The organism is Streptomyces sp. NPDC002809 (assembly GCF_040295435.1).
Lineage (GTDB): Bacteria > Actinomycetota > Actinomycetes > Streptomycetales > Streptomycetaceae > Streptomyces.
In genome coordinates, this window is record NZ_JBEOVJ010000037.1 from 1 (window position 1) to 57,671 (window position 57,671).

The following is a 57,671-nucleotide window of genomic DNA, read 5'->3' on the forward strand; positions in this document are numbered from 1 at the left end:
GCCGCCCGGGGGCCGCCCCCCCCCCTCCACACACCGCAACCCCGCGCCCCGGCCCCCCGCGCCGCAACCCCCCCGCCCCCGCCCCGGGCGGGGGGGCCGGCCCCCCCCCGCACCCCGGTGTCTCACCCGTACAGCGCGTCCAGTTGCGGCAGCCGCCGCGCGATCTGCTCCGCGTCGTCGAAGTCGAAGTCCCAATCCGGTTCCAGCGCCGGGTAGTCGATCGTGAACGAGGCCGCGGGCAGCTGCTCGCCCGTCGCCTCCCGGTACGCGTCCCACGCCACCCCGAGCACCCGCTCGCACTCCAGGTCGGCGTCCTCGGCCGCCGCAGCCCGGACCACCGGCAGCGAGGCCAGTGCGTCGGGGTCGGCCACCACCCGCTCGAACACCTCCCGGCCCTGCGCTATCAGCCAGGCCCGGAAGTAGTCGAAGCCGTCGTCCGAGCAGCCGCCGTTGATCGTGCAGGCGGCGGCCCAGAGCGGCGCCCGGTAGGACACCGCCATCAGGTCCCACAGCAGTTGCTGCGCGGCGAGGATGTCGTCGGCCGGCCGCTGGGCGAGCAGCGCCGCCATCCGCCCGGCAACGGCCCGGGCGTCGGCGGGGTCGACGACCAGGGTGCGCGCGTCGTCGATCAGCTTCCAGAAGTCCTTGGTGTCCATGGGCCGAAGCATGCAGCAGGGGTCTGACAACGGGCCCGGCCCGAGCCGCCGTCGGTACAGGCCGAGTTCACACACCTGTCATGCCGGACCCTTGCCGCGGGCTCGAACTCTCGTTCATGATCGGCGGCATGCCAGCCGACGCCCGCATGGCCCCGGAAGCGGAACCGGACACGGCCCCACGCCTGCCCCGCCGGGTCAGGATCGGCTACGGGCTCGGCTCGCTCTGTACGGGCACCTTCGCCACCGTGCCCGGACTGATCCTGCTCTACTACCTCACCGATGTGCTCGCCGTGCCCGCCGCCGTCGCGGGCGCCGCCGTGTTCCTCCCCAAGGCCTGGGACGTCCTGATCAATCCCCTGGTCGGCGCCGTCTCCGACCGCAGCCGGCTGCGCGGCGGTCCGCGCCGGCCCTTCCTGCTGATCGGCGCCTGCACCCTGCCGCCGCTCTTCGCCCTCCTCTTCGCCGCACCGCCGCTGCGCGGCGCGGCCGCCGCCGGCTATGTGGCGGCCCTGTTCCTGCTGGCCGCCACCGCCTACGCCGTCTTCCAGGTGCCGTACGTGACGATGCCCGCCGAGATGACCGAGGACCCGGACGAACGCAGACGGATCCTCGGCTGGCGGGTCACCTTCCTCGGCGTCGCCATCCTGCTCTCCGGGGCGCTCGCCCCCGCCATCGCGCACGCCGACGGGGACACCCCGGCGAGCTACCGGCTGATGGGCCTCGCGGTCGCCGCGCTCCTCGCCGTCGGCATGTTCGGCGCCTGGTTCACCACCCGCCGGGCCCCGGCCGTCGCCCGCAGCGAGGCCGAACCGTCCCTGCGCGCCCAGCTCGCCGCCGCCCGCTCCAGCCGGCCGTTCCGCACCCTTGCCGCCATGTGGACGCTCCAGGCCCTCGCGATCGGCCTGATGCTCGCGGGCGTCCAGTACTTCGCCACGTACACCCTCGGCTCGGCCGGTGCCGTCACCCCGCTCTTCGCCTGCATGATCGGCCCGCTGGTGCTGTTCATGCCGCTGTGGAACCGGCTGGCCCGGCTCCGTTCCACGTCGTACGCCCAGTGGTGCGCCTCGCTGTTCTACCTCGTGGGCGCCGTCGCGCTCGCCTTCACCCGGCAGGCGGGACCGGCCCTCGGCTATGCGGCGGTCGCCGTCATCGGGATCGCGTACGCCGGGCTCCAGCTGCTGCCGCTCACCATGCTGGCCGAGACCCTCGCCGACGACGTGGCCCGGACCGGGAAGCGGCGGGCCGCGACGTTCACCGGGCTGTGGACCGCGGCCGAGACCCTGGCCTTCGCACTGGGCGCGGGAGCGTTCGCCCTGGTGCTGGCGGTGACCGGCTTCCGGTCCTCGGACGCCGCCCACCGGGTGGACCAGCCCGAGGCGGCGCTGACCGGGATCACGCTCGGCATGAGCGTGATCCCCGCCGTCCTGGCCGCGGCGAGCCTGTGGCTGCTGCACCTGTACCGAGCCCCTCTCCAGGAAGAGTCCGCCCATGCCGACTGATCCCGCACCCGCCGTCCCCGCCGCGGACGTCCTCGCCGAACTCGCCGCCCTGCGGGGCGCCGACGCCCCGACCCGGGGCGGCCGGACGTTCGCGTACGTCTACGACGCGGGCCTGGAGGGCCTCGACGAGCTGGCCGCCGCCGCGTACAGCGCGTACGCGACGGTCAACGGCCTGGACCCCACGGTCTTCCCGAGCGTCGCCCGCCTGGAGAACGACGTGGTGGGGGCGGCGGCCGAACTGCTGGGCGTGCCGGGTGCGCAAGGCACGTTCACCAGCGGCGGTACGGAGTCGATCCTGCTCGCGGTGAAGACCGCCCGCGACCACGCCGAGGCCGAACGCGGTGTGACAGAGCCGCAGTTGGTGCTGCCCTCCACCGCCCATGCCGCCTTCCACAAGGCGGCCCACTACCTGGGCCTGGAAGCGGTCGTGGTGCCCGTCGACCGGTCCACGTACCGGGCGGACGCCGCCGCCGTGGCCGCTGCGATCACCTCGCGCACCGCCCTCGTCGTCGCCTCGGCCCCCTCGTACGCGCACGGCGTGATCGATCCCGTGGCCGAGATCGCGGCGGCCGCCGCAGAACGGGGCGTCCTGTGCCATGTGGATGCCTGCATCGGCGGCTGGATCCTGCCCCATCTGCGGCGCGCGGGCCGGGAGATACCGCCGTTCGACCTCTCCGTGCCCGGTGTCACCTCGCTCTCCGTGGACCTGCACAAGTACGGCTACGCCGACAAGGGCGCGTCCGTGGTGCTCTACCGCGACGCGGAACTCCGCCGCCACCAGTACTTCGCCCACGCGGGCTGGCCCGGCTACCCCGTCGTCAACCCGACCGTCCAGGGCACCAAGTCCGCCGGACTGCTGGCCCAGGCGTGGGCGGTGCTGCGGTACGTCGGCGAGGACGGGTACACCGCGCTGGCGGGCCGGGTGGCCGATGCGTCCGACCGGCTGCTCGCCGGGCTGCGCACCATGAGCGGCGTCAGGGTGCTCGGCGACCCCTCGGCCGGGCTCGTCGCCTTCACGCTCGTGGACGGACCGGACGACACCCCGGGCCCGAGCCTGCTGCTCCACCTCGCGGACGAGATGCGGGAGCGCGGCTGGTATCTCCAGCCGCAGCTCTCCTTCGACGGTCTGCCGCCCAACCTCCACCTCACCCTGACCCCGGCCACGGTCGGCCAGGTGGACGCCCTGCTCGCCGATCTCGCGACGGCGCTGCGCGCGGCCCGCGCCCTGCCCCCGGTCACGGTGGATCCCGCCCTCGCCGAACTGGCCGCGGGGCTCGATCCGTCGAAGCTCGGGCCCGACGAGGTCGAGGCGGTCCTGGCCTTCGCGGGGCTCACCGGCGACGGCGGCCTGCCGACGCGGATGGCCCCGGTCCTGATCCTTCTGGACGCGCTCCCCGGACCGCTGAAGGAACGGCTGCTCGCGGAGTTCGTGGGATCGGTCTTCCGGATCTGAGGGCCCGCCCCGGTGCCAGCCGTCGGACTGCCGTCCGCCGCGCGACGCCCGGCGCGTACGCCGCCCGGCCCGGCCGCTGTTGTGACGCCACCGTGACGCGATATGTGATCCGGAGCACAGCCGGGGCGGGCGGCCCCTGATCTTCTGGGCGCATGCGTACCGCCACCCCTCTCGCCCTGTGTGCCGCCCTCGCGAGCACCGCGCTGCTCGCCGGATGCGGGACGGAGCCGGCCGGCGGCCCGGGGTCCCCTGCCGCATCCGCCACGTGCGCCTCCGCCCCGCCCGTCGCCGATCCCTCGGGCCGGACGTGGGACAACGTGACCGTCGTCAACCGGCTCTGCGGCCCCTCCGGGGCTCCGGTCACCGAGTTCGAGGTCACCAACACCGAGAAGGAGGCGCTCACCTTCACCATCACGTTCACCCTGATGAACGAGTCCGGTCAGGCCATGGACAACACCACGCGCACGGTCGAGTCGGTGAAGCCCGGCCAGACCGTGCGGCGCACCCTCGACACGGACGACGAGCCGGTCGTGGCCCGGGGGAGACAGGCCCGGATCATCAAGGTGCGCACCGTCGCGGCGGACGAGGCGTCCTCCGGTTCCGGCACCTGCCCGCCCTCCGGGATCCGCGTCACGGCCGACCGGGGCGACGCCGCCATGGGGCTGCGCGTGGTGGGCCTCCACCTGCTCAACTGCGGCACCGCCGCCTACGAGGTCGAGGGGTATCCCGGACTCCAGCTGCTGGACGAGAGCCGCGAGCCGGTGAGCGGCGTGCGGATTCTCCACGGCACCGACAAGATCTCCACCGGGATCGGCGGCGATGCAGCTCCCCGCCCCGTGACGCTGCGGCCGGGCGAGTCCGCGTACGCCAACCTGGCCTGGCGCAACACCACCGGCGCGGGCGACGCGGTGAACGCCCCGTACGTCAGGGTCACGGCGAAGGCCGGCGCCGCGCCCGTGACGGTGACCCCGGAACTCGACCTCGGGACCACGGGCCGGCTCGGCGTCGGGCCGTGGACGAAGGACGACACGGCGGCCCGGTGAGTGCCCTGCGACGGGCGCCGAGCCGGCGGCCCGGCGCCCGCCCGTGGCTCAGGAGTAGAAGTTGCGCTGCCAGCGGTGCCCGGCCAGCACGGCGAGCTGGTCGGCGGTGAGCGGACGCCCGTCGCTCAGCGCGGTGTTGCGCTCCACATGGCGCACACTGCGCATGCCGGGGATGACGGTGGAGACCGCCGGCGAGCTCAGGACGAAGCGCAGCGCGTGCTCCGCGACCGCGTCCTGCTCGATGCCCAGGTCCGCGACGATCGCCGCCACCCGCCGCTCGACCTGGGCCGGGCGGTCGTCCCGGAAGTAGCGGTTGCGCCAGTCGCCTTCGGGAAACGTCGTGTCCGCGGTGATCCGGCCCGTCAGCCCGCCCTCGTCCAGCGCGACCCGGACGATCACCCCGACGCCGTGCTCCTCGCAGGCGGGAAGCAGTTCGTCGGCCGGTGCCTGGTCGAACACGTTGTAGATGACCTGCACGCTGTCCACCGCGCCGCTGCGCACCAGCGCGAGCGCGCTCTCGGGCCGGTGGTCGTTGACGGAGACGCCGAACAGCCGGATCTTGCCCTCCCGCTTCAGCCCGGCGACCGTCTCCAGCCAGTCCCCGCGCCCCACCCACTCGTCGTTCCAGACGTGGAACTGCAGGACGTCGAAGTGGTCGAGGCCGGACGCCTTCAGGCTCGTCTCCACACTCGTACGGATGTGCTCGCCCGGGAACGCGTCGCCGGGGTCCGTGCCGTCCTGTGCGGGCCACTTCCGGTTCCTCGGCGGCACCTTGGTCGCGACGAGCACCTCGTCGGCGGCCCGTTCGCGCACGACCTGTCCCACGATGCGTTCGCTCTCGCCGTATCCGCGCGCCGTGTCGATGAAGTTCACGCCGAGGTCGACGGCCCGGTGGAGGGCCCGCACGGATTCGTCCTCCGTCGCGCCCACCCAGCTGGACTCGCCGATGCCCCAGGCGCCGTAGCCGATCTCGGACACCGACAGTCCACTGCGTCCCAGGTCGCGGTAGCGCACAGCCATCCCCCATGTGGTGGTTCCGGTACCGGCCGGAGCTGTTTCCCCGGGCCGGAGATCAGGTCGACGATAGGCGAGCCGGGCGGCCGGGGCAGGTGGATTCTTCGCAGGACAAAGGGGTCCCCGCCTGTCATGTCCAGGCGGGGACCCCTCCTTCGTCCGCCCGCCCGGCGAAGGTTGAGAAGACGATCACGAGGCGGGACGTTCTCGGCGCGCCGGGGTCAGGGGGCGAGCAGCAGGACGTCGGCGCGCTCCTTGGCGGCCGCGTACCGCTTCGCCACGTCCTGCCAGTTGACGACGCGCCACATCGCCTCGATGAAGTCGACCTTCTGGTTCTTGTACTGGAGGTAGAAGGCGTGCTCCCAGGCGTCGAAGACCAGGACCGGGACCGAGCCCTGGCCCACGTTGCCCTGGTGGTCGTAGACCTGCTCGACGATCAGTTTGCCGCTGACCGGCTCGTACGCGAGGACGCCCCAGCCGGAGCCCTGGGTGGTGGCCGCGGCCTTCGTCAGCTGGGACTTGAAGCCCGTGAAGGAGCCGAAGGAGTCGGTGATCGCGTCCGCGAGGTCGCCGACACCGTCCGCGGCGAGGGGTTCGCCGCCGCCGTCGCCGGTCATGTTGTGCCAGTAGATCGAGTGCAGGATGTGGCCGGAGAGGTGGAACGCGAGGCTTTTCTGGAGTCCGTTGACCGCTCCCCAGGCCTCCTTGTCCCGTGCCTCCTCCAACTGCTCCAGGGTGTCGTTCGCGCCCTTGACGTACGCGGCGTGGTGCTTGTCGTGGTGGAGCTCGATGATCTGCGGATTGATGACCGGTTCGAGCGCCGCGTAGTCGTACGGGAGTTCCGGAAGCGTGTACGTGGCCATGGTTCGAACCCTCCAGCTGCTGCCCTGTTGTTATTGCAACCTATATGCAAGAGCAGGCTAACAGCAGGAGCGGCTGAGGGTGGATCAGTCCTTCGGCGTAGGACCGCGGTCCCGCACCCGCTCCGGCGCGCGAAAAAGCCGGGCGGGCCGGAGTGATCCGACCCGCCCGGCGCCTTCGTGTGCCGGGATCACTCGTCCGTTGCCGCCGCGGAACGCCGCTGCCTTACGACTCCGACAGCGATCAGGGCCGCCGTCAGTACGCCCGTCGCCACCAGCTGGTCGCGGGTGTCGGGCTGGCGGAGCATCAGGACGAAGATGCCGGCCATCGCGAGGAGCGCCACCACCGTCAGGCCCGGGAAGAGCCACATCCGCACCACCAGCTTCTCCGGCGCCTCGCGCTCCATCCGGGCGCGCAGGATCAGCTGGGAGACCGCGATGAATATCCAGACGACCAGGATCACCGCGCCGATCATGTTGAGCAGCCAGGGGAACACGTCGTCCGGGCGCCAGTAGCTCAGCAGCACGCACAGGAAGCCGAACACCGACGAGACCAGGACGGCCGTGCGCGGCACACCGGAGGTGACCCGGCCGAGCCGCTTCGGGCCCTGGCCGCGGGCGACCAGGGAGCAGGCCATGCGGGAGGCGCCGTAGACGTTGGCGTTCATCGCCGAGAGCAGGGCCACCAGGATGACCACGTTCATGATCTCCGCGGCGCCGTGGATGCCGAGGTGGTCCAGGGCCGCGTAGAACGGACCCACCTCCACCACCTCCGGGTCGTCCCACGGGACCAGCGTGACGATGACCGCCATCGAGCCGACGTAGAACAGCGCGATCCGCCACATGGCCGTCCGCACGGCCTTCGCGACGCCCCGCACCGGGTTCTCGGACTCCGCGGCGGCGATGGTGACGGTCTCCAGACCGCCGTACGCGAAGACGGAGGCGAGCAGCCCGATGACCAGGCCCTCGGGGCCGTTCGGCATGAAGCCGCCCTCACCGCCGAGGTTGGCGGTGCCCGGGGCGTCCGTGCCCGGGAGAACCCCGAGGATCGCCAGCACGCCCAGCACCAGGAACAGCGTGATCGCGGCGACCTTGAGCGCGGCGAACCAGAACTCGAACTCGCCGAACTTCGTCACCGAGGCCAGGTTCGTCCCCAGGAACACCACCATGAACAGCGCCACCCAGGCCCACTCCGGGGTCCCGGGCAGCCAGCCGGTGACGATCTTGGCGGCACCGATGCCCTCCAGGCCCACGGCCACGCAGAGCAGCACCCAGAAGGCCCAGCCCGCCGTGAACCCGGCCCACGGCCCGATGGCCCGCTCGGCGTGGACGGAGAACGAACCCGAGGCGGGATTGGCCGCGGACATCTCGCCGAGCATGCGCATCACGAGCATGACCAGCAGGCCGGAGACCGCGTAGGCGATGACGATCGACGGCCCCGCGGCGGCGATGCCCGCCCCGGAGCCGACGAAGAGTCCGGCGCCGATGACCCCGCCGAGGGCGATCATCGACAGGTGGCGCTGCTTGAGTCCGTGGGTGAGGGCCGAGTCGCCTCCGGTGCCGGAGGCGACAGCCGGAGAGCCTGTGGGGGGAGGCGCGGAGGTCCGAGACATGGACGAGCTCTGTTCGGTCGGTGAGACGGGGGGACGTGTACACAGTCTGAACACGCGTCCCGGTCACGGGGAACCGCCGTCCGCTATACGGGCACCAGGCTCACACACCACGCGCACCCGGCCGCTCGGTACCGGCCGCCGCCACGAACGGTCGTTTTAGAGGGAATTCACAGTCCGGACTCCTCCGGCCCTCCCGGCCGGAGGCGCCACGGTCTGCCATCGCCTCAGTGATGAGCGTCACGCCCCGATGTGATTGTGGGCCGCGCTTTGTGTGAATCCCACCAATCCTCCAACCGCCGCTTTGTCGGCCGCTGATGGTGATCAGGCGATACTCCGTCGGCTAACGTCAGGCTCAGTCTGTCCCCACCTGCCCTCACCCCGCGGAGTCCCGATGAGCACTGCTGCCGCCGCCCCCGTCCGTACCGGAGCGGTCCTCGCCGACCTGCTGCCCGCCGCCCGGCACCGCTACGCCGTGGACACCGCCCTGGTGCTCGGCGGCGCCGCGCTGACCGGCATAGCGGCCCAGATCGCCGTCCCGGTCCCCGGCTCCCCGGTCCCGGTCACCGGCCAGACCTTCGCCGCACTCCTGGTCGGTACCGCGCTCGGCGCCCGCCGCGGCTTCCTGGCCCTCGCCGTGTACGCGCTCGTCGGCATGGCCGGCATGCCGTGGTTCTCCGCCGGCAGCTCCGGCGCGGGCGGTGCCTCCTTCGGCTACGTGCTCGGCATGCTGCTCGCCGCCACCGTCGTCGGCGGCCTCGCCCGCCGCGGCGGCGACCGCTCGGTGCTGCGCACCGCGGGCACGATGGTGCTCGGCTCGGCGATCATCTACGCGGTCGGCGTGCCCTACCTGGCGCTGTCCACCGGCATGTCGGCGAGCGCCGCGATCGCGGCCGGTCTGACGCCGTTCCTGCTCGGCGACGCGCTGAAGGCCGCGCTCGCCATGGGCGCGCTGCCCGCGTCCTGGAAGCTCATCGGCCGTCGCGGCTGACGCCACCGCTTCCGTAAGCGCCTCCGAAGAGGCTCGCCGGGTCGTATCGCGACACCAGACCGGCGAGCCTCTTCCGCGTCTCCGGGCCGTGGAGGCCCTCGGTACGGTCCCCGCCGCCGAAGGAGAAGTTGAGCGAACGGCCGACGACCAGCGGCCCCAGGACCGCGGCCACCCGCTCGTACAGCGCCCGGACCGACGCCACGTCCGTACCGTCGAGCGGCGACAGCAGCCGCAGCAGGAATCCGGCGTCCCGGTACGGCACGGCACTGTCCGGGTCCGGCGCGGCGGCCAGGGCGCCGCCCAGATGGTTGAGCTGCACCACGGTCATCATCGGCGCCTTCCGGCCGGTCAGCTCCAGCACCCGCGCCGCACGGCCGGGATCGATCCCGCTCAGCATCAGCCCGTCCCCGTAGTAGGCGTGCGGGAACGGCGGATCGCTGTGGATGGTGTGGCTTTCGGTGTACGGCATCTCCCGCAGCGAGTCCGCCAGTGCGGGGCCGATCTCCCGCAGCGGTGCGACGAGGCGCTCGCCCGCGGCCGCGGTGCCGGTGTACGCGACCCGCACCGAGATCACGTACCGGCCGCGCAACTCCCGCGGCACCTGGGGGAGGTCCGGGTACACGAGCGCGCCGGCCGAGGAGGTCAGGGCCGTGGGCACGGTCCGGGTCCACTCCAGGTAGCGCCGGAGCACCTCCGTACCGGCCTCCCCGTCCCCGTCGAAGGAGATCGAGCCGCCGTACAGGCGGGCCACCGGGACCAGCCCGGTCTCCATCGCCGTCACCACGCCCAGCCGGTGCCCGCCGCCGCGCAGCCCCCAGAACAGCTCCGGCTCGTCCGCGGCGGTGACATGGCGCAGCACCCCGTCCCCGGTCACCACGTCGAGGGAGCGGACCGAGTCGGCGGCGTAGCCGAACTCCCGGGCCAGCACGCCGAGACCTCCGCCGAGCGTGTACGAGACGGCCCCGACACCGGGGGCGGAGCCGTTCAGCGGGGCGAGCCCGTGCGGAGCGGCGGCCTCGATCACCCGGCCCCAGGTCACGCCCGCAGCGATCCGGGCGGTGCGGCGCACCGGGTCGACCTGCACGGAGTCCATCCGCCGGGTGGCGATCAGGACCCCGCCGTCGACAGCCCCGGCCAGGCCGTGCCCGGTGGCGTGGACGCCGACCCGGTGCCCGTCCCGGGCGGCCCGGGCCACCGCGGTGCGTACGTCCTCGGCGCCGGCGGCCTCGACGACGAGGTCCGGGCGGATCGCGAAACCGGTCTGGTATCCGGTGGGGGCGGCAGTCATGGCGGAGGCTCTCCAGTCGCTCGCTCGATGCGCTTGCGAGGGAGAGCCTCCCCGTCATACCTGACAACGGCCGTCAGGTATGGATGATCAGCTGCCGGCGGACCCGGCCGGAGTGACGCTCCGGCGCCTGCGCGCCTCCCGGACCAGCGAGACGGCCACCACCAGCACCGCGACCAGCAACGAGAGCAGCACCTGCTCGCGACCGGCGTCATCGGTGAGCATGTAGACGAGGACGAACGAGATCATCGCGATGGTCGCCCAGGTCAGATACGGGAAGAGCCACATCCGTACGACGAGCTTCTCCGGGGACTCGCGCAGGATGATCCCGCGCATCCGCAGCTGGGTGAAGCAGATGACCAGCCAGACGAAGAGGGCGACCGCGCCGGAGGAGTTCAGCAGGAACGCGAAGACGGTGTCGGGCCACTGGTAGTTGAAGAAGACCGCGACGAAGCCGAAGACCACGGAGGAGAGGATCGCCGCCTGCGGCACGCCCCGCTTGTTGGTCCGGGCGAACGCCTTGGGGGCGTCGCCGCGGCCGCCGAGCGAGAACGCCATCCGGGAGGCCGTGTAGAGGCCGGAGTTCAGGCAGGACAGCACGGCCGTCAACACGATGACGTCCATCACCTGACCGGCGTGCGGGATGCCGATGACGTCGAGCGCGGCGACGTAGCTGCCCTTTTCGAGGATCGACGGGTCGTTCCACGGCAGCAGCGTCAGTACGACGAAGATCGAGCCCAGGTAGAAGACGGCGATGCGCCAGATGACGCTGTTGGTGGCCTTCTGGACGGCACGCTGCGGATTCTCCGACTCGCCGGCCGCCAGCGTCACGATCTCGCTGCCCATGAAGGAGAAGACGACCATCAGCACCCCGGTGAGGATCGCGCCCGGACCCTCGGGGAAGAAGCCGCCGGTGTCGGTGAGGTGGGCGAGCCCCGATCCGGCGTGGTCCGATCCGGGCAGCACGCCGAAGACGGCGAGCAGGCCGAGGATCACGAACGCGCCGATCGCGACCACCTTGATCCCGGCGAACCAGAACTCGAACTCGCCGTACGAACCGACCGAGACCAGGTTCGTCGCGGTCAGCACCAGCATCACGATCAGGGCCCAGCCCCACTGTGGTACGCCCGGAACCCAGCCCTCCAGGATCTTGGCACCCGCCGTGGCCTCGACGGCGAGCACCACGACCCAGAAGAACCAGTACAGCCAGCCGATCGAGAAACCGGCCCAGCGGCCCAGCGCCTGGTCGGCGTAGGTGGAGAAGGAACCCGACGCGGGGCGGGCTGCCGCCATCTCGCCGAGCATCCGCATCACGAAGACGACCATCAGGCCGACCAGTGCGTACGACAGCAGAATGGCCGGTCCGGCGGCGGCGATGCCGGCGCCGGAGCCCACGAACAGGCCCGCGCCGATCACACCGCCGATCGCGATCATCGAGAGGTGACGGTTCTTGAGACCGGCCTGGAGCCCGCCCTGGGACTCCGTCCGGTCCGAACGGTCCGGCCCGTCGGGCTGGTGGCCCGGCCCTGCCAGAGTCGTCTGCGACGTCATGGATCGAATCCTTACGTTTTCGGATCACTCGGTTGCGTTGCCGGCCGCACCGCGGTGGCGGAGCGGCAAGCGATGCATTGAAGCCCGGTGAACCCCGAAAGCGGAACCCCATCTTCCGGTTCGTTGACCGGATCGTTGCCTCAGTGGCGTTGCGCACACAGGGCCCGCACATCAGGGGCACACCGCACCCCGTCGTCGGTTACCCGGCGTCGCTCGTGCCACACTCCTCCCATGCGCGTGTACCTCGGATCCGACCATGCCGGTTACGAACTCAAGAACCACCTCGTCGAGTGGCTCAATGCACAGGGCCACGAAGTCGTCGACTGCGGTCCCCACATCTATGACGCCCAGGACGACTACCCGCCGTTCTGCCTGCGTGCCGCCGAGAAGACGGCCGCGGACCCGGACAGCCTCGGCATCGTGATCGGCGGTTCGGGCAACGGCGAGCAGATGGCCGCGAACAAGGTCAAGGGCGTCCGCGCCGCACTCGCCTGGAGCGAGCAGACCGCCGCGCTGGGCCGCGAGCACAACAACGCCAACGTGATCTCCATCGGCGGCCGGATGCACACGGCCGAGGAGTCCACCAAGTTCGTCGAGATCTTCCTCTCCACCCCGTACTCGGGCGAGGAGCGGCACACCCGCCGCATCGAAATGCTCACGGCGTACGAGAACACCGGCGAGCTCCCCCCGATCCCGGCCCACCACCCGCAGCAGGGCTGACCACCCCACCCACTCAGTGCCGCCGGCAGCCCCGGCGGCACAGCCATGTCCGCCCAGCCCCGCACCTCACCGAGGAGGACCGCAGCCGTGCCCGAGGGACACACCATCCACCGCCTCGCGGAGGACCACCGGGACCGGTTCGCCGGGCGGCCGGTGCGGGTGAGCAGCCCCCAGGGAAAGTTCTCCGACAGCGCGGCCCTGCTCGACGGCCGGGTCCTGGACGGGGCGGACGCCCACGGCAAGCACCTCTTCCTCGGCTTCCGTGACACCGGCTGGGTCCACATCCACCTCGGCCTGTTCGGCAAGCTCGGATTCGGTACGGTCCCCGCCCCGCCGCCCACCGACACGGTCCGGCTGCGCGTCCTGAACGACGAGCACCACGCGGACCTGCGGGGCCCCACCACCTGCGCCCTGATCACCGACGCGGAGAAGCGCGCGATACACGACCGGCTGGGCCCCGACCCGCTGCGCCCCGGTGACGACGGGGAGCGCGCCTGGCAGCGGATCTCCCGCAGCCGGATCACCGTGGCGGCCCTGCTGATGGACCAGAAGGTCGTCGCGGGCGTGGGCAACGTGTACCGCGCCGAAGTGCTGTTCCGGCACGGCATCGACCCGTACCGGGCCGGCAGGGACCTCACCCGCCGCGAGTGGGACGCGATCTGGGCGGACCTGGGCGCGCTGATGCGCGAGGGCGTGCGGAACAACCGCATCGACACGGTGCGCCCCGAGCACCTGCCCGAGGCGATGGGCCGCCCGCCGCGCGTGGACGACCACGGCGGCGAGGTGTACGTCTACCGGCGCGCCCGCCAGTCCTGCCACATCTGCGGTACGGAGATCCGCACGGCGGATCTGGCAGCCCGGAACCTGTTCTGGTGCCCGGGGTGCCAGTCCGCCTAGCGGTGTCGCCCGCCCTGCGTGCCGCCTCCGGCCGCACCGTTGTCCTCGATCGCCGGACGACAACGCGGCAGACGTGCGTGCCGGGCCCGCGAGCCCGGCATGATCCGAACGAGCGGCCCTAGAACCCCCGCGGCAGCCACGGCGCCACGTCGGACAGGAACGCCGACGACGCCTCCGCCACCGCGCCGGCCCGCAACTCGCGCACCCGTCCGGCCCGGGCCAGCGAGACCAGTGCCTCACCGCCCAGGTACGCGCAGGCCAACTCCCGTACCGACAGCGCCAGATCGGCCGCGTCCGCGGTGCGCTTGCACGACGCACCGCCCTTCGCGTCGACCGTCAGCCGCCAACGACCCTCGTTCCAGGGGCAGAAGGTGTCCTCGACCTCGAACACCACGTCCAGCGGGCCTCGGTAGGCCCGCGCCTCCAGTGCGGCGCCCACGTCCACCAGTCGTACATGGAGCGAGTCCCGCAGCCGGATGTCGCACCGCCGCACGTCCGACACCAGATGCAGCACGGCGTCGTCCGCCGGCCTGTTCCGTGCGTCGATCGTCGACGTCAGGTCGATCCCGAACAGGAACTGCCACAGCGCCGCGTACGCCGCCGGGTCCAGCGCCGCCAGATCGCTCACCACGATGCGCCCCTTGGGGCCCGCGTTCTCCCATTCCGGCTTGATGTGGTAGTTCGTATAGCCGACGAGTTCGCCGTCACGTTCCGCCAGCAGGCACTGCAGAGCAGAGCCGCCCTCGCGTGAACTCGCCGGATCGATCAGCGACTTGCGCTCCCAGCCGGGGCCGTGGACCGGGGTTCCGGGCCGGCCCGGCACCAGCCGCGCGTACACGCTCTCGCACGCCGCGACCGCCTCGTCCTCACGCGCGTACCGCAGCCGGACCTCGTCCGTGCCCTCGGGCAGGCTCAGCCGCACCCGGTCCGTGTCGATCGCCAGCGACATCTGGCGGGTCGCGGCCCCGTACCCGAACCGGCCGTAGATCGCCGGCTCCGAAGCCGTCAGCAGGGCGATCGGCTCACCCAGCGCCCGTACGTCGTCGAGCTGGCGGCGCATCATCGCGGTCAGCAGACCGCGCCTGCGGTGGGTGGAGGCGACGCTCACCATCGTGACCCCGGCCGCCGGCACCAGCGCCCCGCCGGGCACGGCCACCCGGAAGCTGAAAGCCCCCGCCGTCGCGACCACGTCGTCGCCGTCCCAGATGCCGATCGACCGCTCGTACTCGGTCACGGACTCGTACTGCTCCCGCTGCTCGGCGGGCTCCTGGGCTCCTCCGAACGCGAGCTCCAAGGACGAAAACCACTTGTTCCATTCGGACTGCTGCAATACACGGAGCTCTGTAGTCATATGCCATGCCTACCAGGGCTTTCGCGGCCGGGCGAGTCGTTTTCGAACGCATTGTCACAGGGGTCCCCCTGCACCGGAGCCCGCCGGGTGGATAAGGTCCCCGCAATGGCCCGACGCGCAGGAGCAGAGACATACCCGGCCCGATGGCGGAAATCGGTGCACCGGGTACGCACCACGCTGCGCAGGTCCGGGGTCGACTACTTCCGCGGGGACGGATCGGACTGGATCGCCCTGGCCGGGCTGCTGCTGACCATCCCGGCGATCACCTGCGCCACCCTGTGGAACCCGGTGTGGTGCTCGCCCACCGTGCTCGTCCTGCCGATCGTCGCCGGTGGACTGCTGCTGCGGCCCGCCAGCCTGCTCGGCCTGTACGCGACCGCCGCCGCGGCCCTGATCGTGGAGTCCCTCTGGCTCGGTCCGTACGAGAACGGACCGGCCCGGGTCACCCCCGGCACCGTGCTGACGGTCGCCGCCTGCGGATTCCTGGGCCTGATCCTCGCCCAGTTCCGTGCCAGGGTCGGCGTTCCCTGGCGGCGCGGCGGCACCATGCTCTTCGACCTGCGCGAACGCATCCGGGTCCAGAGCGCGCTGCCCCGCCTCCCGCAGGGCTGGCACCGCGAGATGTCGCTGCGCCCGGCGGGCGGCCAGTCCTTCTCCGGGGACTTCGTCGTCGCGGCCCGCACCAACGGCGGCCGCACCCTGGAGGCCGTACTCACCGATGTCTCCGGGAAGGGCATGGACGCGGGCTCCCGGGCACTGCTGCTCTCCGGCGCCTTCGGCGGACTCCTCGGATCGCTGCCGCCGCACGGCTTCCTGCCCGCGGCCAACGGCTATCTGCTGCGCCAGGACTGGGACGAGGGCTTCGCCACGTCGATCCACCTGGTGCTGGACCTGGAGTCCGGTGACTACGAGCTCCTCTCGGCAGGCCATCCGCCCGCCCTCCAGCTCCACGCCGGCAGCGGTCAGTGGGAGGAGATGGCGGCGGAGGGCCCGCTGCTGGGGGTGTACGACGGGGCCGAGTTCGACGCCGTGAAGGGGCACCTGGCCCCCGGTGACGTGCTGATGCTGTTCACCGACGGGCTGGTGGAGGCCTCCGACCGTGACATCGCGGAAGGCATCGACCGGCTGACGGGCGAGGCCGACCGCTATGTCACCACGGGCTTCGAGGGTGCTGCCTGGCACCTCATCGAGGCCTGCGCCAAGGACGTCAACGACGACCGGGCGCTGCTGCTGCTGTCACGCAGATCCTGAACCGTGTACAACCGGCTCGAACCGGACGCACGTCAACGCGGTCGGTTCCACGTCACCGGATCGGGAGCGGAATCGCCTCGCGCCCGCCGGGCAGCAGCCGGGCCAGCCAGTGCGATCGCCCGGCGGCCAGGGGTGCCAGGACCGCGAGGACGAGCACATAGCCCGCGATGAACGGGGAGAGCCGTTCGTCCAGCCCCGCGCCCGCCGCCATCGTGGCGAGGATCAGGGCGAACTCGCCGCGTGCCACCAGAGTCGTGGAGATGTTCGCCGTGGCCTGCGGGCCGAAGGCGTACACCTTGGCGGCGGCGAGCCCGGCCACGACGTTCATGGCGAGGGTCACCGCCACGGCGGCCAGCACCGGCCACAGCACGGTCGGCAGGTCGCCGGGGTTGATGGAGAGGCCGAAGGCGAAGAAGAAGATCGCGCCGAAGGCGTCGCGCAGCGGGTGGACCAGCTTGAGGATGCGGGGCCCCGAGGTCGTGCTGCCGAGCATCAGGCCCACCATGAAGGCGCCTATGGCGTCGGCGACACCGAACCACTCGGAGATGCCGGCCACGAGGACGGCGGCGCCGAGGAAGGAGATGACGAGGAGTTCGTCGTCCCGGGTGTTGATGAGCTTGCCGATGACCTTGGTGCCGAACCGGGCGGCGAGCGCGAGGATCAGCAGGAACCCGAAGGCCTTGCCGCCGTCGACCGCGGCCGACGCGAGGCTGTCGGCGCCCGACAGGATGGGCTGGAGGGCTGCCAGGTACAGGGCGAGGAACACGTCCTCGACGACGATGATGCCGAGGATCGGCTTGGTCTCCGGATTGCCGATGCGGCCGAGGTCGACCAGGACCTTGGTGACGATGGCCGACGACGAGATGCCGAGCACCCCGGCGAGGACCAGCGCCTCCGAGGTGCCCCAGCCGAGCGCGAAGCCGAAGCCGAGCCCGGCGCCGACGTTCAGGGCGAGGTAGGCGCCGCCCGCGACGGCCATCTTGCGGCCGCCCGCTTTGAGGTCGTCGAGGTGGAATTCCAGGCCGAGGTAGAAGAGCAGCAGCACCAGACCGAGTGCGGAGAGCATCTCAAGGTCGTGCGGGTCGGCGACGAGAACGATGCCTGGGGTGTGCGGGCCGAGCAGGATCCCGGCCAGGATGAACAGCGGGATGGTCGGCAGTCCGATACGGCTGCCGACGCGGGCGAGGACGGCGGCGGCGAGGAAGGCGCCGCCCATGGCGATGAGCGTGTCTGCGTGTCCGATGAGCTTGGTCCTTCGTCGGGTCAAGAGAGCGTCAAGAAATCGTCAGTAATTAGTTTACCGAACGATTGACGCTGCAACTATGGCCGCCGGTGGCCGGGCGATGAAGGACGGACGGCGAGGGCGCACCTCGTAGGGTCGGGCCATGACGGCATCACGCGCACAGCTGACCCTGACCGAAGTCGAGGCCATCGCCCGCGAGGCCCACGCCGCGCAGCGGGACAAGGCGGGCAGGCCGTACGGCGAGCACCTCGCGGCCGTCGCCGAGGGGGTGTGGGCCCGGGGCGGCAGCGACGGACAGATCGCCGCGGCCTGGCTGCACGACGCGGTCGAGGACGACGCACTGTCGGCGCGCTGGCTGGCCGGGGCCGCGCTGCCTCAGGAGGTCAAGGACATGGTCCTCGCCGTCACCAAGAGGGACGGTGAGGACCTGCGGGCGTACTCCCGGCGCATCCTGGCCACGCCCGGCGCCCTGCTGATCAAGGAGGCCGACCTCGCGCACAACGCCGACCCGGCCCGCCTCGCGGTGCTGGAGCCGGCGACCCGTACCCGGCTGACCGAAAAGTATGCGCTGGTACGGGAGCTGCTCGGGCTCACCGTCCCGCAACCGACCACCGAACGACGGGATTGAGCCAACACGTCGGAGCCCGGCCCGTGAACGGGCCGGGCTCCGACGTGTCCCGGTGCCTGACGGCTGTGTCCTGCTCCCCGGGGTGTTCCGCTCAGAGCTTCGCGGACTCCCGCCGGAACGCCCAGTTCATGTCCGGCTCGGTGACGCATCGCAGGACGCGCCGTACCGGCGGCGTGCACATCAGGGTCACCCCGGCCGAGGCGACGACGGTGACCAGCACCAGACCGGCCGGCGAGATCAGCCAGTCGTTCCGGTCGATGAGTCCGGAGTACTCGACGCCCTTCACCATGAACCCGTGCAGCAGATAGCCGCAGATCGTGCCGGCGCCGAGCACCGTGAACCACATGTGGCGCCTCGGGACCCATGACAGGAACCCGGCGGTGAGCAGCACCGCGCCACCGAACAGCAAGAGCGTCATGAGCACGCCCGCCCACCAGGGTTCGCCCATGTCCTGGGCGGAGAAGTCACGCAGGAACCAGTCCGTCGTGATCCGCGGCGCCGCCCAGTAGGCAAGGGCCAGCGCCCCGGCGAACAGCGGCAGGGCCAGCAGCCGCACCTCGCGGCGTCGGACCAACTGGAAGTGCTCGGGCTTGAGTTGGAGGCCGAGAACGAAGAACGGCAGGAACTGCAGCACCCGCGGCAGGTCGAGGTGCTCGGTGATGCCGGGGGTGACCGATGCGAGGACGGCGATGACGAGGGAGACCGTCAGCGGGTATCGCATGCTGCGCCACAGCGGAGTGGTGAGCCGCCAGATGAACAGCGCGATCAGGAACCAGGCGAGGTACCACGGGTCGGTCAGGCTGATCGCGGCGTCGGACTCTCCGTTCGCGTACCGCCGGAACAGCGTGTAGGCCGTCTCGAACACCACGTACGGCACGGCGACGCCGGTGATCAGACGCTTCGCCTTGGCCGGGCTCATGTCGAACGAGCGCGAGAAGTAGCCGGAGATGATGATGAAGGCCGGCATGTGGAACGTGTAGGTCACCATGTACAGCGCCCGGGCCGTCCTGCTGCCTTCCATGACCGGCACCCACGAGTGAGCCACCGCGACCAGCACGATGGCCAGGTACTTGGCATTGTCGAAGTAGGCGTCACGCCTCTTCGCGGCAGCGTCCTCCGCGGGCCGGGCCGGGGCCGGTGCGGGGCCGTCGTCCGTGATCACCACCGCTCGGGGTCTGGGCTCCGACTCCCGGGTCGCCGGTGGGAGCGTGGCCCTCTGAAATACGTTCGGAGCTTGGAACATCTCAGGCACCCTAGACGCCTCGATTGCAATTCGTAAAACCACCGTCGGGTATTGCGTGTTCCCGTTCGATTAAAAGTCAAACCATCGAAAACTGTCCGGTATGACCGTGTTAATCCTCCTTAAATGGTGCATATCGGCAGGCAGTTGCTCGTGGTGAATTACGTCTCGCTCAACATAGGAATTGCCTGTGAGTAAACTGTGTGGATACAGAAACGATCACCGTCGCAATTTCCCGGCCGCATAGGGTTTCCGCTGCTGGGCGCGCTGCCGGAGGCCCGGCTGCCGCACGCCCGGTGCCCGGTCCTGCCTCGCCAAGTGACCGGCGCGCGGGGGGCGCAGGGGGCGCAAGATGGCGCGATATCGACAGGTCGATTCCTCACCTGGCAGCGACCACAGGGGAGTTGGTGGCACGATGGACGCCAACGGAGGAGTGCGCGGCCGCACACCTCCGGGCCGGCAAGGCGGACCGACCGAGGGTGTGAGCAGTCGTGGCCATTTCACTGTCCGTGGTGCTTCTTTTGGCGATCATCCTGGTGGTCCTGATCCGAGGTGGCTCCATCAAGGCCGGACCCGCGATCGTCGCGGTGCTCTTCGGCTTCTTCCTGGCATCGACCGGCATGGCGCCGTCGATCCAGAAGTTCATGGACTCGATAGCGCAGAGCATCAACCAGATCAGCTTCTGAACGGACCGGCTTCTGCCGGATCAGCTGCTCCCCGGACCAACAGTCCGCAGGATCGGCTGTCCGCCGCATCAGCCACTGACCGGGGTCGCTCCGTGCGAGGAGCGGCCGGAACCGGCCGGGAACGCAAAGGGCCCGGTCCGGCGGACATCCCCGAGGGGATCCGCCGGGCCGGGCCCGAAGCATGGAGCGGGCGACGGGAATCGAACCCGCGTAGCTAGTTTGGAAGACTAGGGCTCTACCATTGAGCTACGCCCGCATGCAGCGCACCGCAGGTCACGGGGACCGCGGCACGAGAAGCATCGTAGCGGGTCGCGGCCGTTGTCCGCACACCCGATTGCGGCACGCGGCTCCGAGTCCGGTGGCGCCCGCGTAAAAACGTCCGATGCACTGCCCGTCTGCATGTACCCTTCGTGTCGCACCGACGGGGTGTGGCGCAGCTTGGTAGCGCGTCCGCTTTGGGAGCGGAAGGTCGTCGGTTCGAATCCGGCCACCCCGACCACCGGCAAGATCGCATTGTGGGAGTTCTCCCCCTTGCCGTTACTATGCAAAATGCGTGCCCGTGTGTCTGATGTACCGGGCTCGGTCCGCGAAGCCGCCTCCTGTGCGGTGGAGCAGAACCCCAAGAAGTCAGCCACCAAGGAGACCGAACCGTGAAGAGCGCCGTGGAGACCCTGAACCCGACCCGGGTTCGGCTCAGCATTGAGGTGCCCTTCGAGGAGCTCAAGGACAGCCTCGACGCGGCGTACAAGAAGATCAACCAGCAGGTCACGGTGAAGGGGTTCCGCAAGGGCAAGATCCCCAACCGGGTCATCGACCAGCGGTTCGGCCGTGGTGCAGTGCTGGAGGAGGCCGTCAACGACGCGCTCCCGAAGTTCTACACCGAGGCCGTCAACGAGGGCGAGCTCAACGTCCTCGGCCAGCCGGAGGTCGACATCAAGGAGCTGAAGGACGGCGAGCTGCTGTCCTTCACCGCCGAGGTTGACGTACGCCCCGAGATCGAGATCCCGGACTACTCCGGCATCGAGGTCACCGTCGACGCGCTTGAGGTCAGCGACGAGGACGTCGAGAAGGCCGTGGAGCAGCTGCGCGAGCGCTTCGCCTCGACCAACCCGGTCGAGCGCGCCGCCGCCGAAGGCGACGTCGTGACGATCGACCTGCAGGCCAAGGTCGAGGGCGAGGTCCTCGAGGACGGCGTGGCCGAGGGTGTCTCGTACACCATCGGTTCCGGCGAGCTCCTCGAAGGCATCGACGACGCCGTCACCGGCCTGGAGGCGGGTGGCGAGGCCACCTTCAACTCCGCGCTGAAGGGCGGCTCCGCCGAGGGCAAGGACGCGGAGGTCACCGTCAAGGTCACCGCCGTCGCCGCCCGTGAGCTCCCCGAGCTGGACGACGACTTCGCCCAGATGGCCAGCGAGTTCGACACGCTGGAGGAGCTGAAGGCGGACAGCCGCAAGCGCCTGGAGAACACCAAGCAGTACGACCAGGCCACCCAGGCCCAGGAGCGCGTCCTCGAGGAGCTGCTGAAGCTCGCCGAGGTCCCGATCCCGGAGAAGCTGCTCGCGGACGAGGTCCAGACCCGCAAGCACAACCTGGAGCACCACCAGCTCGGCCAGATGGGTCTCGACCTCGAGAAGTACCTGGAGATCCAGGGAAAGACCCTCGAGGAGTTCGAGGCGGAGACGTCCGAGCAGGCCATCAAGGGCATCAAGACCCAGTTCATCCTTGACGAGCTCGTCAACAAGGAGAAGCTGAACGTCAACCAGGAGGAGCTCACCGAGCACCTCATGCGGCGTGCCGCTTCCTCCGGCATGAGCCCGGACCAGTTCGCCCAGGCTGTCGTCGAGGGTGGCCAGGTGCCGATGCTCGTCGGCGAGGTCGCCCGCGGCAAGGCGCTGGCCGTGGTCGTCGAGGCCGCCAAGGTCGTCGACACCAACGGTGAGCTCGTCGAGCTGGAGGACGAGGAAGAGGCGGCGGAGGAGGCCACCGAGGTGGTCGAGGCCGCCGAGGGCACCGCCGACGCCGCCGAGGAGAAGACCGAGGCCTGAGCCTCGCGCTGAACCCCGCACGACGGGCTCCGGACGTAACCGCGTCCGGAGCCCGTCGTCGTATCGGCGGACGTTCCCCACAACCCTTGTGCGGACTGCGGACCTTGCGCTCCCAGCGAACAGTTGCGGAAGCGGGATGGCGTTGTCCCACCTGCGCGTTAGGGTCCATGAAGAGGAAGGGTCGGGGAGTCCCGGCCCACCCGGTACGAAGACGCTGAGACGGCCGGAGCCGTCAGAGACGAGCAGGTGGATACGTGACGAATCTGATGCCCTACGCCGCCGGAGAGCCGTCCCTCGGTGGAGGCCTCGGTGACCAGGTCTACAGCCGACTGCTCGGCGAGCGCATCATCTTCCTCGGTCAGCAGGTCGACGATGACATCGCCAACAAGATCACCGCACAGCTGCTTCTCCTTGCCGCCGAGCCGGACAAGGACATCTACCTCTACATCAACAGCCCCGGCGGTTCGGTGACGGCCGGCATGGCGGTCTACGACACCATGCAGTACATCCCGAACGACGTGGTCACCATCGGTATGGGCATGGCGGCCTCGATGGGCCAGTTCCTGCTCACCGGCGGCGCCGCCGGCAAGCGCTTCGCGCTCCCGAACACCGACATCCTCATGCACCAGGGTTCGGCCGGTATCGGCGGTACGGCGTCGGACATCAAGATCCAGGCCCAGTACCTGCTGCGCACCAAGCAGCGGATGGCGGAGATCACCGCCCGCCACTCCGGCCAGACCGTGGAGACGATCATCCGCGACGGCGACCGCGACCGCTGGTACACCGCGGAAGAGGCCAAGGAGTACGGCCTCATCGACGAGATCATCACGGTCGCATCGGGCGTTCCGGGCGGCGGCGGCACCGGCGCCTGATCCGGCTCCCACCGGACCGCGCCACACCGCACCGCTTTTCTCTCGTACGCCGAGACACCCAGCCACAGAACGCCACCAGGATGGTGAACACCCACATGAACAACTTCCCCGGCGCGTCCGCGAGCGGCCTCTACACCGGCCCGCAGGTGGACAACCGCTACATCGTCCCGCGCTTCGTGGAGCGCACCTCGCAGGGCGTGCGTGAGTACGACCCGTACGCGAAGCTCTTCGAGGAGCGCGTGATCTTCCTCGGTGTGCAGATCGACGACGCGTCCGCCAACGACGTCATGGCGCAGCTGCTGTGCCTGGAGTCGATGGACCCGGACCGGGACATCTCCATCTACATCAACAGCCCCGGCGGCTCGTTCACCGCGCTCACCGCGATCTACGACACGATGCAGTTCGTGAAGCCGGACATCCAGACGGTCTGCATGGGCCAGGCGGCCTCCGCCGCGGCCGTGCTGCTCGCCGCGGGCACGCCGGGCAAGCGCCTGGCGCTGCCGAACGCGCGCGTCCTGATCCACCAGCCGTCCTCGCAGACCGGCCGTGAGCAGCTCTCCGACCTGGAGATCGCGGCCAACGAGATCCTGCGGATGCGTGCTCAGCTGGAGGAGCTGCTGGCCAAGCACTCCACCACGCCGATCGAGAAGATCCGTGACGACATCGAGCGCGACAAGATCCTGACCGCCGATGACGCACTGGCCTACGGTCTGGTCGACCAGATCGTCGCGACCCGTAAGTCCGCGGCCGGAGCGGCCGCCTGACGTCGGCCTTTACCCCTTGGCACGCCAGGTTCATCCGGCCTCTGCCGTGTGAACCGTGCCAAGGGGGGCCCGAACGGGGGGCCAGGCAAGGTACCGTCGGATAGAGGCACAGGAGCCGCTGAACCAGGCGTCTCCCAGGCGAAGGGGAAGCACCTCGTGGCACGCATCGGTGATGGCGGCGACCTGCTCAAGTGCTCGTTCTGCGGAAAGAGCCAGAAGCAGGTGAAGAAGCTCATCGCGGGACCCGGTGTGTACATCTGCGACGAGTGCATCGATCTCTGCAACGAGATCATCGAGGAGGAGCTCGCGGAGACGAGCGAGGTCCGCTGGGAAGAACTTCCCAAGCCTCGCGAGATCTACGAGTTCCTCGAGGGGTATGTCGTCGGGCAGGAGCCCGCGAAGAAGGCCCTCTCGGTCGCTGTGTACAACCACTACAAGCGGGTCCAGGCCGGCGAGAACGGCGGCGGCTCGAACCGTGACGACGCGATCGAACTCGCCAAGTCCAACATCCTGCTGCTGGGCCCCACGGGCTCGGGCAAGACGCTCCTCGCGCAGACACTGGCCCGCATGCTCAACGTCCCGTTCGCCATCGCCGACGCGACGGCGCTGACGGAGGCCGGCTATGTGGGCGAGGACGTCGAGAACATCCTGCTGAAGCTGATCCAGGCCGCGGACTACGACGTCAAGAAGGCCGAGACCGGGATCATCTACATCGACGAGATCGACAAGGTCGCCCGCAAGAGCGAGAACCCGTCGATCACCCGAGATGTCTCAGGCGAGGGTGTCCAGCAGGCGCTGCTGAAGATCCTCGAGGGCACCACCGCCTCCGTACCGCCGCAGGGCGGCCGGAAGCACCCCCACCAGGAGTTCATCCAGATCGACACGACGAACGTGCTGTTCATCGTGGGCGGCGCGTTCTCCGGCCTCGAGAAGATCATCGAGTCCCGGGCCGGCGCCAAGGGCATCGGTTTCGGCGCCACGATCCGCTCCAAGCGGGAGATCCAGGCGAGCGACCAGTTCCAGGAGGTCATGCCGGAGGACCTGGTGAAGTTCGGGATGATCCCCGAGTTCATCGGCCGCCTCCCGGTCCTGACCTCGGTCCACAACCTGGACCGCGAGGCCCTGCTCCAGATCCTCATCGAGCCGCGCAACGCCCTGGTGAAGCAGTACCAGCGGCTGTTCGAACTCGACGGTGTGGAGCTGGACTTCGAGCGCGAGGCGCTGGAGGCCATCGCCGACCAGGCGATCCTGCGCCAGACCGGCGCGCGCGGCCTGCGCGCCATCATGGAGGAGGTCCTCCAATCGGTGATGTACGAGGTGCCGTCCCGTAAGGACGTCGCCCGGGTCGTCATCACGTCGGACGTGGTCCGCAACAACGTCAACCCGACCCTGGTCCCGCGCGAGCCGCGGACGATCGGCAAGGGCGACGACGGGCGGCACGAGAAGTCGGCGTAGCCGCGGTTCCGTATGCAACGCGAAGGGGCGCCCCACCGGTTCAGCCGGTAGGGCGCCCCTTCGCTGTGCGTGGATCAGATCTTGGTGCGGGAGGTGTTGTAGAGCTTGGCTGCGATCGCGGCGACGTCGTCCTGCGACATGGCCTTGTTGGTCATGGCGAGACCCATGTCGATGCCGGTGACGATGCCGACGGTGCTGTAGTCGGCCCAGATGCAGATGGGCATCTCAAGGGACTTGGGTCCCTTGTCGACACTGCCGTCGCCCTCCGGGTTGTCCATCCTCAGGTTCTGGCACCGCATCAGCGCGCCCTTGAAACCGGCCGGGGTGACGTCCTTCGGTGAACCGACCAGCTCGGCCTTGGTCGTGCTGTCCCCCTGGGTCATGTTCGCCTTGGCCTCGTCGAACGAGTGGTTGATCACCGAAGCCGGGTCGCTGACGTCGCCCCAGTAGCCCTGGAAGCTGAGGATCTTCATGCTCAGATCCTTCTCCGAACCGCCCTGGTAGCTCGCGGCGGACTGGCTGGGGTTCTTGACCCCCGAGGTCTCGACCTTGGTCTTCTCGGCCCCGGTCATAGGGCTGACGGTCTTGGCGCCTTCGGTGGACAGCTTGTAGCTGTCCACCGAAGCCGCCGGCGTCAGCTTGTACCCCTTGGTGGAGTCGGCGACATCGCTGTTGCTGGCCCCGCCCGACGTCAGGAAGTACACGCCGCCGCCGATGACCGCCAGGGCCACGATGACGCCGCCGACGATCAGGCCGGTCTTCTTCTTCGGCGGGGCGGCCGGCGGGAAGCCGGGCTGCTGGCCGTATACCGGCTGGCCGCCGTACGGGGGAGTGGGCGGCTGCTGACCGTACGGGCCGGGCTGCTGGGCCTGCGGGTAGCCGTAGCCCGGCTGCGGGGGCTGCTGCTGGGGCGGAACGCCCTGGGGGGCCTGCTGCGGGTAGCCGTAACCGGGCTGGCCCTGCGGCTGGCCCTGCGGCGGCTGACCGCCGTAGGGGCCCGGCTGCTGGCCGTACGGTCCGGGCTGGCCCTGCTGTGGCTGGCCGTCGTACGGGCCCGGCTGGTTGTAGCTCATCTGCGGTTTCCCCTGTTCGTCATGCTCATGCGTTCTTATGCGTTCCGAACATCCTGACGGACGGCCCGCGGCCGTGGGGCACCGGGAGGGAGACCGTTACTGAACAACCGGTTTCAGTGCGCGCTTGTGACGGCCCTAAACTGTGGGGCGTGACCGAGAACGCAGCGCAGCAGCCAGCCAGCACCCCCGAACTGCCGACCCAGTACACGCCGGCCGAGGTAGAGGGGAAGCTGTACGAGCGCTGGGTAGAACGTGGTTACTTCGAGGCGGACGAGAACAGCGACAAGCCGCCGTACTCCATCGTCATCCCGCCGCCCAACGTCACTGGATCCCTGCACCTGGGACACGCTTTCGAGCACACGCTGATCGACGCCCTCGTCCGCCGCAAGCGGATGCAGGGTTTCGAGGCGCTCTACCAGCCGGGCATGGACCACGCCGGCATCGCCACCCAGAACGTCGTCGAGCGCGAGCTCGGCAACGAGGGCAAGTCCCGCCACGACCTGGGCCGCGAGGCCTTCGTCGAGCGCGTCTGGCAGTGGAAGAACCAGTCCGGCGGCCAGATCTCCGGGCAGATGCGCCGCCTCGGCGAGGGCGTCGCCTGGTCCCGTGAGCGCTTCACCATGGACGAGGGCCTGTCCAAGGCCGTCCAGACGGTCTTCAAGCAGATGTACGAGGACGAGCTGATCTACCGCGCCGAGCGCATCATCAACTGGTGCCCGCGCTGTCTCACCGCGATCTCGGACATCGAGGTCGAGTACCAGGAGGACGACGGCGAGCTCGTCTCCATGCAGTACGGCGAGGGCGACGAGACCATCGTCGTCGCCACCACCCGCGCCGAGACGATGCTCGGTGACACCGCCGTCGCCGTCCACCCCGACGACGAGCGCTACAAGCACCTGGTCGGCAAGCAGATCAAGCTGCCGCTGACCGACCGCACGATCCCGGTCGTCGCCGACCACCACGTCGACCCGGAGTTCGGCACCGGCGCCGTCAAGGTGACCCCGGCGCACGACCCGAACGACTTCGAGATCGGCAAGCGCCACGACCTGCCGTTCCTCACGGTCCTCGACGAGCGCGCCGTGATCACGGCTCCCGGCCCCTTCCAGGGCCTGGACCGCCTGGAGGCCCGCTCCGCCATCGTCGCCGCGCTGCGCGCCGAGGGCCGGATCGTCGCCGAGAAGCGGCCGTACGTCCACTCCGTCGGCCACTGCTCGCGCTGCAAGACCACCATCGAGCCGCGCCTCTCCCTCCAGTGGTGGGTCAAGGTCGCCCCGCTCGCCGAGGCGGCCGGCGACGCCGTCCGCGACGGCAAGGTCAAGATCCACCCGCAGGAGATGGAGAAGCGCTACTTCGACTGGGTCGACAACCTCCACGACTGGTGCATCTCGCGCCAGCTCTGGTGGGGCCACCGCATCCCCGTCTGGTACGGCCCGAACGGCGAGGTCGTCTGCGTCGGACCGGACGACGAGGCGCCCACCGGCGAGGGCTGGACCCAGGACAGCGATGTCCTGGACACCTGGTTCTCCTCGGGCCTGTGGCCGTTCTCCACGCTCGGCTGGCCCGAACAGACCGACAGCCTCGCGAAGTTCTACCCGAACTCCGTCCTGGTCACCGGCTACGACATCCTCTTCTTCTGGGTCGCCCGGATGATGATGTTCGGCCTGTACGTCAACGACGGCATCCCGCCGTTCGAGACGATCGTCCTGCACGGCATGGTCCGCGACGAGCACGGCAAGAAGATGTCGAAGTCCTTCGGCAACGTCGTCAACCCGCTGGACTGGATGGACAAGTACGGCTCCGACGCGCTGCGTTTCACGCTGGCGCGCGGTGCCAACCCCGGCGTCGACGTCCCGATCGGCGAGGAGTGGGTCCAGGGTTCCGCCAAGTTCTCCAACAAGATCTGGAACGCCACCCGCTTCGCGCTCATGAACGGCGCGACGATCGAGGGCGAACTGCCGTCCGCCGACGAGATGTCGGTGACCGACCGCTGGATCCTGTCCCGCCTCAACAAGACGGTCGCCGAAGTCGACGCGTACTACGACGACTTCCAGTTCTCCAAGCTCAGCGAGGCGCTCCGGCACTTCGCCTGGGACGAGGTCTTCGACTGGTACGTCGAGCTGTCCAAGACCACGTTCTTCGGCGGCGGCCGCCCGGCCGAGGTCTCGGGCCGCGTCCTGGGCGAGGTCCTCGACGTGATGCTGCGACTGCTGCACCCGGTCGTCCCGTTCGTCACCGAGACCCTCTGGACCGCGCTCACCGGCCGCGAGTCCGTCGTCATCGCCGACTGGCCCAAGGACAGCGGCTTCCGTGACGACGCGGCCGAGAAGGAGATCGAGCTCGTCCAGCAGGTCGTCACCGAGGTCCGCCGCTTCCGCTCCGACCAGGGCCTGCAGCCCGGCCAGAAGGTTCCGGCCGAGCTCACCCTGACCGGAACCGCGCTGGCCGCGCACGAGGCCGCCATCCGCCAGCTGCTGCGCCTGCAGCCGGCCGGGGACGGCTTCCACGCCACCGCGTCGCTGCCGGTCGCGGGGGCCACCGTCGCCCTCGACCTGTCCGGCACGATCGACGTCGAGGCCGAGCGCAAGCGCCTGACGAAGGACCTCGGCGCCGCCGAGAAGGAGAAGGCACAGGCCAACGGCAAGCTGAACAACGAGGCGTTCCTCGGCAAGGCCCCGGACAACGTCGTCGACAAGATCCGCGGCCGGCTCGCCAAGGCCGAGGCCGACATCGAGCGGATCACCAACCAGCTGGCATCCCTGCCGCAGGGCTGAGACCGCTGAAGCCCCCGTATCCCCCGCAGGAGGGGTACGGGGGCTTCCTCCTGCCCACGGTCGCCGGGCGCTGCGCGCGATGTCCGTGCCGATCCGTAGACTGGTTCCGTGAGTGAGCCCCGCCCTTCCGACCGGCACGACGCGTCCGACTCCGACGAGACCTTCGCGGAGATCGTCGACGAAGCGACCCAGCGCGACCCCGACCTGGCGGTGATCGAGGCCGGGAGCCGTACGCTGCGCGCCGCCTCCGGACCGCCCCAGGGCGACGAGGTCCCCGCCCGCCCCGCCGATCCGGAGGTGGACAAGGCGCTGCGCGCGGTGGAGCAGGAGCTCGCCGGGCGCTGGGGCGAGACCAAGCTCGAGCCGTCGGTGGCGCGCATCGCCGCGCTGATGGACGTGCTGGGCGACCCCCAGCGCGCCTACCCCTCCATCCACATCACGGGAACCAACGGCAAGACGAGCACGGCCCGCATGATCGAGGCGCTGCTCGGCGCCTTCGACCTGCGCACCGGCCGCTACACCTCGCCGCACGTCCAGTCGATCACCGAGCGGATCAGCCTGGACGGCTCCCCGATGGACCCCGAGCGGTTCGTCTCCACCTACGAGGACATCAAGCCGTACGTCGAGATGGTCGACGCGCAGCAGCCCTACCGGCTCTCCTTCTTCGAGGTGCTCACCGGCATGGCGTACGCGGCCTTCGCCGACGCGCCGGTCGACGTCGCCGTCGTCGAGGTCGGCATGGGCGGCAGCTGGGACGCGACCAACGTGATCGACTCCACGGTCGCCGTCGTCACCCCCATCTCCCTGGACCACACCGACCGGCTGGGCTCCACGCCCGGCGAGATCGCGGTGGAGAAGTCCGGGATCATCAAGCAGGGCGCGACGGTCATCCTCGCCCAGCAGCCCGTCGACGCCGCCCAGGTGATGCTGAAGAAGGCCGTCGAGGTCGACGCCACCGTGGCCCGCGAGGGCATGGAGTTCGGCGTCGCCTCCCGGGAGATCGCGGTCGGCGGCCAGCTGCTGACGCTGCGCGGCCTCGGCGGCGAGTACGACAACATCTTCCTTCCGCTGTACGGCGCCCACCAGGCGCGCAACGCGGTGGTGGCGCTCTGCGCGGTCGAGGCGTTCTTCGGGATCGGCGCCGAGCAGACCGGATCGCTCGACGCCGACATCATCCGCAAGGCCTTCGCCTCGGTGATCTCGCCGGGCCGCCTCGAAGTGGTCCGCTCCAGCCCGACCGTCGTCCTGGACGCCGCGCACAACCCGGCGGGCGCCCAGGCCACCGCCGAGGGGCTCTCCGAGGCGTTCGGTTTCTCCCGGCTGATCGGTGTGGTCGGTGCCAGCGGCGACAAGGACGTCCGGGGACTCCTGGAAGCCTTCGAGCCGATCTTCGCCGAGGTCGTCGTCACCCAGAACTCCAGCGCACGCGCGATGGACGCGGACGAGCTCGCCGCGGTCGCGGTCGAGGTCTTCGGCAACGACCGGGTCCAGGTCGAACCCCGGCTCGACGACGCGCTGGAGGCGGCGATCACCCTCGCCGAGGAAGAGGACGAATACGCGGGCGCCGGGGTGCTGGTGACCGGATCCGTGATCACGGTCGGCGAGGCCCGGCTGCTTCTGGGAAGGCGCTGACCGAAGTGCGTACGCTCTGTGCATCGACGTTGATCGGTGAGTTCTTCGTGATCGGGTTCGCCGGACTCGTCGCGATGAAGTCCGACGACCTGACGTCCGCCACGGTCTGGACGGTCTGCGGCATCGGCATGCTGCTCTCCGTGCTGCTCTGCGGGATGATCACCCGCCCCGGGGGCATACAGCTCGGCTGGGCGCTCCAGATCGCGCTGCTCGCCAGCGGCTTCGTCGTCCCGATGATGTTCATCCTCGGCCTGGTCTTCGGCGGTCTGTGGTGGGCCTCCGTGCACTACGGCCGCAAGATCGACGAGGTGAAGGCCCGGTGGGCCGCGCAGGAGGCCGCACAGGCGCCTGCAGGTACCTGAGCGAGGCTGCCGGGCGGCCTGCGACCGGGCGGCCAAACCCGGCCGCCGGCCCGTCACCGAACCCCTGTAACCTCGCCTCACCGCACCCGTATGCCTGCAAGGAGCCGCACATGACCCAGCGCACCCTCGTTCTTCTCAAGCCCGACGCCGTCCGTCGCGGTCTGGTCGGCGAAATCGTCGGCCGCATCGAGCGCAAGGCCGGCTGGAAGATCACGGCGCTGGAGCTGCGTACCCTCGACCGCGCCACGCTGGAGCAGCACTACGCCGAGCACGTCGGCCGCCCGTTCTACGAGCCGCTCGTCGAGTTCATGCAGTCGGGCCCGGTCGTCGCGCTGGTCGCCGAGGGGGAGCGGGTCATCGAGGGCGTGCGCGCCCTGGCGGGCCCCACCGACCCGATCGCCGCCGCGCCCGGATCGATCCGCGGCGACTTCGGCACCATCACCCGGGAGAACCTCATCCACGCCTCGGACTCCGAGGAGTCCGCAGAGCGAGAAATGAAGCTGTTCTTTCCGGGACTTTCCTGACTTCGGATCAGCCGAACAGCGCTGATGACCTGGGGCGACCGAAGTAATTCGGTCGCCCTTCGGCATAGGGTTCCGGATCGCGGGAACGCATCACTCCGACGTAACGTCACCATGAGTGGAACGGACACCCGTTCTGCTCAGCATGGCGAAGGACCCTCGCGCTGTGTCGGTGTATCCGGCACTACGATGGAAGCTTCCACGCCCGCAGCGCTCACCTCGCCTACCAAAACAAGCCATCACCGCTTTCGCTTGGGAAGGCCCGACGCATCCTCATGGGGAACAAGGGGAACTCAATGTCGTTCATCGGCCGTGACATGGCTATCGACCTCGGGACTGCCAACACGCTGGTGTACGTCAGGGGGCGCGGCATCGTTCTGAACGAGCCGTCCGTCGTGGCCATCAACACCAACACCGGCGGCATCCTCGCGGTCGGTTCCGAGGCCAAGAAGATGATCGGCCGTACACCGGGCAACATCGTTGCCGTACGGCCACTGAAGGACGGCGTGATCGCCGACTTCGAGATCACGGAGCGGATGCTCCGCTACTTCATCCTGAAGATCCACAAGCGCCGCTACCTGGCCCGCCCGCGGGTCGTCGTCTGCGTGCCCTCCGGTATCACCGGGGTCGAGCGACGCGCCGTCATCGAGGCGTCGACGCAGGCCGGCGCACGCCAGGTGCACATCATCGAGGAGCCCATGGCGGCGGCCATCGGTTCCGGCCTGCCGGTCCACGAGGCCACCGGCAACATGGTCGTCGACATCGGCGGCGGCACCACCGAGGTCGCGGTCATCTCGCTCGGCGGAATCGTCACTGCCCAGTCCATCCGGGTCGCCGGTGACGAGCTGGACAACGCGATCATCCAGCACATCAAGAAGGAGTACTCGCTCCTGCTCGGTGAGCGCACCGCCGAACAGATCAAGATCACCATCGGTTCGGCGTTCGAGCTGGAGAAGGACGAGCACACCGAGATCCGGGGCCGCGACCTCGTCTCGGGGCTGCCCAAGACCGTGGTCATCTCCGCCACCGAGGTCCGCAAGGCGATCGAGGAGCCGGTCAACGCGATCGTCGACGCGGTCAAGACGACGCTGGACAAGTGCCCGCCGGAGCTCTCCGGCGACGTCATGGACCGGGGCATCGTCCTGACCGGCGGCGGCGCGCTGCTGCGCGGCCTCGACGAGCGGCTGCGCCACGAGACGGGCATGCCGATCCACATCGCCGAGGACCCGCTGGACTCGGTCGCGCTCGGATCCGGCAAGTGCGTCGAGGAGTTCGAGGCTCTCCAGCAGGTGCTGGACGCCCAGCCCCGGCGCTAGAAATTCCACGGCCCTCCGCGCGGACGCTGCCGCTCCGCGCGGAGGATCGTTGATATACAGGCACGAACATTCCTACGAGGAAGGCACGGCCGCCGCACGTGAGGGACACACGAGAGAGCCGGCTGCTCCTGGTGCTGCTGATCGCCATCGCATTCGCACTGATCACGGTGGACATCCGCGGCGGCGAGGAGTCACCGGTGGACGGCGCCCGGCAGGCCGCCGCGACCGTCTTCGGACCGGTGGAGAACGGCGTGGCGGCAGCGGTCGACCCGGTGGGCAACGCCATAGGGGCCGTACGCGCCTCCGGCGACCGGCACGACAAGATCGCTGAGCTGGAGAAGCAGAACGCCGCGCTCAAGGCCGAGCTCGGCAGCGACGACCAGAACCGCAGCCGGGTCCGCGAGCTCGACAAGATGCTCAAGAAGTCGGACGCCGGCCAGTACGGCATCAAGGCCGCCGAAGTCATCGCCATAGGGGCGGCCCAGGGCTTCTCCTGGACCGTCACCATCGACGCCGGCTCCAAGGACGGTCTCAAGCGCGACATGACCGTCCTCAACGGCGACGGACTCGTCGGCCGCGTCACCACCGTCGGCCCGGACACCGCCACGGTGCTCCTGGCCAACGACCCCGACTTCACCGTCGGCACCCGAATGGAGTCCACCGACGAACTCGGCTTCGCCACCGGCCAGGGCTCGCGCCCGCTGTCCGTCCAGTTCCTGAACGGCAAGGCCAAGGTCAAGAAGGGCGACCGCCTCGTCACGTTCGGCTCCAGCAAGGACAAGCCCTTCGTGCCCGGCGTCCCGGTCGGTGAGGTCGTCCGCGTCGACCCGTCCGGCGGCGACCTGACCCGTACGGTCTACGTCCGCCCGTACGTCGGCTTCACCAAGCTCGACATCGTCGGCATCGTCGTGCAGGCACCCCGCGAGGACCCCCGGGACGCCGTCCTGCCGAAGAAGCCCGTCAAGCCCGCCAAGCCGAAGCCCACCCCGACCGTCACCGTCACCATCTCGCCCAACGGCGACATCGTCGACACCAACGGCAACGTCGTCGGGAACATCCACCAGAGCGCGAGTCCCAGCGGCAGCCCGGACCCCAACCCCAGCGGGAACGCCACACCGAACGCCGACAACGCGGTAAACGAACAGAGGTAGAGCTGATCCCCATGCGTGTCAACCGGACTCTGCTCTCCATCGTTCTGGTCGTGATCGCCCTCGTCGTCCAGGTGTCCGTACTCTCCCGGCTCCAGCTCCCCGGCGCCGTACCCGACCTGCTGCTCATGGTCGTCCTCGGACTCGCCTTCGTGTACGGGCACGTCAGCGGGGCCCTCATCGGCTTCGGCGCGGGACTCCTCGCCGACCTGGCGCCCCCGGCCGACCACGCCGCCGGGCGGTACGCCCTGGTGCTCTGCGTCATCGGCTACCTCGCCGGACTCGCCAGGCCCGAGAACGGGCAGCTCAAGTCCGCCTTCGTCCCGATGGCTGTGGTCGTCGCGGCGGCGATCGGATCGACGCTGCTCTACGCGGGCGTCGGCGCACTCGTCGGCGACACGGCGGCCCGCCATGTGGGGCTGGGCAGCCTGCTGTTCACCGCGGCCGTCTACGACCTGCTTCTCGCGCCGTTCACCGTTCCGCTGATCATGGCGATCGCCAGACGCACGGTGAACGACCCGCTCACCGAGTCCTCCTCAGGGCGGGGCGACGCCGCAGCCGGCTGGCTCGCCGCGGGCACCGGGCTCCGGATCGGCAGCCAGCGCGGCGGACTGCGCGTCAAGGCCGCCCGCAACCGCGCCGCGCGCGCCGGACGGATCAAGGGAGTCAAGCGACTGTGACACCGCATCACCCGGGGGCGCCGGCCTCGCCCCCCGTAGCCCCGGTTCCTGTCCGGATTTCCCCGCCCGCGCTCCGCGCGGACGACGCGGAACTCCGGACAGGAACCGGCCCGACCACCACCGGGGGCGCCCCGTGACCAACATTCCCGAGACCGGACGGACCCAGCGGGTCCAGATCCGCCTCATCGTCATCCAGGTCCTCGTCTTCTCCCTGCTGCTCACCCTCGGCGGCCGCCTCTGGTACCTCCAGATCCGCAACGGCCAGGAGTACTCCGACGAGGCGAAGAACAACCACGTCCAGCAGGTCGTCCAGCCCGCCGCCCGCGGCTCCATCCTCGACGCCCGCGGCGTGCCCCTCGCCGACAACGAGACCCGCCTCGTCGTCTCCGCCAGCCGAACCGAGCTGCTGAAGATGGACGACGACGGCAAGGGCGTCCTGACCCGGCTCGCCGGCGTCCTCGGCATGAAGCCCAAGGACGTCCTCGACAAGGTCCGGCTCTGCGATTCGAAGACCCCGCAGCCCTGCTGGAACGGCTCGCCCTACCAGCCGATCCCGGTCACCGACGAGGCCACCACCCAGCAGGCCCTCCAGATCCGCGAGCGCGCGGAGGACTTCCCCGGCATCACCGCCGAGCCCACCGCGGTCCGCCGCTACGCCGCCCCCGGCAAGGCCAACACCGCCCAGGTCCTCGGCTATCTCTCACCCGTCACCGACGACGAGATCACCAAGGCCCAGGACAGCGACTCGCCCTACCTCCGCTCCGACCAGGTCGGCCGCTCCGGCCTGGAGCGCACGTACGACAAGGAGCTGCGAGGCAAGGCGGGCGTCACCCGCTACGAGGTCGACAACCTCGGCCGGGTCATCGGCCAGGCCAAGAACGACGAGGCGGAGGCCGGCGCCAGCGTCGTCACCTCCATCGACGCCCGCGTCCAGGCCGTCGCCGAGTACGAGCTCAACCAGGCCATGAAGACGGCCCGTACCGAGTTCGACACCAACACCGGCGAGAACTACAAGGCCGACTCCGGCGCCGTCGTCGTCATGGAGGCCAAGACCGGCCGGGTCGTCTCCATGGCCTCGCTGCCCAGCTACGACCCCAACGCCTGGGTCGGCGGCATCTCCGCCAAGGACTACGCCAAGCTCACCGGAAAGAACTCCAACTTCCCGCTGCTGAACCGGGCCATCCAGGGCCAGGCCGCCCCCGGCTCCATCTTCAAGGTCATCTCCTCCACCGCCGCGGTCAACGCCGGGTACCCCTTCGACGGCAACTACCCGTGCCCCAGCTCGTACTCCATCGGCGGCCAGACCTTCAAGAACTTCGAGTCCCAGGGCTACGGCAGCATCACCATCGGCCGCGCCCTCGAAGTCTCCTGCGACACCGTGTACTACGGCCTCGCGCACAAGGAGTGGCAGAAGGACGGCGGCAACAACCCCAAGAAGAACCCCGACGACTGGTTCTACAAGACCGCCCACCAGTTCGGTCTCGGCAAGGAGACCGGCATCGACCTCCCCAACGAGGTCAGCGGCCGCGTCCCGGACCGCGAGTGGAAGAAGAACTTCGCCGAGGCCAACCACGACGCCTGGTGCAAGCAGGGCAAGAAGGACGGCACGTACGTCGAGAAGATCGCGTACGAGAACTGCCTCGAAGGCGACAAGATGCGCGCCGGTGACTCCGTCAACTACTCGATCGGCCAGGGCGACACCCTCGTCACCCCGATCCAGATGGCGACCATCTACGCGGCCATCTCCAACGGCGGCACCCTCTACGACCCCACCGTCGGCAAGGCGATCGTCAGCGGCGACGGCAAGACCGTCCAGGAGATCGAGCCCACGTCGCACGGCAAGCTCCCCTTCACCCAGAAGACGCGCAACGAAATAGACGAAGCCCTCGCGGGTGTCGCGACCCGCGGCTCCGCCGCCTGGCGATTCGGCGGCTGGCCGCAGGACAAGATCCCGATGCACGCCAAGACGGGTACGGCCGAGGTCTATGGCAAGCAGACGACCTCCTGGTTCGCCACGTACACCAAGGACTACTCGATCGTCATGACGATCTCCCAGGGCGGTACGGGTTCCGGAGCGTCGGGACCCGCCGTCCGCAACATCTACAACGCGCTCTACGGCCTCGACGCCGCGGGCAAGCAGGACCTCAAGAAGGCCCTGCTGCCGACCCCGCAGAAGTCCCTGCCGAAGATCCAGACGGACGGCACCATCGACGCCCCGAAGATCAAGCCCTACGACCCCGAATCGCAGAAGCCGCCGGGCGCCCAGACGCTCGCCGCGGTCCTGGGGAGGCGCGACTGATGGCAGGCTTCTCCGTCCAGCGGTACGCCCCCGAGCGCTCCACCTGGGGCAGGCTCACCGCCCGCGACTCCGTCGTCCGCCGCCTCGACTGGCCGCTGCTCGGCTCGGCGATCGCGCTGTCCTTCATCGGCTCGCTGCTCGTCTACTCGGCGACCCGCGGACGTGACTCGCTCACCCACGGCGACCCGTACTACTTCCTCTTCCGCCACGCCCTCAACACGGGCATCGGCTTCGCCCTGATGGTCGGCACGATCTGGCTCGGCCACCGGACCCTGCGCGGTGCCGTGCCGATCCTTTACGGCGTGTCCGTGATCCTCGTGATGGCGGTCCTCACCCCGCTCGGCACCACCGTCAACGGCGCCCACGCCTGGATCCTCCTCCCCGGCGGCTTCTCCCTCCAGCCCTCCGAGTTCACCAAGATCACCATCATTCTCGGCATGGCGATGCTGCTCGCCACCCGCGTCGACGCGGGCGACCAGCCGTACCCCGACCACCGCACCGTCGCCAAGGCCCTCGGTCTGGCGGCGCTCCCGATGGTGATCGTCATGGGCATGCCCGACCTCGGCTCGGTGATGGTCATGGTCGTCATCGTGCTCGGCGTGCTGCTGGCCTCCGGCGCGTCGAACCGCTGGGTCTTCGGAATCCTCGGCGCGGGCGTCGCCGGAGCCGTCGCCATCTGGCAGCTCGGACTGCTCGACGACTACCAGATCGCCCGGTTCGCCGCCTTCGCCAACCCGGCACTCGACCCGGCCGGCGTCGGCTACAACACCAACCAGGCCCGCATCGCGATCGGCTCCGGCGGCCTCTCCGGCACCGGCCTCTTCCAGGGCACCCAGACCACCGGCCAGTTCGTCCCCGAGCAGCAGACCGACTTCGTCTTCACCGTCGCCGGTGAGGAACTCGGCTTCCTCGGCGCCGGACTGATCCTGGTCCTGCTCGGCGTCGTCCTGTGGCGCGCCTGCCGCATCGCCCGCGAGACCACCGAGCTCTACGGCACGATCGTCGCCGCCGGAATCATCGCCTGGTTCGCCTTCCAGGCCTTCGAGAACATCGGCATGACGCTGGGCATCATGCCGGTCGCCGGACTGCCACTGCCGTTCGTCTCCTACGGAGGCTCCTCGATGTTCGCCGTCTGGGTGGCCATCGGACTGCTCCAGTCGATCCGCGTGCAACGGCCGATAACGGCCTGAGCCGTTGCGGGGCCACTGCCCGAGTACGCATATGACCTCTGGATTTGAAGCATGGCGGACGCGAAGCGCGAGATCGAGCGAAAGTTCGAACCGGCCGGCGGCAGCCGGCTGCCCGACCTGACGCGGGTGGCCGGAGTCGCCGCCGTGGACCACCGGGGCGTCGTGGACCTCGACGCCGTCTACTACGACACCGCGGACCTCCGGCTCGCGGCCGACAGCCTCACCCTGCGCCGTCGCACCGGCGGCGACGACGCAGGCTGGCACCTCAAGTTCCCGGTCGCCTCCGGCATCCGTGACGAGATCCGGGCCCCGCTCTCCGACACCCTGCCGCCCGACCTCGCCGGACTGATCCGCTCCCGGGTCCGCGACACCGCCGTCGTCCCCGTGGTCAGGCTCCGCTCCGCCCGCGACGTCCACCTGCTCAACGGCCCGGACGGCGAACCGCTCGCCGAACTCACCGTCGACGAGGTCCGGGCCGAGCGGCTGGACGGCGGCAGCCGCAGCACCGCCTGGACCGAGATCGAGGTCGAACTCGCCGACGACGGCGACCCCGCCTTCCTCGACGCCGTCGAACGACGGCTGCGCAAGGCCGGGATACAGCCCTCCGCAGCCCCCTCCAAACTGTCCCGCGCCCTGACCGAGACCTCCCCGAAGAAGAAGCGGAAACCACGGCCCACCACGCCGCCGCACACGGCGGGCGACCACGTCCTCGCCTACGTACGCCACCAGATCACCGCGATCGTCGCCCTCGACCCGGCCGTGCGCCGGGGCCTGCCCGACTCCGTGCACCGGATGCGGGTCGCCACCCGCAGGCTCCGCAGCGCGTTCCGCACGTACCGGAAGGTCCTCGACCGGACGGTCACCGACCCCGTCGGCGAGGAGCTGAAGTGGCTCGCGGCGGAACTCGGCGTCGACCGCGACCAGGAGGTCCTCGACGCCCGCCTGCGCACCCGGCTCGACGCCCTGCCCCGCACCCTGGTCCTCGGCCCGGTCCGCGCCCGGCTGCGGATCTGGTCCACGGCACGCCGCAGCGGCTCCCGCCGCCGTACCGTCGCGGTCCTCGACGGCGCCCGCTACCTCGCCCTGCTGCACACCCTGGAAGCGCTCCTCGCCGACCCGCCCCTGCTTCCGGCGGCCGCCGACCCGCCCGGCAAGGCACTCGCCCGCGCCGCGCACAAGGACCAGGAACGCCTCGCCACCCGGATCGCCCACGCCCTGGAACACCCACCCGGCCCCGAACGCGACACCGCCCTGCACAACGCCCGCAAGGCGGCGAAACGCGCACGCTACGCGGCAGAGGCGGCCCGCCCCGCCCTCGGCAAGCCGGCCGGGAAGTCCGTCAAGCGGCTCAAGGCCGTCCAGGGCGTCCTCGGTGACCACCAGGACAGCGTGGTCGCCCGCGACGCCCTGCGCGCCCTCGCCGTCCAGGCCCACGCGGCGGGGGAGTCCTCGTTCACCTGGGGACTGCTGCACGGACAGGAGGAGGCGACGGCCGCGGCACGGGAGCGGGAACTGCCCGGGGTGTGGGCCCGCGCCTCCCGCGCGGAGATCCGGGCGGCATCCGGAGGCTGAGCGGCGCGGTACGCTGGATGGTCACCCCTGCCAGCTCTCGAAAGTTCGCGATGTCTGTCGATTCGGTCTTCCCACAGCTCGAAGCTCTGCTCCCGCATGTGCAGAAGCCCATCCAGTACGTCGGCGGTGAGCTGAACTCCACCGTCAAACCGTGGGACGAATGCGACGTCCGCTGGGCCCTCATGTACCCGGACGCGTACGAGGTCGGACTCCCCAACCAGGGCGTCATGATCCTGTACGAGGTACTCAACGAGCGCCAAGGCGTCCTCGCGGAGCGCACCTACAGCGTCTGGCCGGACCTCGAAGCGCTGATGCGCGAGCACAAGGTGCCGCAGTTCACCGTGGACGGCCACCGCCCGGTCAAGGCGTTCGACGTCTTCGGGCTGAGTTTCTCCACCGAGCTCGGCTACACCAACATGCTCACCGCCCTGGACCTGGCCGGCATCCCGCTGGCCGCCAAGGACCGCGGCCTCGACGACCCGATCGTGCTCGCGGGCGGCCACGCCGCGTTCAACCCCGAGCCGATCGCGGAGTTCATCGACTGCGCGGTCATCGGCGACGGCGAGCAGGCCGTCCTGGAGATCACCGAGATCGTCCGTGCCTGGAAGGCCGAGGGCCGCCCCGGCGGCCGCGAGGAGGTGCTCTTCCGCCTCGCCAGGACCGGTGGCGTCTACGTCCCCGGCTTCTACGACGTCGAGTACCTCCCGGACGGCCGCATCGGCCGCATGGTGCCGAACAAGTCGGGCGTGCCGTGGCGCGTGTCCAAGCACACGGTCATGGACCTCGACGAGTGGCCCTACCCCAAGCAGCCCCTCGTCCCGCTCGCCGAGACCGTCCACGAGCGGATGTCCGTGGAGATCTTCCGCGGCTGCACCCGCGGCTGCCGTTTCTGCCAGGCCGGCATGATCACGCGCCCCGTGCGGGAGCGAAGCATCACCGGCATCGGCGAGATGGTGGAGAAGGGTCTCAAGGCGACGGGCTTCGAGGAAGTGGGCCTGCTCTCCCTCTCCTCCGCGGACCACACCGAGATCGGCGAGATCGCCAAGGGCCTCGCGGACCGCTACACCGACGACAAGATCGGCCTCTCGCTGCCCTCCACCCGCGTCGACGCGTTCAACGTTGACCTGGCCAACGAGCTGACCCGCAACGGCCGCCGCTCCGGTCTCACCTTCGCCCCCGAGGGCGGCTCCGAGCGCATGCGCAAGGTCATCAACAAGATGGTCTCGGAGGAGGACCTGATCCGCACGGTCTCCACCGCGTACGGCAACGGCTGGCGTCAGGTGAAGCTGTACTTCATGTGCGGCCTGCCGACCGAGACCGACGAGGACGTCCTCCAGATCGGCGACATGGCGGTCAAGGTGATCGCCAAGGGCCGCGAGGTCTCCGGGCAGAACGACATCCGCTGCACCGTCTCCATCGGCGGCTTCGTCCCCAAGCCGCACACCCCGTTCCAGTGGGCCCCGCAGCTCAGCGCCGAGGAGACCGACGCGCGGCTGACCAAGCTCCGCGACAAGATCCGCGGCGACAAGAAGTACGGCCGCTCGATCGGTTTCCGCTACCACGACGGCAAGCCCGGCATCGTCGAGGGCCTGCTCTCCCGCGGCGACCGCCGGGTCGGCTCCGTCATCCGCGCGGTCTACGAGGCCGGCGGCCGTTTCGACGGCTGGCGCGAGTACTTCAGCTACGACCTGTGGATGAAGAGCGCCGAGAAGACGCTGCCCGACTTCGGCGTGGACGTCGACTGGTACACGACCCGCGAGCGGACGTACGAGGAGGTCCTGCCCTGGGACCACCTGGACTCCGGTCTCGACAAGGAATGGCTCTGGGAGGACTGGCAGGACTCGCTCGACGAGACCGAGGTCGAGGACTGCCGCTGGACGCCGTGCTTCGACTGCGGGGTTTGTCCTCAGCTCGACCTCGACATCCAGATCGGTCCGACGGGCAAGAAGCTCCTGCCGTTGACGGTCGTGAAGTAGGTCCGCCGCTGACACGGCAGCGCCCGGATTCTGCTGGGTGACATCTTGGTGACGAAGGTCCGGCCGGAGGAAACCCCCGGCCGGACCTTCGCGTCATGAGGTGCATGGAATACGGAAAGCACCAGGCACCCGCGCGGTACGAGGGCGGTGACGGCTGTCTGACCACGCTCGTCAGGATTCCGGTGAGGATCGTCGTCCTCGTCCTCGTCCTGCCGGTGCGGATGGTCTGGGACGCCCTGGTCGCGGGTGCCCGTGCTGCCGACCGGATTCTGCTGCGCCCGCTGGGGCGCGCGCTGGCGTGGCTCTTCGAGGTGCTGGTCGCGATCCCGGCCCGTTGGCTGTACGCGCAGGTGCTGACCCCACTGGGGCACGGGCTGCGGTGGCTGGCCATGGCGGTGTTCGTGTGGCCGTGGGTCGCGCTGTGGCGGTACGTGGTGGTGCCGGGAGTGCGGTACGGGATCGTGGTGCCGCTCGTCCTGCTGTACGAGCAGGTGCTCACTCCGGTCGGGCACGGGTTGCGGTGGGTCTGGCGGGCGCTCGTGCTCCCGGCCGGACGCGGCTTCGCCACAGCGGTGAGGTGGCTGCTCACCGTCGTGTGCGTCATGCCGGTCGTCCTCCTGTGGCGCTACGTCCTGAAGCCGCTGGGGCCGGCCGTCGCCTGGCTGGTGGGGCATCTGATCGTGCTGCCGCTGGTGTGGACCTACCGGGAACTGCTCACTCCACTGGGTCACGGCATCGCCTGGCTGCTCGGTCTGCTGGTCCGCGGCATCGAGGCCGGCTGCCGGGGGCTGTGGGCCGCCGTCCGGTGGCTGGTCACGGTGCTTCTCGTCAGCCCGGTGGTCTGGGTGTACCGGCGGATCCTGACCCCCGTCGGCCGGGAGACCGCCGCCGCGTTCGGCGTTGCCTGGCGGGTCGCCGGATTCATCTCGCGGGCCGTCGGCCGGGCGCTGGCCCGGCTGGCGTGGCGTCTCGTCGGGGCGCCGGTGGCCTGGGCCTATCGCACGGTGTGCACCCCGGTCGGGCATTTCCTGCGCGACGCCGTGTTCGCCCCCGCCGGGCGGGCCGCCCTAGCGGTGGGCCGGACGGCCCGGCAGACGCTGCGCACGGCCCGCGAGACCGTCCGGCAGGCCAGGAGCGACGCATGGCGGGCGCTGGTCGGCGGAGTGCGCGAACGCGAGCCCCGGGAACCGGGAAGCCTGTCTGCGCGTACTCTGGGTGATACGCAACAAGCGACGACTGTGCCCAGCGCGGCGCCCGGACCAGAGATCTCCCTGCGGAAGTGAAATCCGTTCAGCGGGGGTGAGCCGGACCGGACGCCCCGGGGCCACCCGTATTTCGAGGGCGGCGTGCCACCGCGTCCGCTCCGCACCGAGGAGAAGAACCACTGGGCAAGCGACAGCCCGAAGGCCCGCCGCCCGCACCGGCAGTGCAGCGCATCCGACTGCGCTACACCAAGCGCGGCCGCCTCCGGTTCACCAGTCATCGAGACTTCCAGCGTGCCTTCGAGCGGGCGCTGCGCCGCTCCGAGGTGCCCATGGCCTACTCGGCGGGGTTCACCCCGCACCCCAAGGTCTCGTACGCCAACGCCGCACCCACCGGCACGGGCAGCGAGGCCGAGTTCCTGGAGATCGCGCTCACCGAGGCCCGTGATCCGGGCACGCTGCGCGAGCTGCTCAACGACTCGCTGCCGGACGGTCTCGACATCACCGACGCCGTCGAGGCCCGCACTTCGGGTCTCGCCGACCGGCTCACCGCCTCCATCTGGGAGATGCGGCTGAACGGGGTCGCCGTGGAGGACGCCGAGAAGGCCGTAGCCGCGTTCAACGCGGCCGAGACCGTCGAGGTCGAGCGCCGTACGAAGAACGGCATGCGGAGCTTCGACGCCCGCTCCGCGGTGGTCGACCTGCAGGCCCTTGATCATCAGCCTGATAGGCCCGGGGACAAGGCCTGTGCGATACTGCGGCTGGTTGTTCGGCACGTGACACCTGCCGTTCGGCCTGACGACGTCCTGTCCGGTCTCCGCGTTGTGGCCGACCTGGCGCCGCCGGTCCCCGCAGCGGTGACCAGGCTGGCGCAGGGGCTCTTCGACGAGGAGTCCGGCACGGTGACCGACCCGCTCGCGCCTGACCGCGAGGCAGCCCCGGCCGCTCTACCCACGGCCACCGGGACCGCCGTCGCGACGGCGCCGGAGGGTGCAGGTTCCGCGTAAGGCGGTCGTCGTAGCGCAGCCCTCGGACTCGGGAGCCACCTGGGCCGGGCTGTGCGCTGACCCATAAGACTTTCGCCAGGCCGTACGCACAACGCGTACGGAACCGGCGAGCCAGACATTCAGTTCCCGTGCGGCGCCCGCGCCCCGGACGGCGGTACCGCGTACACCATGCGGACCGTGCCGGACCGGAATCAGGCGCGGCGCCCGGGAGCCCGACGGGAGAACCGCCCGCATGCCTCAGTCCACCGAACCCGGCACCACCGGGAACGCAGAAGACAACAACACCCCCGGGGACAAGCTGCCGCCGCGCCGCAGGCGCCGTGCCGCATCCCGCCCGGCGGGCCCGCCGACAGCGGGCGCACAGGCCGGAGCCGAGTCGTCGGCCATACCGGCCGTTGACGCCGGAGTGTCGGAGAGCAGCACCGAGAACACCGCAGAGGCCGAGGCCGCGCCGCCCGTTCGTGCGCGCCGTCGTGCCGTCCGTAAGGCGACCGCCCCGGCAGGTGCGCCGGAGGCCGCCGAGGCGGTCGAGATCGTGGAGCCGGCTGCCGCGGTCGCGGCGCCGGCCGAGGAGGAGACCGTGGAGCCGGTCGAGGCGCCGCGTGCGCGTCGTCGTGCGTCCCGTAAGGCGACCGCCCCGGCGGGTGCGCCGCAGGCCGCCGAGGCCGTCGAGGTCGTGGAACCGGTTGCGGCGCCGGCCGAGGAAGAGGCCGAGGTGCCGGTCGAGGCGCCGCGTGCGCGTCGTCGTGCGTCCCGTAAGGCGACCGCCCCGGCGGGTGCGCCGCAGGCCGCCGAGGTGGCCGAGATCGTCGAGGAGGCCGTCGCGGCCGAGGCCGTCGAGCCCGCTGTGGCCGAGGCGCCGCGTGGCCGTACCCGGCGCAGGGCCTCCGCCCCCGCCGGTGCGCCGCAGGCCGCCCGGACCGAGGCCGCCGCCGAGCCGGCGCAGCCGGCCGAGGTCACCGAGACGGCCGAGCCCGTTGAGTCCGCCGAGCCGGCCGAGCCGGTCGAGGCCCCGCGCGGCCGTCGTCGTGCGTCCCGTAAGGCGACCTCTCCCGCGGGTGCCCCGCAGGTCACGGAGGCCGCCGAGGAGCGCACCGAGGTCCAGACGGGCGAGAGTCTGCCCGAGGAAGCGGTGGAGGAGCTGGCCGCCGAGACCGCCGAGGTCGAGGAGGCCGCCCCGCGCGGCCGTCAGCGTCGCCGGGCCACCGCCGCGGCGGGCCGGCCCGAGTTCACCGGCAAGGTCGAGGAGCCCGTGCGCCGGAGCCGTCGGGCCGAGCGCCCCGCCGTCGCCGTGTTCCAGGCGCCGGTCTTCGCCGAGCCGATGTTCCAGACCCCGGAGACCGCGGCCGCCGCTGCGGCCGCCGCGGGTCCGGTCTCGCACGACGAGGAGCCCGAGGACGAGGTCACGGCGGTGGAGGAGCAGTCCGCCCCCGCCGAGACGGCCGCCCCCGCCGAGGCCGCGCCGCAGAGCGGCTCGCGCCGTCGCCGCCGCCGCCGCGGTGAGGCCGCCGAGGCCGAGCCCGCCGCCGCGCCCGTTCCGGCCGCCGCCCCGGTCCAGGAGCAGGACGAGGACGAGCAGGAGCCTTCGGGCGAGAGCGACGCCGAGCAGGACGGGGAGGAGACCGACGAGTACGGCGACCGCCCGTCGCGCCGTCGTCGTCGCGGTGGCCGCCGCCGCCGCCGTGGTGAGTCCGCCGAGGACGACGCCGCCGAGCAGCACGCGGACGACGCCGCCGAGCAGTCCGAAGACGAGCACGAGCGCGCCCAGGAGTCCGAGGACGAGGGCGACGAGGAGCAGGACGACCACGACTCCGGCGCCTCCGGGTCGAGCAGCAGCCGGCGTCGTCGCCGTCGCCGCCGTCGCAGTGGTGACTCCTCGTCCGACGCCGAGAACGGCACGGACGACCCGGAGCGCACGGTCGTCAAGGTCCGCGAACCCCGTAAGAAGGAAGCCGAGCGCGAGCCCGGCACCGGCTTCGACGAGGTCCAGTCCATCAAGGGCTCGACCCGTATGGAGGCGAAGAAGCAGCGCCGTCGCGAGGGCCGCGAGCAGGGCCGTCGTCGGGTTCCGATCATCACCGAGGCGGAGTTCCTCGCCCGTCGTGAGGCCGTCGAGCGTGTCATGGTCGTCCGCCAGAGCGGCGAGCGCACCCAGATCGGCGTCCTCGAGGACAACGTGCTCGTCGAGCACTACGTCAACAAGGAGCAGGCCACCAGCTACGTCGGCAACGTCTACCTGGGCAAGGTCCAGAACGTCCTGCCGTCCATGGAGGCCGCGTTCGTCGACATCGGCAAGGGCCGCAACGCCGTCCTGTACGCCGGTGAGGTCAACTTCGAGGCGCTCGGAATGGCCCACGGGCCGCGCCGTATCGAGAGCGCGCTCAAGTCCGGCCAGTCCGTCCTCGTCCAGGTGACGAAGGACCCGATCGGCCACAAGGGCGCCCGCCTGACGAGCCAGGTCTCGCTGCCCGGCCGCTACCTGGTCTACGTGCCCGAGGGCTCGATGACCGGGATCAGCCGCAAGCTGCCCGACACCGAGCGCGCCCGGCTGAAGACCATCCTCAAGAAGATCGTCCCCGAGGACGCGGGCGTCATCGTCCGTACCGCGGCTGAGGGCGCGAGCGAGGACGAGCTGCGCCGCGATGTCGAGCGCCTGCAGCAGCAGTGGGAGGACATCCAGAAGAAGTCGAAGAGCAGCGGCAGCTCCAACGCGCCGACGCTGCTCTACGGCGAGCCGGACATGACCGTCCGGGTCGTCCGCGACATCTTCAACGAGGACTTCTCCAAGGTCATCGTCAGCGGTGACGATGCGTGGGAGACCATCTACGGTTACGTCTCGCACGTGGCCCCCGACCTGACGGACCGGCTGTCGCGGTGGACCTCCGAGGTCGACATCTTCGCGACGTACCGGATCGACGAGCAGCTCATGAAGGCGCTGGACCGCAAGGTCTACCTGCCGAGCGGCGGCTCGCTGGTGATCGACAAGACCGAGGCGATGGTCGTCGTCGACGTCAACACCGGCAAGTTCACCGGTCAGGGCGGCAACCTCGAGGAGACCGTCACCAAGAACAACCTGGAGGCGGCCGAGGAGATCGTGCGTCAGCTGCGGCTGCGCGACCTCGGTGGCATCGTCGTCGTCGACTTCATCGACATGGTGCTGGAGTCCAACCGGGACCTGGTGCTGCGGCGTCTGCTGGAGTGCCTGGGTCGCGACCGTACGAAGCACCAGGTCGCCGAGGTCACCTCGCTGGGCCTGGTCCAGATGACCCGCAAGCGGGTCGGCCAGGGTCTGCTGGAGTCCTTCTCCGAGACCTGTGTCCACTGCAACGGGCGCGGCGTGATCGTGCACATGGAGCAGCCCACCTCGGTGGGCGGCGGCGGCAACGGGAAGCGTTCCAAGAAGCGCCGCGGTGGTTCGGGCCAGGAGCACGACCACGACCACGAGCACGTCTCCGAGACGGACACCGACGTCGAGACCGAGGCGGAGGTGGCTGCGGAGGTGGCCGCTCCGCTGGCGCTTCCCGAGCCGGAGTTCGTCCCGGACGAGGAGCTGTACAGCAGCCCGGCCGAGGCCGAGGCGGCAGCAGGGCGCGGCCGTGGCCGTCGCCGGGCGACCCGTAAGGCGACGGCCCCGGCCGGCGCCCCGCGGTCCGCGTCCGCCCCGGCCCCGGTGGCCGAGCCGGTCGTGGAGCCGGAGCCCGTGGTGGAGCCGGAGCCGGTTGCCGAGACCCAGGTCGCCGAGGTCCCGGCCGAGGCGCCGCAGGGCCGTACGCGCCGTCGGGCAACCCGTAAGGCGACCGCCCCGGCGGGTTCGCCCGCCCCGGCCGCCGAGCCGGTCGTGGTCCCCGAGCCCGCCCCGGTCGCCGAGGAGCCGGTGTCCGTCGCCGACCCGGTCGCCGCGGAGGACCCGGTCGTCGAGGCGCCGCACGCCGAGGCCCCCGCCGAGGAGCCGGCCGCACCGCCGCGTGCCCGGCGCAGGGCGACCCGTAAGGCCACCGCGCCCGCGGGTTCCCCCGCAGGTGCCGAGGACGCCGAGGTCGTCGTGGTGACGGGTGCCGAGCCGGAGTCCGCCGCTGAGGCGGAGGCCGAACCGGCACCGGCCAAGAAGGCGGCCCGCAAGACCGCGAAGAAGGCCACGGCCAAGAAGGCGGCCGTCAAGAAGACGGCGGCCAAGAAGACCGTCGCGAAGAAGACGACGGCCAAGAAGGCGGCGAAGAAGACGGTGGCGGCCGAGCAGTCGTCGTCCGCCGTCACGGCTTCGGCCGACGAGGTCTGATCCCCTCGTACCGCGCGTGACGCAGTCAGGCCGGTCCCTCCACGGGGCCGGCCTGCTGCGTTCCGGTGCCGGCCGCTCCCGCCCCCACACGGAAGTCTCAGCACATGCACAGGATCCAGAAGGCCGTTGTACCTGCCGCCGGGCTCGGTACCCGGTTCCTGCCGGCGACGAAGGCGACGCCCAAGGAGATGCTGCCGGTGGTCGACAAGCCGGCGATCCAGTACGTCGTGGAGGAGGCGGCCGCGGCGGGGCTGACCGATGTGCTGATGATCACCGGGCGCAACAAGCGCGCCCTGGAGGACCACTTCGACCGGAACCACGAGCTGGAGTCGGCGCTCACCCGCAAGGGCGACGGCGAACGGCTGGACCGGGTCCGGGAGTCCAGTGATCTGGCGACCGTGCACTACGTCCGGCAGGGCGACCCGAAGGGCCTCGGGCATGCGGTCCTGTGCGCGGAACCGCACGTGGGTGCCGAGCCGTTCGCGGTCCTGCTCGGCGACGACCTGATCGACCCGCGCGACCCGTTGCTGACCCGCATGGCCGAGATCCGGGAGCGCGACGGCGGCAGCGTCGTCGCGCTGATGGAGGTCGCACCCGAGCAGATCCACATGTACGGATGCGCCGCGGTGGAGACCACGCCGGAGGACGACGTCGTCCGGGTCACCGGACTGGTCGAGAAGCCGGAGGCAGGCGAGGCCCCCAGCAGTCTGGCGGTCATCGGACGCTATGTCCTGGACCCCGCCGTCTTCGGAGTGCTGCGGGACACGCTGCCGGGCCGGGGCGGCGAGATCCAGCTGACCGACGCCCTGCAGCAGCTGGCAGCCGACGAGAGGCTCGGCGGTCCGGTGCACGGCGTCGTCTTCCGCGGCCGCCGCTACGACACCGGCGACCGCGGCGACTATCTGCGGAGCATCGTCAGACTCGCCTGCGAGCGCGAGGACCTGGGCCCGGACTTCCGTACCTGGCTGCGGGCCTTCGTGGCGGCCGAGCTCTGAGCGGCCGCGCCCGCACGCACCCCATCCGAGCCATCCACACCACGGACCGAGGAGAACCCTCATGATCGGCATGATTCTGGCGGCCGGCGCAGGCCGCCGTCTGCGCCCCTACACCGACACGCTTCCCAAGGCCCTGGTGCCGGTCGGCCCCGAGGGGGACGAGGAGAGCCTGACCGTCGTCGACCTGACACTGGGCAACTTCGCCGAGGTGGGCCTGACCGATGTCGCGATCATCGTGGGCTACCGCAAGGAGGCCCTGTACGAGCGCAAGGCCGCCCTCGAGGCGAAGTACGGCGTCACGCTCACGCTGATCGACAACGACAAGGCCGAGGAGTGGAACAACGCCTACTCCCTCTGGTGCGGCCGTGACGCCCTCAAGGACGGCGTGATCCTCGCCAACGGAGACACCGTGCATCCCGTCTCCGTCGAGAAGACGCTGCTCGCCGCACGCGGCGAGGGCAAGCGGATCATCCTCGCCCTCGACACGGTGAAGCAGCTCGCCGACGAGGAGATGAAGGTCGTCGTCGACCCCGAGAAGGGTGTTCAGCGGATCACGAAGCTGATGGACCCGGCCGAGGCCACCGGCGAGTACATCGGTGTCACCCTCATCGAGGGAGAGGCCGCCGAGGAACTGGCCGACGCGCTGAGGACCACGTATCTGCGGGACCCGGACCTCTACTACGAGGACGGCTACCAGGAGCTCGTCGACCGGGGCTTCAGGGTCGACGTGGAGCCCATCGGTGACGTCACGTGGGTCGAGATCGACAACCACGAGGACCTGGCCAAGGGCAGGAAGATCGCGTGCCAGTACTGACCCGGCTTATCCCCGCACCGGTCGTCGTCGACATCCGGGCGGGCGCGCTGGCCGATCTGGCGGTCGTCCTCGCCGACCAGCGGATCTCCGGCTCGGGCAAGCTGGCGATCGCGATCAGCGGGGGTTCGGGCCGGGCGCTGCGGGAGCGGCTCTCGGACAGCCTGCCGGGTGCTTCCTGGTTCGAGGTGGGCGGCGGCACCCTGGACGATGCCGTCAAGCTCGCGGAGGCCATGAAGTCCGGCCGGTACGACGCCGTCGTCGGCCTCGGCGGCGGCAAGATCATCGACTGTGCGAAGTTCGCCGCGGCGCGCGTCGGGCTGCCGCTGGTCGCCGTGGCGACGAACCTGTCCCACGACGGTCTGTGCTCACCGGTGGCCACGCTGGACAACGACGCGGGCCGCGGCTCGTACGGTGTCCCGAACCCGATCGCCGTCGTGATCGACCTCGACATCATCCGTGAGGCACCGGTCCGCTTCGTACGGTCCGGGATCGGTGACGCGCTCTCCAACATCTCCGCGGTGGCGGACTGGGAGCTCGCCCACCGGGTCAACGGCGAGGACATGGACGGACTGGCCGCCGCGATGGCCCGGCAGGCCGGTGAGGCCGTGCTGCGTCACCCCGGGACCCTCGCGGACGACGGCTTCCTCCAGGTGCTGGCGGAGGGGCTGGTACTGACCGGCATCTCGATGTCGGTGTCGGGGGACAGCCGTCCCGCCTCCGGTGCCTGCCACGAGATCAACCACGCCTTCGACCTGCTCTTCCCCAAGCGCGCGGCGAGCCACGGTGAGCAGTGCGGTCTGGGGGCGGCGTTCGCGATGCACCTGCGCGGCGCGCACCAGGAGTCCGTACGGATGGCCGAGACGCTGCGGCGCCACGGTCTGCCGGTCACCGCGGAGGAGATCGGGTTCACTGCGGACGAGTTCGTCTCGGTGGTCGGCTACGCACCCCGGACCAGACCGGGCCGGTACACGATCCTGGAGCATCTGGACCTGCCCCCGGACGGGATCCGGGACGCCTACGCCGAGTACCTCGGGGCCCTCGGGTCCTGAGGCCGGGCCGGGGAACGGGGCCCGGTTTGACCCGGCTGTACGGGGCCCCGTAATCTTGACCGTCGGCGTTTGTTTCGCCACACCTCTGAGCACTCACCTCCCGCTCGTTCGGGAGAGGCCGCTCGTCCAATCCGGATCATCACGGGTCCCCGGACCCGTGTGAGCGGCTGGCTTCAGAGGTTTTCGCTTCGAGTGAGAGTGAGATCCGCGTGTACGCCATCGTGCGCAGCGGTGGTCGCCAGCACAAGGTTGCTGTCGGCGACATCGTTGAGGTTGACAAGATTCCCACCGCCAAGGTTGGCGACACGGTAGAGCTCTCTACCCTGCTCGTTGTCGACGGCGACGCAGTGACCAGCGACCCGTGGGTGCTGGACGGCATCAAGGTCCAGGCCGAGATCGTGGACCACCACAAGGGTGCGAAGATCGACATCCTTCGCTACAAGAACAAGACCGGCTACCGCCGTCGCCAGGGTCACCGCCAGCAGTACACGGCGATCAAGGTCACCGGTATCCCCGCGGCTGCGAAGTAAGGGACTGAGAACACATGGCACACAAGAAGGGCGCATCTTCCACCCGGAACGGGCGCGATTCCAATGCTCAGCGGCTCGGCGTGAAGCGCTTCGGCGGTCAGGCCGTCAACGCCGGTGAGATCCTGGTCCGCCAGCGCGGCACCCACTTCCACCCGGGCACGGGCGTCGGCCGTGGCGGCGACGACACGCTGTTCGCCCTCGCCGCCGGTGCGGTCGAGTTCGGCACGCACCGTGGCCGCAAGGTCGTGAACATCGTTCCGATCGCCGGCTGATTTTCGGCGCTCGTAGAGCGGTTTGACGTGGAGGCGGACCTCACTTCCTTTTACGGGAAGTGGGTCCGCCTTTCGCGTGTTGCTCCTACAGGGGCACGAGCGAGACATTTCTGCACGTATGTAACTGGAGGTTCCAACCATGACCACCTTCGTGGACCGCGTCGAGCTGCATGCCGCCGCGGGTAACGGGGGCCACGGCTGCGCCTCCGTTCACCGTGAGAAGTTCAAGCCGCTCGGCGGCCCGGACGGCGGCAACGGCGGCCGTGGCGGTGACGTGACCCTGATCGTCGACCAGGCAGTCACCACGCTCCTCGACTATCACCACCACCCCCACCGCAAGGCCACCAACGGCCAGCCCGGTGCCGGTGACAACCGCACCGGCAAGGAGGGCCAGGACCTGATCCTGCCCGTGCCGGACGGCACCGTCGTGCTCGACACGGACGGCAACGTGCTCGCCGACCTGGTCGGCCAGGGCACCATGTTCGTCGCAGGCCAGGGCGGCCGCGGCGGCCTCGGCAACGGCGCGCTGGCCTCCGCCCGCCGCAAGGCCCCCGGCTTCGCGCTGCTCGGCGAGCCCGGTGAGAGCCGGGACATCGTCCTGGAGCTCAAGACCGTCGCCGACGTCGCCCTGGTGGGCTACCCGAGCGCCGGCAAGTCCTCCCTGATCTCGGTGCTCTCGGCGGCCAAGCCGAAGATCGCCGACTACCCGTTCACGACCCTGGTCCCGAACCTGGGCGTGGTCACCGCGGGCAGCACCGTCTACACCATCGCCGACGTTCCGGGCCTGATCCCGGGCGCCAGCCAGGGCAAGGGCCTCGGCCTGGAGTTCCTGCGCCACGTCGAGCGCTGCTCGGTGCTCGTGCACGTGCTGGACACGGCGACGCTGGAGTCCGACCGTGACCCGGTCTCCGACCTCGACATGATCGAGGAGGAGCTCAAGCTGTACGGGGGGCTGGAGGACAGGCCCCGCATCGTCGTCCTCAACAAGATCGACATCCCGGACGGCCAGGACCTGGCGGACATGATCCGTCCGGACCTGGAGGCCCGCGGCTACCGCGTCTTCGAGGCGTCGGCAGTGGCCCGTACCGGTCTCAAGGAGCTCTCCTTCGCGCTGGCCGGCGTCATCGCCGAGGCGCGTGCCGCCAAGCCGGTGGAGGAGGCGACCCGTATCGTCATCCGGCCCAAGGCCGTGGACGACGCCGGTTTCACCGTGGTCCTGGAGGACGACGGCATCTACCGGGTGCGTGGCGAGAAGCCGGAGCGCTGGGTGCGCCAGACCGACTTCAACAACGACGAGGCCGTCGGATACCTGGCGGACCGGCTGAACCGGCTCGGTGTCGAGGACGCGCTGCGCAAGGCCGGCGCCCGGGCGGGCGACGGGGTGGCCATCGGGGCCGAGGACAACGCCGTCGTCTTCGACTGGGAGCCGACGGTGACGGCCGGCGCGGAGATGCTCGGCCGCCGTGGCGAGGACCACAGGCTCGAGGAGCCGCGTCCGGCCGCGCAGCGCCGGCGCGACCGTGAGGAAGAGCGCGACGACGTCAGCAAGGAGTACCAGGAGTTCGACCCGTTCGCGTAGGGCTCGGGGCTTCCTGGAAGCCGGGCACGGCCGGATTCTCCGGCCGTGCCCGGCTTTTTTGCGCCGGGGCTCGTTACTCGCGTTCGTCGGAGAGTTCCTTCGCCTTCTCCAGCATGCGGTCCACCACCCGGGCCGAGGCGTGGCCGTCGTCCAGGTCGCAGAAGAGCCGGTGGAACCGCTCGTAGCGCTCCTCGTGCGCGGCCGCCACCTCGTCGATGTCGCGGATCGCGCCGATCAGCTCCTCGGACGTGCTGATCAGCGGACCGGGTGCGTCGTTCTCGAAGTCGAAGTAGAAGCCGCGCAGCTGGTCCCGGTAGTGCTCCAGGTCGTAGGTGAAGAAGAGCATCGGCCGCCTGAGATGCGCGTAGTCGAACATCACGGACGAGTAGTCCGTGACCATGACGTCGGCGATGAGGTAGAGATCGGCGATGTCGGGGTACTCGGACACGTCGAAGACGAATCCGTTCCCTGCCCCGGGGATGCTGTCCACCACGTTGGAATGGCGACGGATCAGCAGGATGTGATCGTCACCGAGCCGCTCCCGCGCCTGCTCGGTGTCGAGCCGCAGATCGAACTTGAACTGCCCCTGCCGGTGTGCCAGGTCATCGCGCCAGGTGGGGGCGTAGAGCACCACCTTCTTGCCGTCCGGCAGCCCGATCCGTGCCTTGATCTCCTTGGCCCGGGCCTGGAGGTCGGGTGCGTAGAGGTAGTCGTTGCGCGGGTAGCCGGTCTCGACGATCTCGCCGTCGTACCCCATGGCCCGCTTGAGGATCGGGGTGCTGAACCGGTTGGAGGACACCAGCATGTTCCAGCTGCGGGACTCCTGCCTGAGCTGGTCGTGGTACTGCGGGTTGAACTTCGGCGCGTCGATGTCCAGGCCGATCTTCTTCAGCATGGTGCCGTGCCAGGTCTGGACGATGACCTGCCCCGGCCGGCGCTCGATCCAGTGGGGGAGGTGGGCGTTGGTGACGATGTACCGGCAGCGGGCCAGCGCGTCGTACCACTCGGTTCCCCAGAAGCGGACCTTCTCGGCCGTGGGCGGCAGGTCCACCTGCCCGTCCCTGACCAGCCACAGGTGCTGGACATCCGCGTTGCGCCGGAGCAGCTCCTCGTGGATGGCGCGAGGGCTGTCGGAGTACTGCTTGCCGTTGTAGCTGATGTACAGCACGGCGTCGCGCAGCGGCTTCGTGCGACCGGCCTCGTACACCTCGTGGTGCAGCCTGTCCTGCCGGTAGCGGCCGCGTTCGAGGATGGTCAGATCGGAGGGGCACTGCAGCTGGGGGAAGTCGTACCAGCGGGATTCGAAGTGGTACTCACGACCCGCGTGTTCGCCGGAGACCGGGAAGGTCGGCACGGCGAGCCGGTCGATGACGAAGGGTACGTCGGGGCTGCCGTCCCCGGACCGCAGGTAGAAGTTCCACCGGCCGCTCTTCAGCGGGCGGGGGCCGTTGGATCCCGGCATGGCCGAAGGGGTGAACCTGGCGACGAACGTACCGTCCGGGAGGACCTGGAGCGGCACGGTCTTCTCGTCGAAGAAGTCACGGGCCTTGACGACGAAGGACGGATCGCTCAGATCGGCCGGCGTGGAACCGTGGACGACGTACTCGCCATCGACCATCCGCACTGCGGTCATCCTGGCCTGGACCGGGCGTCCGGAGAACTTCAGGTAGCCGTTGCTTCCCGAGACCAGCGCGAGCTCGTTCCGCTCGGCACCCTCGGCGAGGGTGGCGGGGAGCCGGATCTGGCGGTCGGCGAGTCCGTCACGGACCACGGTGCCGAACCGGCGCTCCGTCCCGTCGGGGGCGGCGGCGACGAGTTCGGTGCTCCAGTTGCGCCGTGAGGCCAGGGCCGGATTGGCGCCTTCCGCGGAGGTTCCCTCGTCGACGGCGTCCTGGTGTTCGGGCAGCAGCGCGATGTCCTTGAGCGGCACCGTGACCCGGAAGGAGGCGCGGCCGTCCGGAGCGGGTTCCAGGACGGCGGGGTAGGAGATGACCTCCCCGCTCTTGCGGTTGGAGACCTCCAGGTTCACCGACTCGCCCGCCGTCAGCGGGACGCGGATCTCGCCCTCGATCTCCACGTTCTCGTCCACGGCACGGTGACCGGTGATCAGGGCGCGTACCCGCTCGACACGCAGCTTCAGGGCACCCGTGGAGGTGTTGGGGAGCAGCCGGAAGTTCTCGTCCAGCCACTGGTACGGCGCATGATTGGCCGAACCCGCTCCACTCGCGTGCACGGCACGCTTGCGGACCAGCCCGGCGGAGGCGATGCCCAGGCCGACGTGCCAGGTGCCCTCCACCCACTGGCCGCCCCTGCGGAGCTTCGCGGGGTCGAAGAGCAGCTCCCAGCCCGCCCAGTCGTAGTTGTTCTGCTTCCGGGGGGACAGCGCGGTGCACTCCGGGCTGTAGACGTTGCGCAGGGGCAGCACCGTGCGTCGTCGCGAGCCGTGCTTCTTGAGCGCCAGGACCTTGACGGCGCTGTGCTTCGTCGACTGGTCGATGCGGTCGATCCACGCGTGGCCGGACAGGCGCAGTTTCCCGTTCTCCCAGGTGATCTTCTGGAGCGGGGCACGGGGCGTGAGGTCGGGGTCGATCCGTCGAGCTCGCTTGGGTATCAGGTCGGCACTGTGGTCCAGGGCGGAGAAACTCGCGTACTTCCGGAGCCGCCCCTCGATCTCGATCGGGTCGCCGCGCCGCTCGGAATTGATCAGATCGACCAGCTCGGTCATGGCGTGCTTGCGCACCAGCAGCCATTTGACCCGCTGGGTGGCGGTCAGCTCCATGACCACCTGCGGATCCACCTGGTTCAGGTACTGGTTGATGACGCGCAGGAACTCGGCGCGGAACTCCTCGTCCCCGTCGGGAAGCACGTTGAGGAAGATCCGCAGATCGCCCTTGAGCACGGTGCGGTCGTACTCGCGCTTCAGCGTCGCGGCCTCCTCCCCGGGCTGCTTGCCGAAGAAGCGGCTCACCGACTCCACCGCGGCGGAGCGGTCACGTACGGCCTTCGGCTCGGTCCTGCGCTGGGTGATGGACGGGGTGCCCTCGCCCTCGCGCAGCCGCCAGTAGTACGTGGGGGTGCTGATGATGTCGACGGCCTCGGCCAGGAACTGCGCGGGCACGATGACCGGAACGTCCTCGTAGAGCACACCTTCGGGGAAGGCCAGCCTGTGCTTCTCCCAGAACGAGCGCCGGAAGACCTTGTTGCAGGCGATCTTGTCGTTGAGCAGCTTCCTGTTCACGGACACGTGGGTCCGCTGGACGGCGCCGCCGGCGAGGATGCGGTGCATCGGGGACTGCCACACCTTGGTCCTGTTGATGTGCAGCACGTTGCCCGTGATGAAGTCCGAACCGCTCTCGTCCAGGCTTGCCAGCATGAGGCGGTAGGCATCCGGCGGAATCATGTCGTCGCTGTCGACGAAGGCGACGAACTCGCTCTCGGGCGAGAGGAGTCCGAGCCCCGTGTTCCGTGCGGCGCCGAGGCCCGCGTTCTCCTTGGTGATCAGCCGGAACCGCGGGTCGCGGGCCTCGTACGAGGCCGCGATGGCGGCCGAATCGTCGGGGGACCCGTCATTCACCATGATGACTTCGAGGTCCCTGAGGGTCTGCGCAGCCAGTGAGTCCAGGCAGGCGGGCAGGTACTGCTCCACGCTGTAGATCGGCACGATGACGCTGAGGCGAGGGGCCATGGCTGGAGGTTCCTTTCGGTCAGACCCGCTCGAACAGCTCGAGCGCCTGGGCTGGGGTGGGTGCCGTCCTGCGGTCGGCGAGCGGTACGACGGGAAGGAGGTTCTCCTCGCCCAGGAAGACTCTGCGGACGACCCGCTCGGACGCCCGGCCGTCGTCGAAGTCGCAGAAGCGCTCACGGAACGCGCTGCGCAGAGCGGCGGACGCCGGGCTCTGCCACTCGCCGGACCGAAGGATCCCGGTGAGCTGCGCCTGGCTGGTGGCTACGGCGCCGGGGGGCTCGGCCATCAGGTCGAAGTAGCTGCCGCGGACGACCTTGTACGTCTCCCAGTCGTCGGCGAAGATCACGATCGGCCGGTCGAGGTTGGCGTAGTCGAACATCGCCGACGAGTAGTCGGTGATCAGGGCGTCGGCCGCGAGGTAGAGCCGCTCCACGCTCCGGTGCGCCGACACGTCGATCACGCGGCCGCTGGCCTGGAGCTCGGCGAGCCGGCCGGCGGCCTTGTAGAAGTAGTGGCCCCGCACCAGCAGCGTGACGTCGGGGCCCAGCTCGTCGGCCAGCTTCTCGAGGTCGATCCGCGGGGTGAACTCCTTCTGGTATTCACGGTGG

At 70.1% G+C, this 57,671-nt stretch carries 45 protein-coding genes and 2 tRNA genes (1 of these 47 running past the window's edge); 34 read left to right on the plus strand and 13 right to left on the minus strand.

What is annotated here, in order from left to right:
• Positions 1–122: 122 nt before the first annotated feature.
• A complete protein-coding gene (locus tag ABT025_RS21955) occupies positions 123–656 on the minus strand; it encodes a DUF4240 domain-containing protein (protein WP_350996924.1) in 534 nt (177 codons plus the stop codon).
• 128 nt (positions 657–784) lie between these two features.
• Here ABT025_RS21955 and ABT025_RS21960 point away from each other — a divergent pair, with 128 nt between their 5' ends.
• The 3 genes from ABT025_RS21960 to ABT025_RS21970 all read left to right on the plus strand — a co-directional run bounded on the left by ABT025_RS21960 (position 785) and on the right by ABT025_RS21970 (position 4,651).
• The gene (locus ABT025_RS21960; protein ID WP_350996926.1) at positions 785–2,155 is read left to right on the plus strand and encodes an MFS transporter; all 1,371 of its coding nucleotides are present in this window, start codon (positions 785–787) and stop codon (positions 2,153–2,155) included.
• Positions 2,145–3,608 carry a pyridoxal phosphate-dependent decarboxylase family protein gene (locus ABT025_RS21965; protein WP_350996929.1) on the plus strand — a complete coding sequence of 488 codons (1,464 nt, stop codon included), beginning with the start codon at positions 2,145–2,147 and terminating at the stop codon, positions 3,606–3,608. The genes ABT025_RS21960 and ABT025_RS21965 overlap by 11 nt, the downstream gene beginning before the upstream one ends.
• Before the next feature lie 152 nt (positions 3,609–3,760).
• On the plus strand, positions 3,761–4,651 hold the full coding sequence (locus tag ABT025_RS21970; protein WP_350996932.1) for a DUF4232 domain-containing protein: 891 nt from the start codon (positions 3,761–3,763) through the stop codon (positions 4,649–4,651).
• Between the two features lie 48 nt (positions 4,652–4,699).
• On the opposite strand, the gene ABT025_RS21975 is transcribed toward ABT025_RS21970, so the two are convergent.
• From ABT025_RS21975 to ABT025_RS21985, 3 genes are all read right to left on the minus strand, one after another.
• Positions 4,700–5,665, minus strand: coding sequence for an aldo/keto reductase (locus ABT025_RS21975; protein WP_350997070.1), 966 nt, complete (start codon positions 5,663–5,665; stop codon positions 4,700–4,702).
• Positions 5,666–5,886: 221 nt separating this feature from the next.
• Positions 5,887–6,528, minus strand: coding sequence for a superoxide dismutase (locus ABT025_RS21980; protein WP_350996935.1), 642 nt, complete (start codon positions 6,526–6,528; stop codon positions 5,887–5,889).
• Between the two features lie 188 nt (positions 6,529–6,716).
• Positions 6,717–8,138 carry an amino acid permease gene (locus tag ABT025_RS21985; protein WP_350996938.1) on the minus strand — a complete coding sequence of 474 codons (1,422 nt, stop codon included), beginning with the start codon at positions 8,136–8,138 and terminating at the stop codon, positions 6,717–6,719.
• A 391-nt stretch (positions 8,139–8,529) separates the two neighbouring features.
• On the opposite strand from ABT025_RS21985, the gene ABT025_RS21990 reads away from it, so the two are divergent.
• A complete protein-coding gene (locus tag ABT025_RS21990) occupies positions 8,530–9,126 on the plus strand; it encodes a biotin transporter BioY (protein WP_148018696.1) in 597 nt (198 codons plus the stop codon).
• On the opposite strand, the gene ABT025_RS21995 is transcribed toward ABT025_RS21990, so the two are convergent.
• Together ABT025_RS21995 and ABT025_RS22000 are read right to left on the minus strand one after the other, a co-directional pair.
• On the minus strand, positions 9,107–10,414 hold the full coding sequence (locus ABT025_RS21995) for an FAD-binding oxidoreductase (RefSeq protein ID WP_350996942.1): 1,308 nt from the start codon (positions 10,412–10,414) through the stop codon (positions 9,107–9,109). The two genes, ABT025_RS21990 and ABT025_RS21995, sit on opposite strands and share 20 nt — an antisense overlap.
• An 87-nt stretch (positions 10,415–10,501) precedes the next feature.
• On the minus strand, positions 10,502–11,962 hold the full coding sequence (locus tag ABT025_RS22000) for an amino acid permease (RefSeq protein ID WP_350996950.1): 1,461 nt from the start codon (positions 11,960–11,962) through the stop codon (positions 10,502–10,504).
• Between the two features lie 231 nt (positions 11,963–12,193).
• On the opposite strand from ABT025_RS22000, the gene ABT025_RS22005 reads away from it, so the two are divergent.
• Together ABT025_RS22005 and ABT025_RS22010 are read left to right on the plus strand one after the other, a co-directional pair.
• Positions 12,194–12,682: a ribose-5-phosphate isomerase gene (locus tag ABT025_RS22005; RefSeq protein ID WP_350996953.1), complete on the plus strand. Its 489-nt coding sequence runs from the start codon at positions 12,194–12,196 to the stop codon at positions 12,680–12,682.
• Between the two features lie 87 nt (positions 12,683–12,769).
• Positions 12,770–13,579, plus strand: coding sequence for an Fpg/Nei family DNA glycosylase (locus ABT025_RS22010; RefSeq protein ID WP_350996955.1), 810 nt, complete (start codon positions 12,770–12,772; stop codon positions 13,577–13,579).
• Between the two features lie 118 nt (positions 13,580–13,697).
• On the opposite strand, the gene ABT025_RS22015 is transcribed toward ABT025_RS22010, so the two are convergent.
• On the minus strand, positions 13,698–14,930 hold the full coding sequence (locus ABT025_RS22015) for a GNAT family N-acetyltransferase (protein ID WP_350996958.1): 1,233 nt from the start codon (positions 14,928–14,930) through the stop codon (positions 13,698–13,700).
• A 105-nt stretch (positions 14,931–15,035) separates the two neighbouring features.
• Between ABT025_RS22015 and ABT025_RS22020 the strand changes: the two genes are divergently transcribed.
• Positions 15,036–16,181: a PP2C family protein-serine/threonine phosphatase gene (locus tag ABT025_RS22020; protein WP_350996961.1), complete on the plus strand. Its 1,146-nt coding sequence runs from the start codon at positions 15,036–15,038 to the stop codon at positions 16,179–16,181.
• Positions 16,182–16,233: 52 nt separating this feature from the next.
• Here ABT025_RS22020 and ABT025_RS22025 read toward each other — a convergent pair whose 3' ends face one another.
• Entirely contained in the window at positions 16,234–17,397 is a 1,164-nt protein-coding gene (locus ABT025_RS22025; protein ID WP_350997073.1) for a cation:proton antiporter, read from the minus strand.
• A 169-nt stretch (positions 17,398–17,566) separates the two neighbouring features.
• Between ABT025_RS22025 and ABT025_RS22030 the strand changes: the two genes are divergently transcribed.
• The gene (locus tag ABT025_RS22030; protein WP_350996964.1) at positions 17,567–18,052 is read left to right on the plus strand and encodes an HD domain-containing protein; all 486 of its coding nucleotides are present in this window, start codon (positions 17,567–17,569) and stop codon (positions 18,050–18,052) included.
• Positions 18,053–18,143: 91 nt separating this feature from the next.
• On the opposite strand, the gene ABT025_RS22035 is transcribed toward ABT025_RS22030, so the two are convergent.
• Positions 18,144–19,295 carry an acyltransferase family protein gene (locus tag ABT025_RS22035; RefSeq protein ID WP_350996967.1) on the minus strand — a complete coding sequence of 384 codons (1,152 nt, stop codon included), beginning with the start codon at positions 19,293–19,295 and terminating at the stop codon, positions 18,144–18,146.
• A gap of 488 nt (positions 19,296–19,783) precedes the next feature.
• On the opposite strand from ABT025_RS22035, the gene ABT025_RS22040 reads away from it, so the two are divergent.
• On the plus strand, positions 19,784–19,978 hold the full coding sequence (locus ABT025_RS22040) for a hypothetical protein (RefSeq protein ID WP_123471025.1): 195 nt from the start codon (positions 19,784–19,786) through the stop codon (positions 19,976–19,978).
• 182 nt (positions 19,979–20,160) lie between these two features.
• On the opposite strand, the gene ABT025_RS22045 is transcribed toward ABT025_RS22040, so the two are convergent.
• Positions 20,161–20,234, minus strand: a tRNA-Gly gene (locus ABT025_RS22045).
• 166 nt (positions 20,235–20,400) lie between these two features.
• On the opposite strand from ABT025_RS22045, the gene ABT025_RS22050 reads away from it, so the two are divergent.
• From ABT025_RS22050 to clpX, 5 genes are all read left to right on the plus strand, one after another.
• Positions 20,401–20,477, plus strand: a tRNA-Pro gene (locus ABT025_RS22050).
• A gap of 151 nt (positions 20,478–20,628) precedes the next feature.
• Positions 20,629–22,023 carry a trigger factor gene (tig, locus tag ABT025_RS22055; protein WP_350996971.1) on the plus strand — a complete coding sequence of 465 codons (1,395 nt, stop codon included), beginning with the start codon at positions 20,629–20,631 and terminating at the stop codon, positions 22,021–22,023.
• Between the two features lie 266 nt (positions 22,024–22,289).
• Positions 22,290–22,895, plus strand: coding sequence for an ATP-dependent Clp protease proteolytic subunit (locus ABT025_RS22060; protein ID WP_168713553.1), 606 nt, complete (start codon positions 22,290–22,292; stop codon positions 22,893–22,895).
• 80 nt (positions 22,896–22,975) lie between these two features.
• Positions 22,976–23,659: an ATP-dependent Clp protease proteolytic subunit gene (locus ABT025_RS22065; protein WP_350996974.1), complete on the plus strand. Its 684-nt coding sequence runs from the start codon at positions 22,976–22,978 to the stop codon at positions 23,657–23,659.
• 156 nt (positions 23,660–23,815) lie between these two features.
• Positions 23,816–25,114 carry an ATP-dependent Clp protease ATP-binding subunit ClpX gene (gene clpX / locus ABT025_RS22070; protein WP_350996976.1) on the plus strand — a complete coding sequence of 433 codons (1,299 nt, stop codon included), beginning with the start codon at positions 23,816–23,818 and terminating at the stop codon, positions 25,112–25,114.
• 74 nt (positions 25,115–25,188) lie between these two features.
• Here the strand turns inward: clpX and ABT025_RS22075 are convergent, their stop codons facing one another.
• Positions 25,189–26,187, minus strand: a complete 999-nt coding sequence (locus ABT025_RS22075) for a hypothetical protein (protein WP_350996979.1) — start codon at positions 26,185–26,187, stop codon at positions 25,189–25,191.
• A 149-nt stretch (positions 26,188–26,336) separates the two neighbouring features.
• Between ABT025_RS22075 and ABT025_RS22080 the strand changes: the two genes are divergently transcribed.
• The 20 genes from ABT025_RS22080 to obgE all read left to right on the plus strand — a co-directional run bounded on the left by ABT025_RS22080 (position 26,337) and on the right by obgE (position 53,378).
• A complete protein-coding gene (locus ABT025_RS22080) occupies positions 26,337–28,958 on the plus strand; it encodes a valine--tRNA ligase (RefSeq protein ID WP_350996981.1) in 2,622 nt (873 codons plus the stop codon).
• A gap of 108 nt (positions 28,959–29,066) precedes the next feature.
• Positions 29,067–30,590: a bifunctional tetrahydrofolate synthase/dihydrofolate synthase gene (folC, locus tag ABT025_RS22085; protein ID WP_350996984.1), complete on the plus strand. Its 1,524-nt coding sequence runs from the start codon at positions 29,067–29,069 to the stop codon at positions 30,588–30,590.
• A gap of 5 nt (positions 30,591–30,595) precedes the next feature.
• The gene (locus tag ABT025_RS22090; RefSeq protein WP_327711163.1) at positions 30,596–30,952 is read left to right on the plus strand and encodes a DUF4233 domain-containing protein; all 357 of its coding nucleotides are present in this window, start codon (positions 30,596–30,598) and stop codon (positions 30,950–30,952) included.
• 110 nt (positions 30,953–31,062) lie between these two features.
• Complete coding sequence (gene ndk / locus ABT025_RS22095; RefSeq protein WP_024492992.1) at positions 31,063–31,476, plus strand: nucleoside-diphosphate kinase; 414 nt, start codon at positions 31,063–31,065, stop codon at positions 31,474–31,476.
• Positions 31,477–31,769: 293 nt separating this feature from the next.
• Positions 31,770–32,789 carry a rod shape-determining protein gene (locus tag ABT025_RS22100; protein ID WP_073723157.1) on the plus strand — a complete coding sequence of 340 codons (1,020 nt, stop codon included), beginning with the start codon at positions 31,770–31,772 and terminating at the stop codon, positions 32,787–32,789.
• A gap of 98 nt (positions 32,790–32,887) precedes the next feature.
• On the plus strand, positions 32,888–33,940 hold the full coding sequence (mreC, locus tag ABT025_RS22105; protein WP_350996988.1) for a rod shape-determining protein MreC: 1,053 nt from the start codon (positions 32,888–32,890) through the stop codon (positions 33,938–33,940).
• A gap of 11 nt (positions 33,941–33,951) precedes the next feature.
• On the plus strand, positions 33,952–34,617 hold the full coding sequence (gene mreD / locus ABT025_RS22110) for a rod shape-determining protein MreD (protein ID WP_350996991.1): 666 nt from the start codon (positions 33,952–33,954) through the stop codon (positions 34,615–34,617).
• 133 nt (positions 34,618–34,750) lie between these two features.
• Positions 34,751–36,916, plus strand: a complete 2,166-nt coding sequence (mrdA, locus tag ABT025_RS22115) for a penicillin-binding protein 2 (RefSeq protein WP_350996993.1) — start codon at positions 34,751–34,753, stop codon at positions 36,914–36,916.
• The gene (gene rodA, locus ABT025_RS22120) at positions 36,916–38,106 is read left to right on the plus strand and encodes a rod shape-determining protein RodA (protein ID WP_350996996.1); all 1,191 of its coding nucleotides are present in this window, start codon (positions 36,916–36,918) and stop codon (positions 38,104–38,106) included. Before mrdA ends, rodA begins: the two co-directional genes overlap by 1 nt.
• Before the next feature lie 51 nt (positions 38,107–38,157).
• On the plus strand, positions 38,158–39,678 hold the full coding sequence (locus ABT025_RS22125; RefSeq protein ID WP_350996999.1) for a CYTH and CHAD domain-containing protein: 1,521 nt from the start codon (positions 38,158–38,160) through the stop codon (positions 39,676–39,678).
• A gap of 50 nt (positions 39,679–39,728) precedes the next feature.
• Entirely contained in the window at positions 39,729–41,654 is a 1,926-nt protein-coding gene (locus ABT025_RS22130) for a TIGR03960 family B12-binding radical SAM protein (RefSeq protein WP_350997002.1), read from the plus strand.
• 104 nt (positions 41,655–41,758) lie between these two features.
• Positions 41,759–42,937 carry a hypothetical protein gene (locus ABT025_RS22135; protein WP_350997005.1) on the plus strand — a complete coding sequence of 393 codons (1,179 nt, stop codon included), beginning with the start codon at positions 41,759–41,761 and terminating at the stop codon, positions 42,935–42,937.
• Positions 42,938–43,080: 143 nt separating this feature from the next.
• On the plus strand, positions 43,081–43,863 hold the full coding sequence (locus ABT025_RS22140) for a TIGR03936 family radical SAM-associated protein (RefSeq protein WP_350997007.1): 783 nt from the start codon (positions 43,081–43,083) through the stop codon (positions 43,861–43,863).
• Between the two features lie 232 nt (positions 43,864–44,095).
• The gene (locus tag ABT025_RS22145) at positions 44,096–48,139 is read left to right on the plus strand and encodes an Rne/Rng family ribonuclease (protein ID WP_350997009.1); all 4,044 of its coding nucleotides are present in this window, start codon (positions 44,096–44,098) and stop codon (positions 48,137–48,139) included.
• 104 nt (positions 48,140–48,243) lie between these two features.
• Complete coding sequence (gene galU, locus ABT025_RS22150; protein WP_350997012.1) at positions 48,244–49,134, plus strand: UTP--glucose-1-phosphate uridylyltransferase GalU; 891 nt, start codon at positions 48,244–48,246, stop codon at positions 49,132–49,134.
• A 61-nt stretch (positions 49,135–49,195) separates the two neighbouring features.
• Positions 49,196–49,948, plus strand: a complete 753-nt coding sequence (locus tag ABT025_RS22155; protein WP_350997014.1) for a phosphocholine cytidylyltransferase family protein — start codon at positions 49,196–49,198, stop codon at positions 49,946–49,948.
• A complete protein-coding gene (locus tag ABT025_RS22160) occupies positions 49,936–50,997 on the plus strand; it encodes an iron-containing alcohol dehydrogenase family protein (RefSeq protein WP_350997017.1) in 1,062 nt (353 codons plus the stop codon). The genes ABT025_RS22155 and ABT025_RS22160 overlap by 13 nt, the downstream gene beginning before the upstream one ends.
• A gap of 209 nt (positions 50,998–51,206) precedes the next feature.
• Positions 51,207–51,527 (plus strand): 50S ribosomal protein L21, encoded by a 321-nt coding sequence (rplU, locus tag ABT025_RS22165; protein WP_018551604.1) that lies wholly within the window; start codon positions 51,207–51,209, stop codon positions 51,525–51,527.
• A gap of 14 nt (positions 51,528–51,541) precedes the next feature.
• The gene (rpmA, locus tag ABT025_RS22170) at positions 51,542–51,799 is read left to right on the plus strand and encodes a 50S ribosomal protein L27 (protein ID WP_018103204.1); all 258 of its coding nucleotides are present in this window, start codon (positions 51,542–51,544) and stop codon (positions 51,797–51,799) included.
• A gap of 139 nt (positions 51,800–51,938) precedes the next feature.
• Complete coding sequence (obgE, locus tag ABT025_RS22175) at positions 51,939–53,378, plus strand: GTPase ObgE (protein WP_350997020.1); 1,440 nt, start codon at positions 51,939–51,941, stop codon at positions 53,376–53,378.
• A 73-nt stretch (positions 53,379–53,451) separates the two neighbouring features.
• Here obgE and ABT025_RS22180 read toward each other — a convergent pair whose 3' ends face one another.
• On the minus strand, positions 53,452–57,063 hold the full coding sequence (locus tag ABT025_RS22180; protein ID WP_350997023.1) for a bifunctional glycosyltransferase/CDP-glycerol:glycerophosphate glycerophosphotransferase: 3,612 nt from the start codon (positions 57,061–57,063) through the stop codon (positions 53,452–53,454).
• 19 nt (positions 57,064–57,082) lie between these two features.
• Positions 57,083–57,671 carry the end of a bifunctional glycosyltransferase/CDP-glycerol:glycerophosphate glycerophosphotransferase gene (locus ABT025_RS22185; protein ID WP_350997026.1) on the minus strand. 1,643 nt of this gene lie beyond the right edge of the window, so only the last 589 of its 2,232 coding nucleotides appear in the window; the start codon falls outside the window, past its right edge — the gene reads right to left on this strand; its stop codon occupies positions 57,083–57,085.

What these genes read in the sequence shown, in the direction of transcription:
- ABT025_RS21955 (WP_350996924.1), bottom strand. Translation starts at nt 656, where the DNA reads ATGGACACCAAGGACTTCTGGAAGCTGATCGACGACGCGCGCACCCTG.
- ABT025_RS21960 (WP_350996926.1), top strand. Translation starts at nt 785, where the DNA reads ATGCCAGCCGACGCCCGCATGGCCCCGGAAGCGGAACCGGACACGGCC.
- ABT025_RS21965 (WP_350996929.1), top strand. Translation starts at nt 2,145, where the DNA reads ATGCCGACTGATCCCGCACCCGCCGTCCCCGCCGCGGACGTCCTCGCC.
- ABT025_RS21970 (WP_350996932.1), top strand. Translation starts at nt 3,761, where the DNA reads ATGCGTACCGCCACCCCTCTCGCCCTGTGTGCCGCCCTCGCGAGCACC.
- ABT025_RS21980 (WP_350996935.1), bottom strand. Translation starts at nt 6,528, where the DNA reads ATGGCCACGTACACGCTTCCGGAACTCCCGTACGACTACGCGGCGCTC.
- ABT025_RS21985 (WP_350996938.1), bottom strand. Translation starts at nt 8,138, where the DNA reads ATGTCTCGGACCTCCGCGCCTCCCCCCACAGGCTCTCCGGCTGTCGCC.
- ABT025_RS21990 (WP_148018696.1), top strand. Translation starts at nt 8,530, where the DNA reads ATGAGCACTGCTGCCGCCGCCCCCGTCCGTACCGGAGCGGTCCTCGCC.
- ABT025_RS21995 (WP_350996942.1), bottom strand. Translation starts at nt 10,414, where the DNA reads ATGACTGCCGCCCCCACCGGATACCAGACCGGTTTCGCGATCCGCCCG.
- ABT025_RS22000 (WP_350996950.1), bottom strand. Translation starts at nt 11,962, where the DNA reads ATGACGTCGCAGACGACTCTGGCAGGGCCGGGCCACCAGCCCGACGGG.
- ABT025_RS22005 (WP_350996953.1), top strand. Translation starts at nt 12,194, where the DNA reads ATGCGCGTGTACCTCGGATCCGACCATGCCGGTTACGAACTCAAGAAC.
- ABT025_RS22015 (WP_350996958.1), bottom strand. Translation starts at nt 14,930, where the DNA reads ATGACTACAGAGCTCCGTGTATTGCAGCAGTCCGAATGGAACAAGTGG.
- ABT025_RS22020 (WP_350996961.1), top strand. Translation starts at nt 15,036, where the DNA reads ATGGCCCGACGCGCAGGAGCAGAGACATACCCGGCCCGATGGCGGAAA.
- ABT025_RS22025 (WP_350997073.1), bottom strand. Translation starts at nt 17,397, where the DNA reads ATGGGCGGCGCCTTCCTCGCCGCCGCCGTCCTCGCCCGCGTCGGCAGC.
- ABT025_RS22030 (WP_350996964.1), top strand. Translation starts at nt 17,567, where the DNA reads ATGACGGCATCACGCGCACAGCTGACCCTGACCGAAGTCGAGGCCATC.
- ABT025_RS22035 (WP_350996967.1), bottom strand. Translation starts at nt 19,295, where the DNA reads ATGTTCCAAGCTCCGAACGTATTTCAGAGGGCCACGCTCCCACCGGCG.
- ABT025_RS22060 (WP_168713553.1), top strand. Translation starts at nt 22,290, where the DNA reads ATGCCCTACGCCGCCGGAGAGCCGTCCCTCGGTGGAGGCCTCGGTGAC.
- ABT025_RS22065 (WP_350996974.1), top strand. Translation starts at nt 22,976, where the DNA reads ATGGTGAACACCCACATGAACAACTTCCCCGGCGCGTCCGCGAGCGGC.
- ABT025_RS22075 (WP_350996979.1), bottom strand. Translation starts at nt 26,187, where the DNA reads ATGAGCTACAACCAGCCGGGCCCGTACGACGGCCAGCCACAGCAGGGC.
- ndk (WP_024492992.1), top strand. Translation starts at nt 31,063, where the DNA reads ATGACCCAGCGCACCCTCGTTCTTCTCAAGCCCGACGCCGTCCGTCGC.
- ABT025_RS22100 (WP_073723157.1), top strand. Translation starts at nt 31,770, where the DNA reads ATGTCGTTCATCGGCCGTGACATGGCTATCGACCTCGGGACTGCCAAC.
- mreD (WP_350996991.1), top strand. Translation starts at nt 33,952, where the DNA reads ATGCGTGTCAACCGGACTCTGCTCTCCATCGTTCTGGTCGTGATCGCC.
- rodA (WP_350996996.1), top strand. Translation starts at nt 36,916, where the DNA reads ATGGCAGGCTTCTCCGTCCAGCGGTACGCCCCCGAGCGCTCCACCTGG.
- ABT025_RS22125 (WP_350996999.1), top strand. Translation starts at nt 38,158, where the DNA reads ATGGCGGACGCGAAGCGCGAGATCGAGCGAAAGTTCGAACCGGCCGGC.
- ABT025_RS22130 (WP_350997002.1), top strand. Translation starts at nt 39,729, where the DNA reads ATGTCTGTCGATTCGGTCTTCCCACAGCTCGAAGCTCTGCTCCCGCAT.
- ABT025_RS22135 (WP_350997005.1), top strand. Translation starts at nt 41,759, where the DNA reads ATGGAATACGGAAAGCACCAGGCACCCGCGCGGTACGAGGGCGGTGAC.
- ABT025_RS22145 (WP_350997009.1), top strand. Translation starts at nt 44,096, where the DNA reads ATGCCTCAGTCCACCGAACCCGGCACCACCGGGAACGCAGAAGACAAC.
- galU (WP_350997012.1), top strand. Translation starts at nt 48,244, where the DNA reads ATGCACAGGATCCAGAAGGCCGTTGTACCTGCCGCCGGGCTCGGTACC.
- ABT025_RS22155 (WP_350997014.1), top strand. Translation starts at nt 49,196, where the DNA reads ATGATCGGCATGATTCTGGCGGCCGGCGCAGGCCGCCGTCTGCGCCCC.
- rpmA (WP_018103204.1), top strand. Translation starts at nt 51,542, where the DNA reads ATGGCACACAAGAAGGGCGCATCTTCCACCCGGAACGGGCGCGATTCC.
- obgE (WP_350997020.1), top strand. Translation starts at nt 51,939, where the DNA reads ATGACCACCTTCGTGGACCGCGTCGAGCTGCATGCCGCCGCGGGTAAC.
- ABT025_RS22180 (WP_350997023.1), bottom strand. Translation starts at nt 57,063, where the DNA reads ATGGCCCCTCGCCTCAGCGTCATCGTGCCGATCTACAGCGTGGAGCAG.